57 protein-coding genes, 1 tRNA gene and 3 pseudogenes (1 of these 61 cut by a window edge) are annotated in these 56,987 nt (G+C 52.9%); 25 read left to right on the top strand and 36 right to left on the bottom strand.

Annotated elements, in window-relative coordinates; translation table 11 throughout:
- Positions 1-142 precede the first annotated feature (142 nt).
- Entirely contained in the window at positions 143-1,447 is a 1,305-nt protein-coding gene (gsk, locus tag SK32_RS10510; protein ID WP_048212401.1) for an inosine/guanosine kinase, read from the top strand.
- Between the two features lie 92 nt (positions 1,448-1,539).
- Here gsk and ybaL read toward each other — a convergent pair whose 3' ends face one another.
- Both ybaL and fsr read right to left on the bottom strand, forming a co-directional pair.
- Entirely contained in the window at positions 1,540-3,219 is a 1,680-nt protein-coding gene (gene ybaL / locus SK32_RS10505) for a YbaL family putative K(+) efflux transporter (protein ID WP_003835904.1), read from the bottom strand.
- A gap of 225 nt (positions 3,220-3,444) precedes the next feature.
- Positions 3,445-4,665: a fosmidomycin MFS transporter gene (fsr, locus tag SK32_RS10500; protein WP_003021788.1), complete on the bottom strand. Its 1,221-nt coding sequence runs from the start codon at positions 4,663-4,665 to the stop codon at positions 3,445-3,447.
- A 174-nt stretch (positions 4,666-4,839) separates the two neighbouring features.
- Here fsr and ushA point away from each other — a divergent pair, with 174 nt between their 5' ends.
- Entirely contained in the window at positions 4,840-6,492 is a 1,653-nt protein-coding gene (ushA, locus tag SK32_RS10495; RefSeq protein WP_048212400.1) for a bifunctional UDP-sugar hydrolase/5'-nucleotidase UshA, read from the top strand.
- A 181-nt stretch (positions 6,493-6,673) separates the two neighbouring features.
- Here the strand turns inward: ushA and ybaK are convergent, their stop codons facing one another.
- The 10 genes from ybaK to SK32_RS10445 all read right to left on the bottom strand — a co-directional run bounded on the left by ybaK (position 6,674) and on the right by SK32_RS10445 (position 18,167).
- A complete protein-coding gene (ybaK, locus tag SK32_RS10490; RefSeq protein ID WP_003021794.1) occupies positions 6,674-7,153 on the bottom strand; it encodes a Cys-tRNA(Pro)/Cys-tRNA(Cys) deacylase YbaK in 480 nt (159 codons plus the stop codon).
- A 201-nt stretch (positions 7,154-7,354) separates the two neighbouring features.
- Positions 7,355-8,149: a TraB/GumN family protein gene (locus SK32_RS10485; protein ID WP_048212399.1), complete on the bottom strand. Its 795-nt coding sequence runs from the start codon at positions 8,147-8,149 to the stop codon at positions 7,355-7,357.
- A 100-nt stretch (positions 8,150-8,249) separates the two neighbouring features.
- The gene (copA, locus tag SK32_RS10480) at positions 8,250-10,751 is read right to left on the bottom strand and encodes a copper-exporting P-type ATPase CopA (protein ID WP_048212398.1); all 2,502 of its coding nucleotides are present in this window, start codon (positions 10,749-10,751) and stop codon (positions 8,250-8,252) included.
- Between the two features lie 147 nt (positions 10,752-10,898).
- Positions 10,899-11,669 carry a heme ABC transporter ATP-binding protein gene (locus SK32_RS10475; protein ID WP_048212397.1) on the bottom strand — a complete coding sequence of 257 codons (771 nt, stop codon included), beginning with the start codon at positions 11,667-11,669 and terminating at the stop codon, positions 10,899-10,901.
- Complete coding sequence (locus tag SK32_RS10470; protein ID WP_048212396.1) at positions 11,666-12,658, bottom strand: FecCD family ABC transporter permease; 993 nt, start codon at positions 12,656-12,658, stop codon at positions 11,666-11,668. Before SK32_RS10470 ends, SK32_RS10475 begins: the two co-directional genes overlap by 4 nt.
- Positions 12,659-12,709: 51 nt before the next feature.
- Positions 12,710-13,333, bottom strand: coding sequence for an anaerobilin reductase (chuY, locus tag SK32_RS10465; protein WP_048212395.1), 624 nt, complete (start codon positions 13,331-13,333; stop codon positions 12,710-12,712).
- Positions 13,333-13,827, bottom strand: coding sequence for a heme utilization cystosolic carrier protein HutX (gene hutX / locus SK32_RS10460; RefSeq protein ID WP_003847520.1), 495 nt, complete (start codon positions 13,825-13,827; stop codon positions 13,333-13,335). The genes chuY and hutX overlap by 1 nt, the downstream gene beginning before the upstream one ends.
- Before the next feature lie 12 nt (positions 13,828-13,839).
- The gene (gene hutW / locus SK32_RS10455; protein WP_048212394.1) at positions 13,840-15,177 is read right to left on the bottom strand and encodes a heme anaerobic degradation radical SAM methyltransferase ChuW/HutW; all 1,338 of its coding nucleotides are present in this window, start codon (positions 15,175-15,177) and stop codon (positions 13,840-13,842) included.
- Positions 15,178-15,195: 18 nt separating this feature from the next.
- Positions 15,196-16,020: a heme/hemin ABC transporter substrate-binding protein gene (locus SK32_RS10450; RefSeq protein ID WP_048212393.1), complete on the bottom strand. Its 825-nt coding sequence runs from the start codon at positions 16,018-16,020 to the stop codon at positions 15,196-15,198.
- Between the two features lie 2 nt (positions 16,021-16,022).
- Positions 16,023-18,167, bottom strand: a complete 2,145-nt coding sequence (locus tag SK32_RS10445) for a TonB-dependent receptor plug domain-containing protein (protein ID WP_048212392.1) — start codon at positions 18,165-18,167, stop codon at positions 16,023-16,025.
- A gap of 290 nt (positions 18,168-18,457) precedes the next feature.
- Here SK32_RS10445 and cueR point away from each other — a divergent pair, with 290 nt between their 5' ends.
- Positions 18,458-18,868, top strand: coding sequence for a Cu(I)-responsive transcriptional regulator (gene cueR, locus SK32_RS10440; RefSeq protein WP_003021822.1), 411 nt, complete (start codon positions 18,458-18,460; stop codon positions 18,866-18,868).
- Here the strand turns inward: cueR and SK32_RS10435 are convergent.
- The 4 genes from SK32_RS10435 to SK32_RS10420 are packed head-to-tail and all read right to left on the bottom strand — an operon-like array spanning position 18,865 to position 23,087.
- Positions 18,865-19,581 carry a DUF3142 domain-containing protein gene (locus SK32_RS10435; RefSeq protein ID WP_048212391.1) on the bottom strand — a complete coding sequence of 239 codons (717 nt, stop codon included), beginning with the start codon at positions 19,579-19,581 and terminating at the stop codon, positions 18,865-18,867. The two genes, cueR and SK32_RS10435, sit on opposite strands and share 4 nt — an antisense overlap.
- Positions 19,551-21,695 (bottom strand): PA5441 family protein, encoded by a 2,145-nt coding sequence (locus tag SK32_RS10430; RefSeq protein ID WP_048212390.1) that lies wholly within the window; start codon positions 21,693-21,695, stop codon positions 19,551-19,553. Before SK32_RS10430 ends, SK32_RS10435 begins: the two co-directional genes overlap by 31 nt.
- 19 nt (positions 21,696-21,714) lie before the next feature.
- Positions 21,715-22,173, bottom strand: coding sequence for an NfeD family protein (locus tag SK32_RS10425; protein ID WP_003021832.1), 459 nt, complete (start codon positions 22,171-22,173; stop codon positions 21,715-21,717).
- The gene (locus SK32_RS10420; RefSeq protein ID WP_003021835.1) at positions 22,170-23,087 is read right to left on the bottom strand and encodes an SPFH domain-containing protein; all 918 of its coding nucleotides are present in this window, start codon (positions 23,085-23,087) and stop codon (positions 22,170-22,172) included. Before SK32_RS10420 ends, SK32_RS10425 begins: the two co-directional genes overlap by 4 nt.
- A 259-nt stretch (positions 23,088-23,346) precedes the next feature.
- Between SK32_RS10420 and fetA the strand changes: the two genes are divergently transcribed.
- Both fetA and fetB read left to right on the top strand, forming a co-directional pair.
- On the top strand, positions 23,347-24,024 hold the full coding sequence (gene fetA / locus SK32_RS10415) for an iron efflux ABC transporter ATP-binding subunit FetA (protein ID WP_048212389.1): 678 nt from the start codon (positions 23,347-23,349) through the stop codon (positions 24,022-24,024).
- Positions 24,011-24,790: an iron efflux ABC transporter permease subunit FetB gene (fetB, locus tag SK32_RS10410; protein WP_003835795.1), complete on the top strand. Its 780-nt coding sequence runs from the start codon at positions 24,011-24,013 to the stop codon at positions 24,788-24,790. The genes fetA and fetB overlap by 14 nt, the downstream gene beginning before the upstream one ends.
- Before the next feature lie 78 nt (positions 24,791-24,868).
- On the opposite strand, the gene SK32_RS10405 is transcribed toward fetB, so the two are convergent.
- Genes SK32_RS10405 through tesA form a run of 3 tightly spaced genes read right to left on the bottom strand, consistent with a single transcriptional unit; the run spans position 24,869 to position 27,207 of the window.
- Positions 24,869-25,723 (bottom strand): co-chaperone YbbN, encoded by an 855-nt coding sequence (locus SK32_RS10405; RefSeq protein ID WP_003021844.1) that lies wholly within the window; start codon positions 25,721-25,723, stop codon positions 24,869-24,871.
- Between the two features lie 58 nt (positions 25,724-25,781).
- Entirely contained in the window at positions 25,782-26,552 is a 771-nt protein-coding gene (locus SK32_RS10400; protein WP_048212388.1) for an SDR family oxidoreductase, read from the bottom strand.
- A gap of 28 nt (positions 26,553-26,580) precedes the next feature.
- Positions 26,581-27,207: a multifunctional acyl-CoA thioesterase I/protease I/lysophospholipase L1 gene (gene tesA, locus SK32_RS10395; RefSeq protein ID WP_003021850.1), complete on the bottom strand. Its 627-nt coding sequence runs from the start codon at positions 27,205-27,207 to the stop codon at positions 26,581-26,583.
- Here tesA and ybbA point away from each other — a divergent pair.
- The 6 genes from ybbA to SK32_RS10365 all read left to right on the top strand — a co-directional run bounded on the left by ybbA (position 27,175) and on the right by SK32_RS10365 (position 34,413).
- A complete protein-coding gene (gene ybbA / locus SK32_RS10390; RefSeq protein ID WP_048212387.1) occupies positions 27,175-27,861 on the top strand; it encodes a putative ABC transporter ATP-binding protein YbbA in 687 nt (228 codons plus the stop codon). The two genes, tesA and ybbA, sit on opposite strands and share 33 nt — an antisense overlap.
- A complete protein-coding gene (gene ybbP, locus SK32_RS10385; RefSeq protein WP_048212386.1) occupies positions 27,858-30,272 on the top strand; it encodes a putative ABC transporter permease subunit YbbP in 2,415 nt (804 codons plus the stop codon). Before ybbA ends, ybbP begins: the two co-directional genes overlap by 4 nt.
- 188 nt (positions 30,273-30,460) lie before the next feature.
- Positions 30,461-31,594 (top strand): porin, encoded by a 1,134-nt coding sequence (locus SK32_RS10380; RefSeq protein ID WP_048212385.1) that lies wholly within the window; start codon positions 30,461-30,463, stop codon positions 31,592-31,594.
- Positions 31,595-31,850: 256 nt separating this feature from the next.
- Complete coding sequence (locus tag SK32_RS10375; RefSeq protein WP_040232652.1) at positions 31,851-32,681, top strand: MetQ/NlpA family ABC transporter substrate-binding protein; 831 nt, start codon at positions 31,851-31,853, stop codon at positions 32,679-32,681.
- A 63-nt stretch (positions 32,682-32,744) separates the two neighbouring features.
- Complete coding sequence (sfbB, locus tag SK32_RS10370) at positions 32,745-33,761, top strand: virulence-associated ABC transporter ATP-binding protein SfbB (protein ID WP_048212384.1); 1,017 nt, start codon at positions 32,745-32,747, stop codon at positions 33,759-33,761.
- Complete coding sequence (locus tag SK32_RS10365; protein ID WP_048212383.1) at positions 33,754-34,413, top strand: methionine ABC transporter permease; 660 nt, start codon at positions 33,754-33,756, stop codon at positions 34,411-34,413. The genes sfbB and SK32_RS10365 overlap by 8 nt, the downstream gene beginning before the upstream one ends.
- On the opposite strand, the gene mnmH is transcribed toward SK32_RS10365, so the two are convergent.
- From mnmH to ppiB, 5 genes are all read right to left on the bottom strand, one after another.
- Positions 34,414-35,499 (bottom strand): tRNA 2-selenouridine(34) synthase MnmH, encoded by a 1,086-nt coding sequence (gene mnmH, locus SK32_RS10360; protein WP_048212382.1) that lies wholly within the window; start codon positions 35,497-35,499, stop codon positions 34,414-34,416. It abuts the gene before it with no gap.
- 96 nt (positions 35,500-35,595) lie between these two features.
- Positions 35,596-36,663 carry a 5-(carboxyamino)imidazole ribonucleotide synthase gene (gene purK, locus SK32_RS10355; protein WP_048212381.1) on the bottom strand — a complete coding sequence of 356 codons (1,068 nt, stop codon included), beginning with the start codon at positions 36,661-36,663 and terminating at the stop codon, positions 35,596-35,598.
- Positions 36,660-37,169 (bottom strand): 5-(carboxyamino)imidazole ribonucleotide mutase, encoded by a 510-nt coding sequence (gene purE / locus SK32_RS10350; RefSeq protein ID WP_005125240.1) that lies wholly within the window; start codon positions 37,167-37,169, stop codon positions 36,660-36,662. Before purE ends, purK begins: the two co-directional genes overlap by 4 nt.
- A gap of 118 nt (positions 37,170-37,287) precedes the next feature.
- Positions 37,288-38,010, bottom strand: a complete 723-nt coding sequence (lpxH, locus tag SK32_RS10345) for a UDP-2,3-diacylglucosamine diphosphatase (RefSeq protein ID WP_048212380.1) — start codon at positions 38,008-38,010, stop codon at positions 37,288-37,290.
- 2 nt (positions 38,011-38,012) lie between these two features.
- On the bottom strand, positions 38,013-38,507 hold the full coding sequence (gene ppiB, locus SK32_RS10340) for a peptidylprolyl isomerase B (RefSeq protein ID WP_003021875.1): 495 nt from the start codon (positions 38,505-38,507) through the stop codon (positions 38,013-38,015).
- Positions 38,508-38,680: 173 nt separating this feature from the next.
- On the opposite strand from ppiB, the gene cysS reads away from it, so the two are divergent.
- Positions 38,681-40,066, top strand: coding sequence for a cysteine--tRNA ligase (gene cysS, locus SK32_RS10335; RefSeq protein ID WP_048212379.1), 1,386 nt, complete (start codon positions 38,681-38,683; stop codon positions 40,064-40,066).
- Between the two features lie 91 nt (positions 40,067-40,157).
- Here cysS and SK32_RS10330 read toward each other — a convergent pair whose 3' ends face one another.
- The 3 genes from SK32_RS10330 to folD all read right to left on the bottom strand — a co-directional run bounded on the left by SK32_RS10330 (position 40,158) and on the right by folD (position 41,887).
- A complete protein-coding gene (locus tag SK32_RS10330) occupies positions 40,158-40,682 on the bottom strand; it encodes a metal-dependent hydrolase (protein ID WP_048212378.1) in 525 nt (174 codons plus the stop codon).
- A 124-nt stretch (positions 40,683-40,806) separates the two neighbouring features.
- Entirely contained in the window at positions 40,807-41,019 is a 213-nt protein-coding gene (gene ybcJ, locus SK32_RS10325; protein WP_048212377.1) for a ribosome-associated protein YbcJ, read from the bottom strand.
- 1 nt (position 41,020) lies between these two features.
- Complete coding sequence (gene folD, locus SK32_RS10320) at positions 41,021-41,887, bottom strand: bifunctional methylenetetrahydrofolate dehydrogenase/methenyltetrahydrofolate cyclohydrolase FolD (protein ID WP_005122057.1); 867 nt, start codon at positions 41,885-41,887, stop codon at positions 41,021-41,023.
- 574 nt (positions 41,888-42,461) lie between these two features.
- Here folD and fimA point away from each other — a divergent pair.
- From fimA to sfmF, 6 genes are all read left to right on the top strand, one after another.
- A complete protein-coding gene (gene fimA, locus SK32_RS10315; protein ID WP_005122056.1) occupies positions 42,462-43,016 on the top strand; it encodes a type 1 fimbrial major subunit FimA in 555 nt (184 codons plus the stop codon).
- Between the two features lie 76 nt (positions 43,017-43,092).
- On the top strand, positions 43,093-43,626 hold the full coding sequence (gene fimI, locus SK32_RS10310) for a type 1 fimbrial protein subunit FimI (RefSeq protein WP_048212376.1): 534 nt from the start codon (positions 43,093-43,095) through the stop codon (positions 43,624-43,626).
- A 41-nt stretch (positions 43,627-43,667) separates the two neighbouring features.
- Positions 43,668-44,360, top strand: coding sequence for a type 1 fimbria chaperone FimC (gene fimC / locus SK32_RS10305; RefSeq protein ID WP_005122054.1), 693 nt, complete (start codon positions 43,668-43,670; stop codon positions 44,358-44,360).
- Between the two features lie 7 nt (positions 44,361-44,367).
- Entirely contained in the window at positions 44,368-46,989 is a 2,622-nt protein-coding gene (locus SK32_RS10300) for a fimbrial biogenesis usher protein (RefSeq protein ID WP_048212375.1), read from the top strand.
- Between the two features lie 4 nt (positions 46,990-46,993).
- The gene (fimH, locus tag SK32_RS10295; RefSeq protein ID WP_005122052.1) at positions 46,994-48,001 is read left to right on the top strand and encodes a type 1 fimbria D-mannose specific adhesin FimH; all 1,008 of its coding nucleotides are present in this window, start codon (positions 46,994-46,996) and stop codon (positions 47,999-48,001) included.
- Between the two features lie 10 nt (positions 48,002-48,011).
- Positions 48,012-48,530 (top strand): fimbria assembly protein, encoded by a 519-nt coding sequence (sfmF, locus tag SK32_RS10290; protein ID WP_048212618.1) that lies wholly within the window; start codon positions 48,012-48,014, stop codon positions 48,528-48,530.
- Positions 48,531-48,580: 50 nt separating this feature from the next.
- On the opposite strand, the gene fimZ is transcribed toward sfmF, so the two are convergent.
- The 4 genes from fimZ to fimW form a co-directional block, all read right to left on the bottom strand.
- Positions 48,581-49,213 (bottom strand): fimbria biosynthesis transcriptional regulator FimZ, encoded by a 633-nt coding sequence (fimZ, locus tag SK32_RS10285; protein WP_005122050.1) that lies wholly within the window; start codon positions 49,211-49,213, stop codon positions 48,581-48,583.
- Positions 49,214-49,802: 589 nt separating this feature from the next.
- Complete coding sequence (gene fimY, locus SK32_RS10280; protein WP_048212374.1) at positions 49,803-50,525, bottom strand: fimbria biosynthesis regulator FimY; 723 nt, start codon at positions 50,523-50,525, stop codon at positions 49,803-49,805.
- A 23-nt stretch (positions 50,526-50,548) separates the two neighbouring features.
- Positions 50,549-51,277, bottom strand: coding sequence for an EAL domain-containing protein (locus SK32_RS10275; RefSeq protein ID WP_075551397.1), 729 nt, complete (start codon positions 51,275-51,277; stop codon positions 50,549-50,551).
- A gap of 167 nt (positions 51,278-51,444) precedes the next feature.
- Positions 51,445-52,038, bottom strand: coding sequence for a fimbria biosynthesis transcriptional regulator FimW (fimW, locus tag SK32_RS10270; protein WP_048212373.1), 594 nt, complete (start codon positions 52,036-52,038; stop codon positions 51,445-51,447).
- A gap of 36 nt (positions 52,039-52,074) precedes the next feature.
- Between fimW and SK32_RS10265 the strand changes: the two genes are divergently transcribed.
- From SK32_RS10265 to SK32_RS26720, 5 genes and pseudogenes are all read left to right on the top strand, one after another.
- Positions 52,075-52,254: a hypothetical protein gene (locus SK32_RS10265; protein WP_040232627.1), complete on the top strand. Its 180-nt coding sequence runs from the start codon at positions 52,075-52,077 to the stop codon at positions 52,252-52,254.
- Between the two features lie 39 nt (positions 52,255-52,293).
- Positions 52,294-52,370 (top strand) — tRNA-Arg (locus SK32_RS10260).
- 111 nt (positions 52,371-52,481) lie between these two features.
- A pseudogene (locus SK32_RS24645) lies at positions 52,482-52,691 on the top strand (IS4 family transposase); the annotation flags it as partial.
- A gap of 41 nt (positions 52,692-52,732) precedes the next feature.
- Positions 52,733-53,038, top strand: coding sequence for a tail fiber assembly protein (locus SK32_RS10255; protein ID WP_053065226.1), 306 nt, complete (start codon positions 52,733-52,735; stop codon positions 53,036-53,038).
- A gap of 29 nt (positions 53,039-53,067) precedes the next feature.
- Positions 53,068-53,151, top strand: a complete 84-nt coding sequence (locus tag SK32_RS26720; protein WP_269156194.1) for a tail fiber assembly protein — start codon at positions 53,068-53,070, stop codon at positions 53,149-53,151.
- Between the two features lie 6 nt (positions 53,152-53,157).
- Here the strand turns inward: SK32_RS26720 and SK32_RS10250 are convergent, their stop codons facing one another.
- Positions 53,158-54,399: an acyltransferase family protein gene (locus SK32_RS10250; RefSeq protein ID WP_231591570.1), complete on the bottom strand. Its 1,242-nt coding sequence runs from the start codon at positions 54,397-54,399 to the stop codon at positions 53,158-53,160.
- Here SK32_RS10250 and SK32_RS24635 point away from each other — a divergent pair.
- A pseudogene (locus SK32_RS24635) lies at positions 54,305-54,559 on the top strand (recombinase family protein); the annotation flags it as partial. The gene SK32_RS10250 and the pseudogene SK32_RS24635 sit on opposite strands and share 95 nt — an antisense overlap.
- A gap of 33 nt (positions 54,560-54,592) precedes the next feature.
- Positions 54,593-54,756 (top strand): annotated as a pseudogene (locus SK32_RS26435) (S24 family peptidase); the annotation flags it as partial.
- Positions 54,757-54,795: 39 nt separating this feature from the next.
- Here SK32_RS26435 and uspF read toward each other — a convergent pair.
- The 4 genes from uspF to SK32_RS10230 form a co-directional block, all read right to left on the bottom strand.
- Complete coding sequence (gene uspF, locus SK32_RS10245) at positions 54,796-55,224, bottom strand: universal stress protein UspF (protein WP_048212371.1); 429 nt, start codon at positions 55,222-55,224, stop codon at positions 54,796-54,798.
- A gap of 145 nt (positions 55,225-55,369) precedes the next feature.
- A complete protein-coding gene (locus SK32_RS10240) occupies positions 55,370-56,173 on the bottom strand; it encodes an MBL fold metallo-hydrolase (protein WP_048212370.1) in 804 nt (267 codons plus the stop codon).
- A 161-nt stretch (positions 56,174-56,334) separates the two neighbouring features.
- On the bottom strand, positions 56,335-56,661 hold the full coding sequence (locus SK32_RS10235; RefSeq protein WP_048212369.1) for a hypothetical protein: 327 nt from the start codon (positions 56,659-56,661) through the stop codon (positions 56,335-56,337).
- Between the two features lie 143 nt (positions 56,662-56,804).
- On the bottom strand, positions 56,805-56,987 hold the 3' portion of the coding sequence (locus tag SK32_RS10230) for a Cu(+)/Ag(+) sensor histidine kinase (RefSeq protein WP_048212368.1). Its footprint extends 1,269 nt past the window's final position; 183 of the gene's 1,452 nt are visible here — the last part of the coding sequence; the start codon falls outside the window, past its right edge — the gene reads right to left on this strand; the stop codon is at positions 56,805-56,807.

Here is a 56,987-nt window from a genome sequence, read left to right as displayed (position 1 = left end):
TTGTGAAGGTGAGTTATTGTAGAAATTAATCCCGGATAAACTGCGATCTCACCGTCCGATATTGAAACTCAGCGCCGCATCGCATGCGCAGCAGGGAATGTGCTACCATGCATCGCTCAGTTAACCACCCGTAAAATCGACCATGAAATTTCCCGGTAAACGTAAATCCAAACACTATTTCCCCGTCAGCGCGCGCGATCCGTTGCTGCAACAAATTCAGCCAGAAAATGAAACCAGCGCAGCCTGGGTTGTCGGTATCGACCAGACGCTGGTAGATATTGAAGCCAAAGTGGATGATGATTTTGTAAAACGTTATGGATTAAGCGCCGGGCACTCTCTGGTGATTGAAGATGATGTTGCGGAAGCGCTCTACCAGGAGCTGGTACGCGAAAACCTGATCACCCATCAGTTTGCAGGTGGCACCATCGGTAACACTATGCATAACTACTCCGTGCTGGCAGATGACCGTTCGGTACTGTTGGGGGTGATGTGCAGTAATATCGAAATTGGTAGCTACGCGTATCGCTATTTATGCAACACCTCCAGCCGCACCGATTTGAACTATCTACAGGGTGTAGATGGCCCTATTGGCCGCTGCTTTACGCTGATTGGTGAATCCGGCGAACGCACATTTGCCATCAGCCCCGGTCACATGAACCAACTGCGCGCGGATAGCATCCCTGAATCAGTCATTGCCGGGGCTTCCGCGCTGGTGCTGACCTCCTATCTGGTGCGCTGTAAGCCGGGCGAACCGATGCCGGAAGCGACCATGAAGGCGATTGAATTTGCCAAAAAGCACAACGTGCCGGTGGTACTGACGCTGGGGACCAAATTCGTTATTGCGGATAACCCGCAGTGGTGGCAGACATTCCTGAAAGAGAATGTCTCTATTCTGGCGATGAACGAAGAAGAAGCCGAAGCGCTGACCGGCGAGAACGATCCGCTGCTGGCGTCTGACAAGGCGCTGGACTGGGTGGATCTGGTGCTGTGTACTGCGGGTCCGGCAGGTCTGTATATGGCCGGCTTTACTGAAGAAGAGGCGAAACGCAAAACTCAGCATCCACTGCTGCCAGGGGCGATTGCCGAATTCAACCAGTACGAGTTTAGTCGCGCCATGCGCCATAAAGACTGTACTCATCCGCTGCGTGTGTATTCGCACATCGCACCGTATATGGGCGGGCCAGAAAAGATCATGAATACCAACGGTGCTGGCGACGGCGCACTGGCGGCATTGCTGCATGATATTACCGCTAACAGCTATCACCGCAGTAATGTGCCTAACTCCAGCAAGCACAAGTTCACCTGGCTGACCTATTCGTCATTAGCGCAGGTGTGTAAATATGCTAACCGCGTGAGTTATCAGGTGCTGAACCAGCATTCCCCGCGTCTGACGCGGGGTTTGCCGGAACGTGAAGACAGCCTCGAAGAGTCGTACTGGGATCGCTGAGTTCTTGCCCGATGGCGCTACGCTTATCGGGCCTACGCGTAGCAATATGTAGGCCGGATAAGGCGTTTTACGCCGCCATCCGGCACGTAACATTAACTGGCAGTAGCAACTTCACCGGCAGGCGGCGTTTCAATCAGCTCCAGCATGGTGCGGGCGATTTCACGCTCACCCATGACCACCTGATTGGCGCCACGCTCGGTAATGTATTCCACCTCATCGTCATAATGCGCGCGGGCGATAATCTCAATCGACGGGCACTTCTCACGAGCGGAAGCAACAATTTCACCCGCTTCATAGCCATTCGGAATGGTCAGCAACAGCCAGCGTGCGCAATCCAGATGCGCCAGATTCATAATCTCTTCGTTGGCGGCATTTCCCAGCACCGCGCGGATCCCGCGCTCGCGCAGTTCATCCACCCGGGTACGTGAGGTTTCGATAACCACCAGCGGGATCCCCGCAGCCATCAATTTCTCACCCAGCAGGCTGCCGACGCGACCAAAACCGACCAGCAGGGCGTGATTGCAGATATCCACCGGAATTTGCTTCTCTTCTTCGATGGCTTCTTCCAGCGTCTGCTCTTCCAGCGTTTCGGTTTTGGCGAGATATTTTTCTAACACCGCGAACAGCACCGGGTTGAGCATGATGGACAGGATTGCCCCTGCCAGCACCAGATTCTGTCCGGCCTGCGGCAGCAGGTTTAACGCCATTCCCAGACCCGCCAGGATAAAGGCAAACTCACCAATCTGTGCCAGGCTGGTGGCAATGGTGAGCGCCGTGCGTTGGGAGTGACCAAACATGCGCACCAGGAAATAAGCGGCAAGGGATTTACCAAAGATGATAATCGCCAGCGTACCCAGCACTGCCAGCGGCTGTTGGATCAGGACTAACGGATCGAACAGCATCCCGACGGAAACGAAGAACAGCACGGCGAACGCATCGCGCAGCGGCAGGGTGTCATGCGCCGCACGGTGGCTCAGTTCCGATTCATTCAACACCATACCAGCGAAGAATGCGCCCAGCGCAAAGGAGACATCGAACAGTTCCACTGCGCCAAAGGCGATACCTAAGGCGAGGGCGAGGACTGACAGAGTAAACAGTTCGCGTGAACCGGTTGCGGCGCTGCGGGCCATAATCCACGGTACCAGGCGACGCCCCACCAGCATCATAATCGCGATAAACGCCACGACCTTACCGATGGTAATCCCCATATCGACGGCGAGCGAGGCAAAGCCGACATCTTCTTTTTCCAGCATTCCGGCGACGGCTGGCAGGAGAACCAGCGTCAGCACCATCATCAAATCTTCGACAATCAGCCAGCCAATGGCGATTTGCCCGCGCTGACTGTCAATGAGCTGCCGTTCTTCAAGTGCACGCAGTAGCACTACGGTACTGGCGGTTGAAAGACACAGACCAAAGACGATACCGACCATCAGCGACCAGCCTAATACGGCTGAAAGCGCCATACCCAGCAGCGTTGCCACCGCTATCTGGGCAATCGCGCCGGGAATGGCGATAGACTTTACCGCCATCAAATCCTTCAGGGAAAAGTGCAGCCCGACGCCGAACATCAACAGGATCACGCCAAGCTCGGCCAGCTCAGGCGCAAGCTTAGTATCAGCAACAAAACCAGGTGTAAATGGACCGGCCAGAACGCCCGCTAACAGATATCCCACCAGAGGAGAAATACGTAGTTTATTGGCAATCATGCCTAATATAAAAGCGAGCACAAGGCCGCCGACAATGGTGGTGATAAGCGGGGTGGCGTGATGCATTCCGTCTCCTTTGGTTGCTGTGTTGATCCTGAAAACCCAAATTCCGAGTAATAGTTTATGACAATTTTGATGTTTATGTTGATGAATAATTATTGAATTTTGATGAAAACAGGATTTTAAAGGAAAAAAAGCACGGATCGGAAAACTACGGGGGGATGTTTGAGGCAAACGCTGATGGCCGCTGTAAGTGATGACGACCAAAGTTTACCTTTGGCCGTCAGAAAATCAGGCTTTATGTCGGTTATCAGGTAAGAATATGGTCAGTATCCCCAGAAGTGGCAGGAAAGCACATATTTTGTAGACCAAATCGATACTGGTATGGTCGGCAATCAGCCCTAACACCGCGGCTCCCAAGCCACCCATGCCGAAGGCAAAACCGAAAAATAGCCCAGAAACCATGCCGATACGCCCAGGAAGCAGCTCCTGTGCGTAGACCAGAATGGCAGAAAAGGCCGATGCGAGGATAAAACCAATGATCACGGTTAAAATCCCGGTCCATTCCAGCGTCGCGTAGGGTAAAACAAGGGTAAATGGCGCAACGCCGAGGATAGACCCCCAAATAACATATTTTCTGCCAATTTTATCGCCTAATGGTCCGCCAATCACCGTCCCGGCCGCGACGGCAAACAGGAAGGCAAACAGATGAAACTGGGCATTTTGTACCGATAATCCGAATTTTTGCATCAGATAAAAGGTGTAATAGCTGCTAATGCTCGCCATATAGAAGTATTTGGAGAAAATCAGCACCAGCAGAATGCTTACCGCCAGCACCACTTTATTACGCGGCAACGGATTAACGATAGCGACCTTCGGCTTTCCTTTACTCATCCGATGCTGCGCGGCATACCAACGGCTGATTTGTGCCAGGACGACAATCGCTAATAACGCAGCCAGCACAAACCAGGCCACATTACCCTTACCATATGGCGCGATGATGACAGCTGCCAGCAACGGCCCCAGAGAGCTACCGAAGTTGCCGCCAACCTGGAAAATCGACTGGGCGAGGCCGTGGCGACCGCCGGAGGCCATACGCGCCACACGGGACGATTCCGGGTGAAATACCGAAGAGCCGGTACCAACCAGCGCCGCGGCGAGCAGCACCATATGGAAGCTGCCGGCCATGGCCAGCAAAACAAGCCCGCTCAGCGTGAAGCACATCCCAATGGGCAGCGACCACGGCATCGGGTATTTGTCAGTCCAGTAACCCACCACCGGTTGCAGCAGCGAGGAAGCGAGCTGGAAGGTCAGGGTAATCATCCCTATCTGCATAAACGTCAGCGAGAACTCTGACTGCAATAGCGGATAAATCGCCAGGATCAGCGACTGAATCATATCGTTTAGCAAATGGGAGAGGCTGATCGCTCCTAAAATGCCAAATGAGGTGCGTGCTTTAGCAACCGACGCTGACGCGCCAGCCACAGGCTGGGTTGGTTCACTTATTGCCATAGAAAGTCACTTCTGTTTGGGTTGCGATTATGAGGGTAATCTATTTTGTTATTATTACCTGACTAACATACCTGCGGAAGGTGTTTGAAGGAAGTCTCATTTCTGAAAACATTTTCGACTATTATTTCATATCATTGTAATTTCAGTCGTTGATTTTGGCTCAGGGAGAGAAATATGAAGTTTTTAAAACGGGGCGTGGCGCTGGCGCTATTAGCCGCATTTGCGCTGGCAGGTCAGCCTGCACAGGCGTACGAAAAAGATAAAACCTATAAAATTACCATTCTGCATACCAACGATCATCACGGTCACTTCTGGCGTAGCGAATACGGAGAATATGGGCTGGCGGCGCAAAAAACGCTGGTGGACGGTATTCGTAAAGAGGTGGCTGAGGAAGGGGGCAGCGTACTGCTGCTTTCCGGCGGTGACATTAATACCGGCGTACCGGAGTCCGATCTGCAGGATGCGGAACCTGATTTTCGCGGGATGAACCTGATTGGCTATGACGCGATGGCGGTCGGTAACCACGAGTTTGATAATCCCATGACCGTACTGCGCCAGCAGGAAAAATGGTCCAAATTCCCGTTTCTCTCGGCCAATATTTATCAGAAAAGCACCGGCGAGCGTTTATTTAAGCCGTGGGCCATCTTTAAGCGCCAGGATTTAAAAATTGCCGTACTCGGTTTAACCACTGACGATACGGCGAAAATTGGCAACCCGGAGTTCTTCACCGATATTGAGTTTCGCAAACCTGCGGAAGAAGCAAAGCTGGTTATCCAGGAACTCAATATGAATGAAAAGCCAGACATCATTATCGCGACCACCCATATGGGGCATTATGACAACGGCAATCATGGCTCGAACGCCCCTGGCGATGTCGAAATGGCGCGTAGCCTGCCCACCGGGGCGCTGGCAATGATTGTCGGTGGCCACTCGCAGGATCCGGTGTGTATGGCTGCGGAAAACAAGAAGCAGGTGGATTACGTCCCGGGGACGCCGTGTGCGCCAGATAAGCAAAATGGGATCTGGATTGTACAGGCACACGAGTGGGGGAAATACGTGGGGCGGGCGGACTTTGAGTTCCGCAACGGCGAAATGAAAATGGTTAACTACCAGCTCATTCCAGTCAACCTGAAGAAAAAAGTGACCTGGGACAACGGTAAAAGTGAGCGCGTACTCTACACTCCGGAGATTGCTGAAAATCAGCAAATGCTTTCGCTGCTGACGCCGTTCCAGAATAAAGGTAAAGCTCAGCTCGACGTGAAAATCGGCAGCGTCAATGCGCGCCTCGAAGGCGACCGTAGCAAAGTCCGTTTCGTGCAAACCAATATGGGGCGCTTGCTGCTGGCTGCGCAAATGGCGCGAACCAGCGCTGATTTTGGCGTGATGAGCGGCGGCGGTATCCGTGACTCCATCGAAGGCGGCGATATCACCTATAAGAGCGTGCTGAAGGTACAGCCGTTTGGCAACATCGTGGTGTACGCCGATATGAGCGGGAAAGAAGTGATTGATTATCTGACCGCGGTGGCGCAAATGAAGCCGGACTCCGGAGCCTACCCGCAGTTTGCCAACGTCAGCTTTGTAGCGAAAGACGGCAAGCTTAACGATTTGAAAATCAAAGGCGAACCCGTTGACCCAGCCAAAACCTATCGTATGGCGACGCTGAGCTTCAACGCCACCGGCGGTGATGGCTATCCGCGCATTGATAACAAACCAGGCTATGTGAATACCGGGTTTATTGATGCGGAAGTGCTGAAGGAGTACGTGCAGAAGAACTCACCGCTGGATGCCAGTGCGTATGAGCCGAAGGGTGAGGTGAGCTGGCAGTAACAGGGCTATTTTGTTCGCCATTTTGAACACGGGCAGTGCTCGGAATCCTCACGTACTTCATGTACGCTCCGGTTCCTGCGCGCTGGCCGAGTCCAAACTGCCTTCACCAATAACGCCCTGTTGAGTATTCGATTTGTAGGCCTTAAAGCTGCGCGCCATCAGGCAGTCATTCTATAACCGCTTAATCCCGGCGGGCGATATCGGCGAATTTCGCATCCAGAATTTTCGCCAGATCGCTCGCTGCCAGTTCGATATCCAGCCCGCGTTTGCCGCCGGAAACATAAATGGTGTCAAACGTTTGGGCTGGCGCGTCGATGAGCGTCGGCAATCTTTTTTTCTGCCCCAACGGGCTGATACCGCCTACCAGATAGCCGGTAGTGCGTTGCGCGACCATGGGGTCGGCCATATCGACCTTTTTGGCGCCCAAAGCTTTGGCAACCTTTTTGAGATCCAGTTGACCGGCTACCGGTGTGACGGCAACCGCCAGATGTTTCATATCGCCATTCACGGCAACCAGCAGCGTTTTGTAGACCTGATCCGCATTCAGTCCTAATTTACGGACCACTTCGTCGCCAAAGTTGGTCTCGGACGGATCGTGATCGTAGGTGTGGATCTGAAAAGAAATTTTGTTTTTTTCGAGTAGTTTAACGGCGGGTGTCATAGCAATTTTTCCTGGCCCAGACAAAATACGCCATAAGCATACGCCTGATGGCGGTGGAAAAAATAGTACCATCTTGCGCAATAGTATTGGCAGGATGATGACTTTGAGCGACAATCGACCTACACCGATGCTTTAAGCGTCGGCATAATAATAATGATGAAATTCCTCTTTGACGGGCCAATAGAAATATTGGCCATTTTTTTATCGCATCATCTCCGGTAAATTTCCCTCTCCATACAGATGCAGTGCGCCCACTGCGACCACATAGTGGCCTGCAGGCATTGCCTTGAGTTTGTCCCGCCATGCCTCATTACGCTGGTGCATTAATACGTCATATAATGACTGGCTGAATGTGTTGGGTAACGTGAGTGCGCTATTTTGTGGTGGTGATTCAAGCCACCAGCCCATCATTTGTTGCAGCAACCTGGCGTTGGTGTGCCAGTGCGTCAGGGTATCGTCAAGCAAAGCCAAACCGTTATCAGGCAATTGACATAACAGGTCGATTTGGCTGGAGGCGCCTTCCAGTTCAATAATGGTTTTTTGCGCCTGTTTAGCCGCTTTGAGCAGTTGGTAGTCAATACCATATTCCGCCCGTAATCCCAGCTGTTGCGCCTGCGTGGCTTGTAAGATCATGGCTATTTGCCACAGGGGTTGAGTCGAAAACAGGGAAGGGGAAATACCAAGATCTGCAGAAACTTTTTGCAGATTGCGCAATTGCTCTTCGCTGATGCGTTCTTCCAGCGTGGCAAAGGCCGGAAGATTGGCAAACGGAGTATCGTCACCGGAGACATCGGCTTCGACAATCAGTGCGTCAGCGTGGCTGAGTTTTTTCAGTAATCTGGCAGGCAGAGGGGCCATACCCCGGCTACCCATATGAATACTGCCAATCAGATGAAAATGGCGGTTGCCAGGCAAAGAGATATCGATGGCCGGCCAGGTATAATGGTTACCGCGCAGTGCAGACCATAATGCTTTTACCCGGTATAACAAATCCATACGACCTCCCTAAGTGGAGAACCATGCTAGCGCGTGGCCGGAAAAGTCGCAATGTGTGAATTGCCGGATGGCGCAGTTGATAGCGCCATCCGGCAAAGGGTTACTCTTTCGGTTTGAAACGCAGCAGTCGGTTCGCGTTGCTCACCACGGTAATGGAAGAAAGCGCCATCGCCGCCCCGGCAACAACCGGGTTGAGCAGCGTGCCGGTGAACGGCCACAAGATCCCGGCGGCAACGGGGATACCAATGCTGTTATAGATAAACGCGCCGAGCAGGTTCTGTTTCATATTACGCAGCGTTGCCCGGGAGATAGACAGCGCATCGGCAACGCCCATCAGGCTATGACGCATCAGCGTGATCGCAGCGGTTTCAATCGCCACATCGCTGCCACCGCCCATGGCGATCCCTACATCGGCCTGCGCCAGTGCAGGCGCATCATTGATACCGTCACCGACCATGGCGACCTGGCGCCCCTGGCTCTGCAGACGCTTAATCGCCTCGGCCTTACCGTCCGGCAGAACGCCCGCAATCACCTCATCAATACCCGCCTCATTGGCAATGGCGTTGGCGGTTGTTGGGTTGTCGCCGGTCAGCATCACCAAACGATACCCGGCGCGGTGCAGGCGCTGGAGCGCTGCCACGCTGTCGCTACGCAGTGGATCACGCACCGCTAACAGCGCCGCTGCTTTACCATCAATCGCCAACAGGACCGGGGTTGAACCCTGGGAAGCCTGAGCGGTGATTTCAGCTTCCATTTCAGTGGTATCTACCTGCTGTTCATTGAGCAGTGCCTGGTTGCCCAGCAGCAGCGTATGACCTTCGGTCTCGCCGCTGACGCCTAACCCGCGCAGCGTACGGAAACCGTTGACCTGCGGCAGCGAGACATCGCCTGCTTTGTCCAGAATCGCTCTGGCCAGCGGGTGGCTGGAACCCTGTTCAAGGGCCGCTGCCAGACGAATTGCCAGCGCTTCCTCGGTGTTGCCAAACGTTTTGATTGCGACAACCTGCGGTTTACCTTCGGTCAGCGTCCCGGTCTTGTCAAAGACGACGGTATCAAGCGTGCTGGCGCGTTGCAGCGCATCGGCATCGCGTACCAGTACCCCAAACTCAGCGGCACGCCCCACGCCGGAAATAATCGACATCGGCGTTGCCAGACCCAACGCACACGGGCAGGCAATAATCAGGACAGTGGTGGCGATGACCAGCGTATAAACAATTTGTGGCGCCGGGCCAAAGAAATACCAGATAGCGGCACTCACCAGCGCGATCACCACCACCACCGGAACGAACACCGAGGAAATACGGTCGGCCAGCTTACCAATCTCGGGCTTACTGCTTTGCGCCTGACGCACCATGCGAATAATGCGCGACAGCGTGGTGTGGCTGCCAACAGCGCTGGCGCGGAACAGTACGCTGCCGTCCTGGACGACCGTACCGGCGTGGACGCTATCGCCTTCGCCTTTTTGTTGCGGAATCGGCTCACCGGTCAGCATCGCTTCATCCAGCCAGGCTTCGCCCTGGGTAATTTCGCCATCGACTGGAACGCGGTCGCCGGTGGTCAGGCGCAACAACATTCCCGCCTGAACGTCTGCCAGCGGTACGTTCTTTTCACCTTCGTCAGTAACGACGCGTGCGGTCGGCGGCGTCAGATCGAGCAGTTTTTCCAGCGCTTTGGACGAGCGCTGGCGAGCCCGCGCTTCCAGCATGTGTCCGAGGTTAATCAGACCGATAATCATGGCGCTGGCTTCATAATAGAGGTGTCGCGCTTCCATCGGGAACCATTGCGGCCAGAGGTTGACGCTCATGGAATAAAGCCATGCCACCCCCGTGCCCAGTGCGACCAATGTATCCATGGTTGCGGTGCCGTTCATCAGGCTTTTCCACGCGCTGCGGTAGAAGTGACCGCCTGCGAAGACCATCACGGCGAGTGTTGCCAGACCAATTACCAGCCACAGGCTACGGTTGTCGGCACTCACCATCATGTTATCGCCAATCATTCCCCATACCATGACCGGGATACCCAGCAGCAGCGCGACGGCTGCCTGCCAGCGAAAACGTTTCATGGTCGCCACGGCGGTTTCCTGCTGGCGTTCACGGCGCTTAGCGTCGTCTTCGATCACTTCCGCGCCATAGCCGGCTTTTTCCACCGCCTGCACTAAATCTGCGGCGGATGCACTGCCCATTACCAGCGCAGTGCGCTCCGCCAGGTTTACCCGTGCCTGGGTGACGCCCGGTACGCTTTGCAATGCATTTTGTACACGGGTCACACAACTGGCGCAGCTCATGCCGTTTAACAGCAACTGTTGGCTGTCATCATCAGCCGTAGCTGCCGGAAGCTCGGAAGGGACCGCTGCCAGTGCTTCCGACGGGATTGATGACTCCGTCAGCGGTTTAGCCTTTGGGTGGCTTAACTCCGCCCCGTAACCGGCTTGTTTGATAGTTTCAATCAGCGCTTCTGCGCTGGCGCTCCCGGTAACATGGGCCTCTGTCACAGTGACATCCGCTTGCTCAACATCCGGACGTTGTTCCAGACTTTCTTTAACGCGTTTTACGCAGTGACCACAGGACAAACCGTCCAGGGTTAGATCGATTGTTTGAGACATAACCAACTCCTTCATTGCAGGATTAACTGACTGTGATAAAGGTTAAACCTTCCAGCAAGGGGAAGGTCAAGGGTGTTTTTAGAAAAGATGAAAAAAGGAGGCGAAGGGGGAAAAACGGGAACGTCACCTCAGAGCGTTCCCGGTCTGTTATTGATTGAGGACGATAAGCGGCGTTCGATGCTCCGGTTCATTTATGACCGTGAGATCGGCACCGTACAGCGCGTTCAGCGCCCGTTGCTTCAGGACATCCTGCGGATACCCGTTATCAACAATCCTGCCGCGTTCCATCAATACCACGCGGTCGGCATAACGCGCTGCGAGGTTGAGATCGTGCAGGACGCAGCAGACGCTAAACTGCCGTTCACGCACCAGACGACGCAGCAGACGAAAAAGGTGCTGCTGGTGGTGAATATCCAGAGCGGAGGTGGGTTCATCGAGAAACAACCATTTGGGCCGAGGCTCGGACTCCCAAAGCTGAACCAGCAGACGTGCCAACTGTACCCGCTGTTGTTCTCCTCCCGACAGATGCCGATAATCGCGCGCGGCCAGCGCCTGGCAGTCGCACAACGTCATGATGTGTTCCGTTTCATCGCCCGTATTGCGCGTGCGATACGGATGCCTGCCCATGCGAATGACCTCCTGAACGCTAAACGGGAAGGCCATATGACTGTTCTGGCGCATCACCGCACGGGTTTTTGCCAGCTCGGTGATTGACCACTCGTCTAGTGGCTTGCCGAATAAGCTACAGCGCCCACTGTGAGGTTGCAGATAACCTGTGAGCTGGCGTAGCAGCGTCGATTTCCCGGCGCCATTCGGGCCAAGGATCGCGACGATCTCTCCTTGGGGTAGCGTCAGGGAAACATCGTCGGTCAATCGTCTGCCCTGAATGTTGTAGATCAGATTTTCTGCGACGATCATGACACCCTCCGGCTACGCAGGATTAACCACAGAAAATACGGTCCTCCGATCAGGCTGGTTAACAGGCCAACGGGCATTTCGGCAGGCTGCACCAGAGTGCGGGCCAGCGTATCGGCAATCAGGAGTAGACAGGCGCCCGCCAATGTAGAGCAGGGAATCAACCAGCGATGATCGGCGCCGGTAGTCATTCTGATCAAATGCGGGATCACCAGGCCTATAAAGCCAATTACGCCGCTGACGGAAACGGCAGCGCCAACCAGTAGCGAGCTGAGCAACAGTAACTGCTGGCGATTACGTTTGACGTTCACGCCGAGGTAATGCGCCTCTTCATCACCCAATTGCAGCAAATTAAGCGTGCCCGCCATACAGACGGTGACAGCAATGGCTGGAAGAACAAAGGTACTGGCAACCAGCAGCGTTGGCCACTGGGCCTGGCCGAGATTGCCCATCATCCACAGCGTAAGTTGACGTAGCTGCTGCTCATCGCCCACATAGCTCAGCACGCCAATAGCCGAACCGCACAGAGCATTGATAGCGATACCGGCTAACAGCAGTTGCATCATTCCGCCGTGGCTATGACGCTGGCTTATCAGGAAAATAATCGTGCAGACCACCATGCTGCCCGCGACGGCAAAAATCATCTGCTCATACAGCACCAACACCACGGGAAACGAAAAGGGGATAACTATCGCGATACCGACCATCAGCGCGGAGCCGCTACTGACGCCAAGCAGGCCAGGATCGGCCATCGGATTGCGAAAAAGCCCCTGCATAATGACCCCTGCCGTTGCCAGCGCTGCGCCTACCAGAACGGCCAGCAACACGCGGGGCAGGCGGATGTTCAACCAGATGTCACGGTATTCGTCGTTGAACAGCGCGCTGAAGCTAATGTTCAGCGCCCCCTGGCTGGCTCCGAAGAGCATCAGAGCGACCAACAACAGAGAAAGACCCGTCAGAATGCTGACGGAAGAAAGCGAGTCCTTAAGCACGCAACGCTCCATAACGTCTTTGCGGCGCGAAGTTCCCGCGCCGCGAGGGGTTTACGCGGGTTTCAGTCCTGGCTCAACCAAACTGTAAATCTGGTTATTGAGTGACGGAGCTGTAGCCAGTTCGTGAATGTGCCTGGCAACATCTGCGCGCATCACAAAACCATGGCACTCCTCGGCCTGTATCCGTTGCGCCTGACCTGTGGCTGCACCGTTCAGTAAACCGCCGGGGCGGAGAATGGCGTAGTCCAGTTGACTGGTTTGTAGCCAGCTTTCAGCCAACGATTTTTCCCGTACAGCCTGACCAAATGCGGCCCTGGCGCGTGGGGATAAAAAGGGCCAACTGTCGCCACAGCCAAGCGAAGTCACCAGAATCATGCGTTTGATCTCCGCTTTTTCTGCTTCATCAATGACGGTTCTGTGCGCCAGATAATCCTCGGCACCGCCCATGGAGGAGATCACCGTGGCATGTTGACCCGCTGCGCGACAGGCACAGGCGGTGACCTGGCTGTCGCAGGCGTCGCCAATGAAGACCTGAACTCCTTTTTCCTGCAACCCGGCAGCGACCTGCGCGTTGCGAACGACGGCAATCACCGGACGTTGTTCCGCCAGTGCGAGTGCCAGCGTTTTCGCGCCGACGCCGCTACCACCCGCACCAAAAATGAGCCATGGTGCCATCAGGCATGTTCCTTTAAGGATGAAGACAGCGCGTGAAAGGCGCTGACCTGGTCGGCCAGTAGCTGACGATGCTCATCCCGACCGAGGAAAATTTTGAACATAGCGCTACCCGCCTGGTTAAAGAAGAGAATGGACGCGGTGTCCATGCCCATAAATTTGCGTTCAATCAGGGCGATATGCGTGCAGTTTTCTGCCTTGATATGACCGGTCATGCCTTTTTTGCCGCGCAGGTTGAAGTAACCGTGGCGGTGGAATCCTGAAGGTAATTCACCCGTGAATTCCAGTATGACATCAGCAGTATGAACCAGGGTGGTGACTTTGCCCCATTCGCTGACGGTTTCCCAGACGGTATCAAATTGACTGCCGGAAACCAGCGTCGGGGAGGGGAGGTTTTTCACCACCTCCAGCAGCGTGGTGTTGTACTGGGCTGCGATAGCTTCCAGCGTACCGTCCGGCTCAGTTTTCAAAAAATCCTGTAAAGAGACATGGCTCATACTTCACTCCTTTTATGGTTGCTCTACCGCAATGCGCGGCGCGTTAAGTGTTTGAATCAGTTCATCAAGAGACTGCAAAATATTGCTCGCCCAAAAACGCCCTTCATTGGTCAGGCGCAAACAGGTACTGGCATCTCGCGTCAGTCCTGCGTGATGCCACTGGGTCAGTAGCGGGGCCAGTTTTTGTGCATGAGGCGTCAGTTCATCCAGCGGGACGCGGGCCGTTTCGATACCGGCCTGGAGGGTATGTCGCCACTGGAAACCACGCTCGGCGGTGCGCATCATCATCATTAGCGGTTTTTTTCCGGCGGCGATGGATTCATGCCATGTGGTCAGGTTGCGCTCGACCATCCAGGAATAGCCATTGACTGACCCTCCTGCGCCAGAGCCGAATGCCAGACAGTCTGCTCCCTGTTTAATCAGCAGGTTGTACAGATTGCGTTCCCGCGTCGTTCTCGCCCAGTGGCTGTTACTGATGCAGCGCCAGCCCGCGCTGTCCATAAAATCGCAGCCCTGAAGATAGAGATCGCGGCGTTCGGCAGGAGAGGGAACGGTTGTGCGCCCGGTTTCAACCGCTTTGCCAAGCGGTGTATTAGGGATCAGGTTCAGCGCATAAAGATCTACACCGTCGAGGCCGATGTCGCGAGCAATCGCCAGATCCTCGCCCCACACCTTTGCGTCCTGTCCTGGCAGACCAAACAGCAGATCGCACACCACGGCGGCTCGATCCCGTTTTACCAGCCCCTGCATAAAGGCCGTCGCGGTCGGGCCGTCCGAAGTGCGCGCCATTTTTTTGCGGATCCGGCTGTTAAAAGACTGAATACCGATCGAAAATCGATTGGCGCCAGCGTCAAGGCAGGCATCTATTCGCGCATCGTCAAAATTGAGTACCCGCCCCTCAATAGTGATTTCGCAGTCCGGCGCCAGAGGTAGCTTGTCACGCAGTGCGGTGATGATTCTGGCCAGATCCCGTGCCGACAGCGCAGACGGTGTACCGCCGCCAAAATAGACGGCGTGAATCGGGGCCGACTGATGCAATGGGCTATCGGCTTCCATCTCTATTTCGCGTAATAGCGCGTTGGTGTAGCGGGCGCAGTGATCCTCTTCAAAGCGGTTTTGATAAAAACCGCAGAAAGTACAATGTGTTGCACAAAAAGGGATATGCAAGTACACCAACCGTTTCCGCGGTGGGGTTGGCTGGCTGATGACCTCCTGCCAGGTTTGTGACAATAGCTCTTTGGCAACCGGGATCGCCCCACGCCAGGGCATCGTGGCGCGGCGATCCTTAAAGGGCTGACTTCCCTCGAGCGCAAAATGCGCGGTGAGATCCAGCGAGTGTTCAGTTTTCATTGTTCTTTATAAATCCAGTTAGTGAGGCCAGAATTGCTGGTGCAGGGCTTCAACCGCATCGGCGACGCGCGGCCCCATACCCAGAATCAGCGCCTGGTCTACCGCCACAATGCGCTGGTTTTTCCAGGCCGCAGTGTGGGTAATACCGGCTATTGCGCTCAGACGAGCCAGACCACCATCCACCATTTGCGACGTCACCACGATCACCTCTGGGTTGGCGGCGATCAGCGATTCCGCGCTGTAGCTTTTGTACTGCGCGTGAGTGGCGACATTTTGTGCGCCCGCAAGGGTCATAATGGCATCGGCAACGCTACCCTTGCCGGCGACCTGTGGCGCGCTGCCGCCAGCGGAGAGAATGAACATGGCTTTGACCGGCGCGTTTTTTGCTGCCACGCTGTGCTGAACGCGATCCAGACGTTGACGAATGCGATCGATCAACGTCTCACCTTGTTTGGGAATGCGCAGGGTTTGAGCCAGTTCCCGGATGTTGGCGTACATTTGCTCAACGGTGGCCGGTACGCGCGGCAACGTCACGACGTTAACTTTTTGCGCCCGCAGCTGATCCAACACGATTTGAGGGCCTGCATCCTGCCAGGTGATAAAGCTGTCCGGATGCAGCGATAAAATGCCCTCGCTGTTTAACTGCTTCCAGTAGCCGATATGCGGGAGTGCGGCAGTTTCGGGCGGATACGAGGTGGTTTCATCGACGCCGACCACCCGGTTGCCGACACCCATGGCGTAAATCAGTTCGCTAAGCGATCCGCCCGCCACCACCAGGCGGTCGGCGGACTGGGCACTAAAAACGCAGGCGAGGCTCAGTAAGCCAATCAAGAGATTTTTCATCGTCAGAAATTCCACGCAAAGCCAACGGCGGCATTGAAACCAGCGTCTGGAATAGATTCATGCGCGGTTCTGTAACGCTTGTCGGTCAGGTTGTTGAGCGCGAGGTTGACCTGATACTGATCCTGCGGACCGAACTCGGCGTTGAATGCGAGGTTAAGCGTGGCCCAGCCCGGGTAGTTGATTTCCGTGGTGCCGGTATTATCTTTGGCGCTGGACGCCGCGCGGATAAAGACATCGGACGTCAGGTTAGCGACGTTCATCAACCAGGTATGTTTCAGGCCGACGCGCCCGGTCAGCGTAGGTTCGCCGGTATCCCAGGTTTTAAGGGTATTGCCTTCGTACTGACGGCGAATAAGATTACCGCTCAGGTAAGGTGATACCGCCCAGCCGTTGTATTCTGCGGTGAGTTCCATGCCCCAGGTTTTGGCCCGATCGATGTTGTCGTAGTAGTAATAGCCGCCCCGTGAAGAGGTGGTATTACCGCTGCATACGGGTTGACCTGAACAAGCCAGACTGGCGATATAGTCTTTAGCTTCGGAGTAATAAATGGCGCCGTCTATCAGCCACATATTCCCTTTATACCGCGCGCCCAGCTCATAGTTATTCGAGTGTTCCGCCTTCAGGTTTGGGTTGCCGTAGGTCACGCTGCCGCCTGCGGACGTCTGTGTGAACAACTGAGTCAGCGTAGGGAAGACATAGCCCTGGGCATATGCAGCCCGGAGTTCAAGATCTTTAAAACCGGAATAGCGTAGGCTGGTTGAGGTCACCAGTTCATCATCGTGAACGGAATTTCCTCCGGTGGATTGCCAGGTGCTGCCGCTGCTTTGCAGGGTTTGCGTATCGTTGCGATTGAGCTTCGAAGACAGCCAGTACTGGCGGGCGCCCACGGTCCACGTCCAGTCATCGGCAAAGCGCCAGTCGTTTTGCGCGAACAATGAGGTGTTGCTTTGCTCCGCTTCGTTGTATGACAGGGTACGTGTTTGTGTATCGAAGAAGCCGGTAGCCGCGGTCTGGCGCGTGCTGCCGTCCGTGTCCTGTTTTATTTTGTCATGCTGGTACTGAGCGCCAATCACCAGCTCGTTGTTAGCAGGCAGGGAGAAGTTGCTCTGTAGCGTTACCCCCTGGGTATACTGTTTGTCGTTGGTATTGGTCTGATTGCTGACCGTCAGCGCTTTAATCATCGGGCTGGGGATAACCTGGGTCGTTTTGACCCGGTTTTCAAATTTGCGCTCTATTGTCTGGGTGTATGCGTCAACATGGATGTTCTTCAGGTAATCCCCATCGGCCGCGTAGTCGTAGAAAAGACCGATTTTCTCACGTTCCAGTTTAGGAATTTTGACGCTAAAGTCGTCGAACTGGCCTTCCGGATCGTCAAACCAGGTTTGAGTGGACAGTTTGTAACGATCGAGGGAGAGTCCGATTTTGTGGCGATCGAAGTTGTAACCCAGCCACACGCCCTGGCCGTTATTACGGAAATTGGTGTCGGGCAATCTTCCGTCAGGTGTGTCGCGGTCGCCCTGGTCGGAATAGCTGCCATTGATGCGGTAGTCAAAGTTTCCGATGCTGCCCCAGGCCGCTGCTGATTCTTCCCATCCTGCCGTTGCGGAGTTATAAACAGCCTTAACGCTGCCGCCGAGGGGCTTATCGCCGCCTTTTTTGGTAATAAAGTTCACGACGCCGCCAATCGCCTGCGAACCGTAGAGGACAGAATAGGGGCCTTTGACCACTTCAATCCGTTCCAGCGCGGATTCGTCAATCAGCAAACCGGCTCCGTAGTTTTGTCCGGCACGTTGGTAACTGACGACCTGGCCGTCGATCAAAATCAGCACCCGCGAAGAGGCTTCGCCACGGATACGAATTTGTTTCCGCCCTGCGAGGGCGTTATCGGTGACTTCGACGCCGGGAATATCTTGTAAATCATCAGCAATAGAAACGTTGGTGGAATTTTGCAGCGTCTGGCGATCGATAACCTGGATGGTTGCCGGGCTATCCCAAAGACTACTTTCTGTGCGGTTAGCCGTGACGATCACCGTGTCTTCGTCGGACGTAGAAGCGTGTGCTGGAGAGGTAGCTGCAAAAGCGGCGCCGGACATGCATAATGTCAGGGCTGAAAGAATAAATGGCCTTTGGTTATTCCGTGGCAACATAAGAGAACCTTTATTGAATATAAATGATCATCATTATCATTCGCGTTTATATATAAAATTGTTTCCCTTTGTTCAAGATGAAAGATGTAGAACCAATATATCTTTTGATTTGAGTCAATTTCGTGCAGTCATTAAATGCATAAATGTGATCCGAATCGGATATAACAATGTGAATTAAAAGGATTTGCGCATCGCGGTGATGGTGGAAAATGTGCAGAGTTCTCGGGTAAATCATTACGACAATCTGGGCTATAATGGGGCTCAGTACCAACAAGATCCGCGGGGGAAATGTGAATATTAGCGATGTTGCGAAAAGAACCGGTTTGACCAGCAAAGCGATACGCTTTTATGAAGAAAAAGGCTTAGTGACGCCGCCGCTGCGTAGCGAAAATGGTTATCGCACATACAACCAACAGCATCTGAATGAACTGACGCTGCTGCGCCAGGCACGCCAGGTGGGTTTTAATCTCGAAGAGTGCGGCGAACTGGTGAATCTGTTTAACGATCCGGCGCGTCATAGCGCAGATGTGAAAAAGCGTACCTTAGAAAAGGTCGCGGATATTGAGCGGCATATCAGCGAGCTGCAGGCCATGCGCTTGCATTTGCTGGCACTGGCGGAGAGTTGCCCTGGCGATGACAGCGCCGAATGCCCGATAATCGATAACCTCTCCGGCTGCTGCCACCATAAAGCGAAGGCTTAACGGCGAGGGGGATTAAGCATAAATACCACCGTGCCGCGGTACCACGGGGATTTCTCAAGCTGCGCTTCAGCCTGCGGGTCCCGGCTACCGTTTTGCACCAGCCCCAGCTTAAACGGAATGCGCAGACGACTGAGTGCAGGCAGATACGCCTGATAATTCGTTACCGTATGACGGCCCTGATAGCTCTGGACCACCAGTTCATCGACCGCCAGCGCATTCAGCGTGGCGACGTCGCCCGTTTTTGCCCAATCCAGAAGTCCAGTCACGCCAAGCGCGAACTCGGCCGGTAGCTGTTGGCGTAATTGCTGCAGAAAGCGGGCGTAATCGGCAAGCTGATGGGTCGCCGCGTCAAAATCAACCTGCAGGCCGACCACGTGATTCCCGGCGGTCTGCCAGCGTTGCATCAATCTGATGATGCGAGCCGGGATCGCCTCCGGTACGTCGAGCGTGGTAAAGCGCACGGTCAGCCAGATTGAGGGAAAAGACAGGCGGCTGACCGGCAGCCCGAGACGCTGGAAAACCACGTTACCCGAACGAATCAGCACCTCACCCTGATGCAGATAGACCGTTTGTGCGTCTTTCAGCTCATCACTGGCCTTCACGCCGGACCACAGCCAGAAGGCCGGATGTTCACGGGCGGCGACGATATCCGCCGCCTGTGCCTGTCCGACCAGCAGCGCGGTTACCAGTAGTATTTGAGTTTTTGCGCCCACGGACTTCCCGGATATTGCGTTTTCAGTTGGGTGAACCAGCCTTTACGCTGCAGTTTATCCACTTCCTCACCGCCGCACTCGTTAGAACCTGACGGCGCATAGCACATTATGGCGCGATACAGCGCGAAGCTCTTGTCTTCAACCTCTGCTTTTGGCGAAGTGATTACCTGCTGATAGTAGCTTTGCCTGTCGAACTGGCCGAACGGCTCCTTGCGCGATATTGCTGATTCAAGTACGTCGTTGCCAGCACTGTTTTTCCACAAATCGACGTGGGTTTGCGTGGTGCGGAAGAATTCGCCTAAGCAGTTCAGCGCGTGGGCATCATCCGCTTTTTTGCTCAATACCGTTACCGTTTCATTGAGGCTGCGACAGGTGTAACCGCGCTCGGTAGCGTCGCCGTTCCAGTCGAAAATACTCAGATTAACGTCATCAAACGCGTCGCCAATAACCGGTGGAGTAATGGCGCTGGCCAGTTTTCTATCATTCAACCAGTCGCCAAAGCGGTTTTCGGTAAGATCGCGTACCAGCAGCGTATGCAGGGCGATGGTACGCTCTTCATTGTTAGGCCCATGGACGGCCTGCTGGCGCAGCAGTTCAGGCGAGGCCTGTGTTTTCAGTATCTGCGAGCGAAAACGCAGGTTGGTTACTGCGCTTTCTGGGGCAAAAACCGCTGCCACGTCGCCGCTATAAACCAGCGTTGCGGCGAGCTTAGCCTGTACATACTGCTGCTGTTCGTTGTCCTGGCTGAGTTTTAGCAACTGCTGCCAGAAATCACGCGCCGCGCGCCAGTTCTTCTGGCCCATCAGCGCTTCGCCGTACAGCACTTGTTCGCTGAAGGCGAGGGTATCGTGAATGGCAAGTTTCTGCGCTGGCGTAACTGCCTGAATAATCGCCGCGTAGTTCTCCGTCGCCAGCCACAGATTCAGTTGCAGATCGCGCCATAGCGGCAGTTTTTGGCTCTGCTCAAACACCGGTTTGCTGGCATCGAGCTGCGCCTGGGTCAGCGTGGGTTTACTGTTGTTATCCAGACGCAGCGCGCGCAGCAGTTCGATATAGCTGACAAGCGGCGCATCGGGGAATGCTTCCACCACGGACTGTTCGTAGAACGCCATACCGTAGACATTATCGTATTCGATGACTATTTCTCGCAGTTGCCGAGCGTCAGCCGACTGCTGGAGCGTCTGCTCATACAACCCGGCCAGCTGCGGCCACGCCTGTAAATACCAGTTGATGCGACGCAGCATACCGCGCGCGGAGTCGGCATACAGGCCTTGCGGGAAGCGTTGCAGGTAGGCTTGTGCCTGCGTCTGAGCCTGAGTCGCGTCCTCGCGGTTAATTTTTGCAATATCAAAATCGCCGTACTCGCCTACGCTGTTCTGGCTGCTCTTGTTCAAGGCCGCACGCATCAGCATGTATTGCGCGGTCTCTGCCAGCCACGGGCGCTCACTTTTGGCAAGCTGAGTGAAATCCCGTTCGGCGCTGGCATAATCACCGGCATAGAAACTGGCAGCTGCGGCCAGATAATTTTTATAGGACTGAGCCGGTGAATCAGCCGGGAGGGTGGCAAGTGAAGACTCAATTTGCTCGCGGGTTGCCCCGGATAGCAGCCCCGTACGCGCCTGGGCTAAGGCCTGGCGCTGTTCCGCCGTTAACGTCGAGTCGGCCAGCAGTGCGGCAAAAAATGCGCTGACGCTCTCGGTGTTATTCGAAACATGACGGTTCTCAAGCTCAGCGTCGTTGACGTTTATTTCGTCTGCGCTAATGTTCAGTTCGGCCATCTGTCGGGAGAGTGGGCTGTCTGCGGCGGATGCCGGAGCAGCGGCTGGCTGCGAGGTTGCCTCATCCCATTGCAGGTGATAGGCAAAATAGAAATCCCGGGAGCGGGTGATATCTGCTGGCATTGATTGCACCGGCAGAGCAAATGATTTTTCCTGGCTCAGCAGCCGCAGCAGGTTGTCGCGACTGTCGTTTTCAGGGTTGAAGGTCGGCGTGCCTTTCAGCAGGCAGCTGTCGTCGCTCCATTTGCAGTCTTCCATATCGAAAGAGGCGAATGCCTGCGGGGCGGCGGTCAGTAATGTGCAAAGGGCAAAGGCAAGGGGTGTCTTCCTGACCATAGTCTTATTTCCTGTCTTTTTAGTGTGATACCGCTTTAATAATCAGGGTTATCCCTTCAACGGCAATGACTTCAACCTGCGTTCCGGCGCTCAAATCGTCGCTGGCGCTAACGGGCCATGAGCTATCGCCGACGCGCATGTGTCCGCGACCATTGACCAGGGCGGTTTCCAGAATAAATCGTCGGCCAACCAGCTGCTGTCCGCGCTGGTTAAGATGGCTGTCGGCGGGTTTCTGCTCCTGAACGCGCCTTGCCAGCCATTTCCACCACAGCCACGCCGCCAGCAGGGTGAGGACGGCGAACATTGCCCCCTGCCACGCCCAGTCTAGCGGAACGAGCCAGACGACCAGACCGGTAATCACCGCTGCCACGCCGCTCCACAGCAGATAGCCGTTGCCGCCCAGCATCTCGGCGGCGAGTAGCAAACCGCCGAGGCTGAGCCAGAAGATGTGCGGGTGCACCAGAATCATCGCTATCATGATTTTTTCCGCTCGCTGGCGCTGTCCTTAACCAGTTCGGCGATCCCGGCAATAGAGCCCATCAGGCTGCTGGCATCCAGCGGCATCATCACCACTTTGCTGTTATTCGACGAGCCGATATGCTGCAGCGCTTCGGTGTATTTCTGTGCCACGAAGTAGTTCACTGCCTGAATATCCCCAGCAGCAATGGCCTCAGACACCATCTGCGTTGCGCGAGCTTCGGCTTCTGCTGAACGTTCACGCGCTTCAGCCTGTAAAAACGCGGACTGGCGTTCACCTTCCGCTTTAAGGATCTTCGACTGTTTCTCACCTTCGGCCTTGACGATTTCTGCCTGACGGATCCCTTCGGCCTCAAGAATGTAGGCGCGCTTGGTACGTTCGGCTTTCATCTGCGCGTTCATCGCGTCGATAAGTTCTGCCGGAGGACGCACGTCGCGGATCTCGATACGGGTGATTTTGATGCCCCAGGGATTCGTGGCTTCATCAACAATATGCAGCAGGCGCGTGTTGATGTTGTCGCGTTGGGAGAGCATTTCATCGAGTTCCATCGAACCGAGAACGGTACGAATGTTGGTCATGGTCAGGTTGATAATCGCCAGTTCCAGGTTGCTGACTTCATAGGCGGCTTTCGGCGCGTCGATCACCTGAATAAAGCACACGGCATCAATTGCGACGTTGGCGTTATCTTTGGAGATGACTTCCTGAGAAGGGATATCAAGCACCTGTTCCATCATGTTGATCTTACGACCAATGCGGTCCATGAACGGCACAACAAGGCTTAAACCCGGTTGCAGGGTTTTGGTGTAACGGCCAAAACGCTCTACCGTCCACTGATATCCCTGCGGGACGATTTTGACGCCAGCGCCGACGATGACCAGCGCGACAAAAATAAGAATAGGAATAAAAATGAGCATTGATGAAACCTCCTGTTGTGCTGTCCTTTACTGCCTCATTAATCAAATTATACCCGATTAATCAAGGGGGGTTCCCTTATAATAAATTACAGGCATATACCCTTCATACTTCAAGTTGCATGTGCGTTAGCTACGTTAGCTCACCCCAGTCACATAGTTAGCTATGCTCCTGGAGATTCGCTCACTTGCCGCCTTCATGCAACTCGAATTATTTTGGGTATAGACTGTCTGCATGAAAGAGGTAAAAAAGGGATATGTAATGGAAGAAAGCAGCATTCTGCTTCAGTTAAAAAATGTCGCATGGCAGGCAGGGGAGACGCAGGTTCTCAATAACATCTGTTTTGATCTCCGCGCCGGAGAATTTAAGCTGATTACCGGCCAGTCCGGCTGCGGGAAAAGTACGTTACTCAAGATTGTGGCGTCATTAATGAGTCCGACTGCCGGTGAAATTCTCTTTGAAGGCAAGGATATAGCTACCCTCAAGCCGGAAACGTATCGCCAGCAGGTCTCTTATTGCGCGCAAACGCCCGCTTTGTTTGGTGACACCGTTTACGACAACCTCATTTTCCCCTGGCAAATCCGTAACAAAAGTCCGGAGCCGGATGCGTTTCTGATCGATCTGGCCCGTTTTGAGCTCCCTGAGACGATCCTCAAAAAAAGCATCAATGAGTTGTCCGGTGGCGAGAAGCAGCGCGTCTCGCTAATTCGTAATTTGCAGTTTCTGCCCAAAATTCTGCTGCTTGATGAAATCACCAGCGCGCTGGATGAGGCTAATAAACGTAATGTGAACGAATTAATTCACCACTATGTTCGCGATAAGAATATTGCGGTGCTGTGGGTTACGCACGACAAAGATGAAATTACGCATGCGGATAATGTCATAACCCTTCAACCGCACGCCGGAGAAATGCAGGAAGCACGCAATGAACGAGCATAATATTACCAATGAGTCCCTGGCATTAGCGATGATGCTGGTGGTGGTGGCGATCCTGATTAGCCACAAAGAAAAACTGGCGCTGGAGAAAGATATTCTCTGGAGCGTTTGCCGGGCAGTGGTTCAGCTGATTATCGTCGGCTATGTGCTGAAATATATTTTTGGCGTTAACCACAGTATTCTGACCTTACTGATGGTGCTGTTTATCTGCTTTAACGCGGCTTATAACGCACAAAAGCGCAGTAAATATATTGATAAAGCTTTCCTCTCGTCGTTTATCGCTATCACGGTGGGGGCGGGGCTAACGCTGGCGGTGCTGGTTTTGTCTGGCTCTATCGAGTTCACGCCGATGCAGGTCATCCCGATCTCCGGCATGATTGCAGGCAATGCGATGGTGGCAGTGGGGCTGTGTTACAACAATCTGGGACAGCGGTTTAACAGCGAACAGCAGCAAATTCAGGAAAAACTCAGCCTCGGCGCGACGCCGAAAGTGGCCTCTGCGCCGCTGATTCGCGACAGCATTCGCGCCTCGCTGATCCCAACGATCGACTCTGCAAAAACGGTAGGGCTGGTAAGTTTACCGGGGATGATGTCCGGGTTGATCTTCGCGGGTATTGATCCAGTAAAAGCGATTAAATATCAGATTATGGTGACGTTTATGCTGCTTTCTACCGCCAGCCTGTCGACCATTATTGCCTGCTACCTGACTTATCGGAAGTTCTATAATTCGCGCCACCAATTAGTCGTAACGCATTTGAAGAAGACGTGATGTGATGCCGGAGGGATCGGTATTGGTAGAATTTGTATGCCCGATAAGCGCAAGCGCCATCGGGCAAAATCAAACGGATTAGTACAACAGTGCGTACAGTTGGCGGCGGTATTTTGAGGCCAGCGCATCGCCGGTTCCGAGTGCGGCAAGGATCTCCTGGAAGGTCTTACGTGCCTGACCGTCGGCAGCAGTGAGATCTTTCTTCAGGTGGCTGAACAGCAGTTCCAGTGATTCCTCGTTACGTCCGACCTGATGTAACTGGATGGCTAGTTGAGTTGCCAGCACCGCATCCTGCGGATTGCTGGCGACTTGCTGCTGCAGCTGTTGGATTTCCGGCGTATCCGCCGCCTGCTTCAGCAGTTCTATCTGCGCCACCAGTCCCTGATAGCGGGTATCCTGATCCTGCAACGGAATGGTTTTCAGCACCGCTTCGGCATCGTCAGAACGATTGAGGGCGATTTGCGTTTCCGCCAGCAACAGGCCAATTTCGCTGCTCTGGTTGGAGATCTGCCAGGCTTCTTTCAGCAGCGGCAGTGCATCCGCGTGATTACCGGCTTCGATGAATTCGATAGCCTGACGCGCTTTCAGCTCTTCTTCGCTCGGCAACACTTTTTCCAGCAGTGCGCGGATAACCTCTTCCGGCTGCGGGCCCTGGAATCCGTCCACTGGCTGACCGTTCTGGAACAGATAAACCGTAGGGATGGCGCGCAGGCCAAACTGAGAAGCGATCATCTGCTCGGCGTCGCAGTCGAGCTTGGCGAGAATAAACTGGCCGTTGTACTGGGCGGCAAGGCTCTCCAGTACCGGCGTCAATTGCAGGCAGTGCTGGCTGCGCTCAGACCAAAAATAGAACAGGACCGGCGTGGTCATCGACTGTTCAAGGGTCTGCTGCAGGTTCGATTCGTTAATGTTAACAATATTCTGTGTGGACATGGAGTTACTCTCTTTTGTCGATTTCTTGTTACATGGGGGCTGACGCGCGTGCTTCAACTCAACCCTGTAAAATTTTGTCCATTATGCGGCCTGGCAACAGGCGTTTAAGTAGCATCACTGCCCAGGTCACCAGCGTAACCGGATAACGTAGCTTCGGTTTATCGCTCTCAAATGCATGACGTACTTTGGCGACAACCGCTTCTGGTCCCAGCGTAAAACGCGCGGCAATGCCGGGGTTTTCCACGGGAGCATCGCTCTGGGTCTGGTTGACGTTTTCGGTAAAGCGGGTACGGATGGGGCCGGGCTCAATCAGGCTGACCTTAATGCCGCTGTGGCGCAGTTCCATACGCAGCGCGTCGGACCAGGCTTCCAGCGCATATTTACTGGCGGCATAGGCGCCGCGTCCCGGCGTTGAGATCAATCCCATCACCGATGAAGTCATCACGATACGCCCTTCGCCGTGAGGGAGCATAGCGGGCAACAGGAGCATGGTAAGCTGATGTGCGCCAAAGAAGTTGGCGGAAAATTGCTGTTCCATCTGTTCACGGCTGATGGTGGGCAGGGGACCATAGACACCGTATCCGGCGTTGTTAAAGATCCCATATAAACGATTATCGGTCAGGGCGATCACTTCATCGGCGGCACGATCCACGCTTTCGGGTGAATCCAGATCCAGCAATACGCCAGTGAATCCCATACTGTTCATACGCGCGACATCGTCAGGTTTGCGACAGCCTGCCAGAATTTGAAAACCCTGGCGCTTTAGTTCAAGTGCGCTTTCCAGACCGATTCCGCTGGAACATCCTGTTATTAAGACCGATTTTTGCATAACTTTACCTGTCAGGATCTCCGTTGTTTTATGAGTCGTGATTTACTAGAGGAGTGAGATGTTGCGCCATCCAGTCGGCAATAAACGGCTGGGCGTCACGGTTGGGATGAATACCATCATCCTGCATCCACTGGGGTTTCAGATAAACCTCTTCCATAAAAAATGGCAGCAGAGGAATATCAAACTCTTTGGCGAGCTTTGGATAAATCGCGCTAAAGGTTTCATTATAACGGCGGCCATAGTTTGCCGGCAGACGAATTTGCATCAGCAGCGGTTCGGCATTTGCCGCTTTGACATCCTGCAGAATCGTGCGCAGGGTTTGTTCGGTTTGCGCAGGCGCAAAGCCGCGCAGGCCATCGTTACCGCCAAGTTCGACCAGCACCCAGCGCGGCTGGTGCTGCTTGAGTAATGCAGGTAGACGGGCCAGACCTTGCTGCGAGGTGTCGCCGCTAATGCTGGCATTCACCACTGGCGTTTTGGTTTGCCATTTATCATTAAGTAGCGCAGGCCACGCGGCGCTGGCGGACATACGGTATCCGGCGCTCAGGCTGTCACCCAGAATTAATAACGTGTCCGCTGCGGCGGCGCGGAAAGTTAACAGAACCAGGAACAGGAAAGGCCAATGCCAGCGGAAAACATTGTTGAAGTTCATCATCTTAAGAAATCCGTCGGTCAGGGTGATCATGAGCTATCCATCCTTACCGGAGTTGAACTGGTTGTCAAACGCGCCGAGACCATTGCGTTGATTGGCGAGTCGGGATCGGGGAAATCCACGCTGCTGGCGATCCTCGCCGGGCTGGACGATGGCTCCAGCGGTGAAGTCAGCCTGGTGGGGCAGGCGCTGCACGCCATGGACGAAGAAGCCCGGGCGCAGCTGCGGGCGCGACACGTGGGCTTTGTCTTCCAGTCATTCATGTTAATTCCAACCCTCAACGCGCTGGAAAACGTCGAACTGCCCGCGCTGCTACGCGGCGAAAACAGCGGAAAAAGTCGTGACGGGGCAAAAACGCTGCTGGAGCAACTGGGGTTGGGAAAACGCCTTGATCATCTTCCGGCCCAGCTTTCCGGCGGGGAGCAGCAGCGCGTGGCGCTGGCGCGGGCGTTTAACGGACGCCCTGATGTGCTGTTTGCCGATGAACCAACGGGCAATCTGGACAGGCAGACCGGGGACAAAATCGCCGACCTGCTGTTTTCTCTGAACCGGGAACACGGCACCACCCTGATTCTGGTGACCCATGACCCGCAGCTGGCGGCGCGTTGCGATAGGCGTTTACGCCTGGTGAACGGACAGTTGCAGGAGGAGGCATGATTGCACGCTGGTTCTGGCGCGAATGGCGCTCGCCTTCATTACTGATTGTCTGGCTGGCGCTGAGCCTGGCGGTGGCCTGCGTGCTGGCGCTGGGCAATATCAGCGATCGCATGGAAAAAGGACTTAGCCAGCAAAGTCGTGAGTTTATGGCGGGCGATCGGTCGCTGCAAAGTTCGCGCGCCGTACCGAAAGCGTGGATTGACGAGGCGCGACAGCGTGGTCTGAAGGTGGGTGAACAGCTCACCTTTGCCACCATGACCTTTGCCCGGGATACGCCGCAGCTGGCGAACGTCAAAGCGGTGGATGATGTGTATCCGATGTACGGCACGCTGCAAACCAATCCGCCGGGGCTGAAACCGCAGCCGGGCTCAGTGCTGCTGGCCCCGCGTCTGATGGCGCTGCTCAACGTAAAAATCGGTGATTCCATCGACGTTGGCGATGCCACCCTGCGCATCGCCGGGGAAGTGGTGCAGGAACCGGATTCCGGTTTTAATCCTTTCCAGATAGCGCCGCGCCTGATGATGAACATGGCGGATGTCGAAAAAACGGCGGCGGTCCAGCCGGGAAGCCGTGTGACCTGGCGCTATAAATTTGGTGGTACGCCACAGCAACTGGAAGCCTATGAAAAATGGCTGCTTCCGCAGTTAAAGCCGGAACAGCGCTGGTATGGGCTGGAGCAGGATGAAGGGGCGTTAGGGAAATCACTGGAGCGTTCGCAACAGTTCCTGCTGCTGTCGGCACTGTTAACGCTACTGCTGGCGGTTGCTGCCGTTGCCGTGGCGATGAATCATTACTGCCGTAGCCGTTACGATTTGGTGGCGATATTAAAAACGCTCGGCGCGGGCAGGGCGCAGCTGCGCAAGCTGATTATCGGCCAGTGGCTGATGGTGCTGGCGCTGTCTGGCGTGACCGGCGGCCTGTTCGGGCTGTTATTTGAGCGGGTGCTGGTGGTATTACTGAAGCCAGTTCTGCCCGGTGAGCTGCCGCCCGCCAGCCTGTGGCCGTGGCTGTGGGCACTCGGTACGATGACCGTCATTTCTCTGCTGGTGGGGCTACGCCCTTATCGCCTGCTGCTGGCGACGCAGCCGCTGCGGGTACTGCGTCGCGACGTGGTGGCAAACGTCTGGCCGCTCAAGGTCTATCTGCCCGTAGCAACGATAGTTGTGGTTGCGCTGCTGGCCGGACTGATGGGCGGAAGTATGCTGCTGTGGGCGGTACTGGCCGGGGCGGTGGTGCTGGCGCTGCTGTGCGGCGTGCTGGGTTGGATGCTGCTCAACGTACTGCGTGGCCTGACGTTAACGTCGCTACCGCTACGTTTAGCGGTCAGCCGGCTGTTGCGCCAGCCGTGGTCAACGCTGAGCCAACTGTCGGCATTTTCGCTGTCCTTTATGCTGCTGGCGCTGTTGCTGGTGCTGCGCGGCGATCTCCTCGACCGCTGGCAGCAGCAAATGCCGCCGGAAAGTCCAAACTATTTTCTGATCAACATTGCCACTGAGCAAGTGGCTCCGCTGAAGGCTTTCCTTGCTGAGCATCAGGTGATCCCTGAGTCGTTCTATCCCATCGTGCGGGCGCGTCTGACGGCAATCAATGACAAAGCGACCGAAGGTAATCAGGACGAGGCGCTTAATCGTGAATTGAATCTGACCTGGCAGGATACCCGGCCGGATCATAACCCGATTACCGCCGGAAGCTGGCCGCCAAAAGCGGGTGAAGTGTCGATGGAAGAGGGGCTGGCGAAGCGGTTAAACGTAAAGCCTGGCGATCGTGTGACCTTTATGGGCGATACCCAGGATTTCAGCGCCACGGTCAGCAGTCTGCGCAAAGTGGACTGGGAAAGCCTGCGGCCCAACTTCTTCTTTATCTTCCCTTCCGGCGCGCTGGATGCTCAGCCACAAAGCTGGTTAACCAGTTTTCGCTGGGAGAACGGCAACGGCATGCTGACGCAGCTTAACCGTGAGTTTCCGACTATCAGCCTGCTGGATATTGGTGCCATCCTCAAACAGGTGAGTCAGGTGCTGGAGCAGGTGAGCCGAGCGCTGGAGGTGATGGTAGTGCTGGTCACCGCCTGCGGTATGTTGCTGCTATTGGCGCAGGTGCAGGTCGGGATGCGTCAGCGTCATCAGGAACTGGTGGTCTGGCGCACGCTGGGAGCGGGTAAGAAGCTGCTGCGTACCACGCTGTGGTGCGAGTTCGCCATGCTCGGGATGGTCGCCGGACTGGTGGCGGCCATCGGGGCGGAAACTGCGCTGGCGGTGCTGCAAACCCGCGTGTTTGATTTCCCCTGGGAGCCAGACTGGCGGCTGTGGGTTGTGTTGCCGCTTTGTGGGGCATTGCTGCTCTCTCTCTGCGGCGGATGGCTTGGTTCACGTCTTCTTAAAGGCAAAGCGCTGTTCCGTCAGTTCAGCAGTTAATTCATATTCGTGATGATTACGCACCGGTTTTTTTAAATCGGTGCGTTTTTTTATCTATGTAGCACAAATTGATAACTACTTGATATTTAACAGCACAAATCAATAAAAACCCGACAACACGAGTGTATTAATAAACGTTAATATTTGTATGCTGAATAATTGGCAGGCTATCTATCAAGGTACAAATAATGACTATAAAAAAAACGGCGCTGGCAGTATCGATCGGCGCAGCAGTGGCATTAACGACTTTCGCCTCTCAGGCGGAAATCACGGTCCTGAAACAAGATCCGCAAGCGGGCAATCCGCTGAGCCGTCTTAATTTCACCGTCGGCGGGAGTATTCGTCCGCAGTTCCAGAATATGGCTGGTGACGATGGGAAGAATGGCTACAAACGTAATGGCTTCGACGGCGGGACGCGTTTCCGCTTCGCCGCTGACTACTATCTGTTTGATGACATCAGTTGGGTGAGCTACTACGAGCTGGGTGTTAACTTCCCGGCGATGTTCAACTGGGACAATCACTATGCTAACGGTGCCAACGATACCACGCGTCGTATGCTGTACACCGGTCTGAAGAGCGCGACCTGGGGTACGCTGACCTTCGGTCAACAGAACAGCATTTACTATGATGTGGTGGGTGCGAAAACGGATATCTGGGACTACGACATGATCGGCCAGGCGCCAGGTAACGGTATCAATGGCGACTACGACGGTTCCTATCGTACACGTAAATCACTGAAGTATAAAAATACGGTAGGCGATGTTGATCTTTACGCGTCTTATCTGTTCAGTGATGACTACAACCCGAATAACGGCCTGCGTTACAAACGTAAAGGCGGCGGCTCGCTGGGTGTGGATTATCACATTACCGATGACCTGACCTGGGGTACGGCGTGGAACTACACCCGCGCGGAAATGCGTGGTAACACCAGCAAAACCTACGATCAAAACATCGTCGGTACCGCGCTGAGCTGGAAACCGGACAACTGGACCTTCTCAATGGGCGGCGGCTGGTATCAGAACTTCATGACCACCAAAAAAGTCTCGGTTAACGACTACTTTGCCGGTGATGCCTGGGGTCTGGAATACTTCGCGGGTTACACCTTCCCGGTTGGTCAGTATGCGCTGAAATCCGTTCAGCCATACTTTATGGGCGATCGTATTGAATACGTGAATGGTCGTAACTACCTGCGCACCGACAACGGTGTGGGTATCAGCTTCCAGCTGGATTACGGTTTCCGTGTGGATTACGAACACGTCTTCACCTCCAGCACCGACAATCTGGGTGATATGAACCTGGTTCGTCTGCGTTACGATTTCTAATCAAACGCCCGCCGCCCGATGCGCTTATCGGGCCTAAGAAAGCTGTTGTAGGCCGGATAAGGCACTTGTGCCGACATCCGGCTTTTTCATGCCTTCTCTCATTTGAAAACACATTCTGCAACATCATGAATTAATTTCAAGGACAGCAGGTTGTGATCTGTGTCATGTTAACAATCAACCTGTTAAACAGGTTAACAACAACAACGCCGCAAGAACGGCGTGAGACATGACACCACAACGTTAAAATGGAGAGATTATGGGATTGCGTCAGAGTTTACGCGTCGCGACCGGGGCGCTGTTACTGGCCTGTGGATTACAATTTGCTCATGCGAACAGTGATCCGCACACCATCGTATTTGGCGTCGCGCCTGGGCCGTACGGCGATATGGTAAAACAAGCCATTGCCCCTACGCTGAAAGAGAAAGGCTATAAGGTCGTGGTGCGCGAATTCAGCGACTACGTGCAGCCTAACATGGCGCTCTCCAACGGCAGCATTGATGCCAACCTGTTCCAGCACTCGCTTTACTTTGACAAATTCACCGCCGATAAAGGCCTGAAGCTGAGCAAGCTGATTGTGGTTCCAACGGCCGGGATGGGTTTTTACTCACATAAAATCAAAAGCCTGGATGAGTTGAAAAAAGGGGATGTGATCACGCTTTCCAACGATCCCACCAACCTGGCTCGCGGCCTGCGATTCCTGCAGTCAATTGGCCTTATCACCATCAAAGATAACATCGACCCGACTAAAGCCTCTGAGCGCGATATCGCCAGCAACCCGAAAGGGCTGGTGTTTAAACCGCTGGAGGCAGCACAACTGCCGCGCACGCTGGACGGCGTGACCGGGGCATTGGTTAACGGTAACTTTGCCGTGGCGGCAAAACTGGATCTCGCCAGCGCCATCAAGCAAGAGCATCTGGATGAAAATCTTAAAAATATCATTGCGGTACGCAGTGAAGATGCGGATAAACCGTTCGCCAAAGATATTGTTGAGGCGGTGAAATCTCCGGCATATCGCGCCGTGATTGACGACCCGAAAAATATCTACAGCGCCTTCCAGAAACCGGAATGGATGTCGGCAGCCCAATAATCGCTGCGCACAAGGGTTAACAGGGGCAGCGACGACTGCCCTTTTCGCATTTCTGAGGTGGCTATGATTGAGATAGAAAAGGTTTGCGTGGACTTCGCCGCAGGCCGTGGAGCATCAACCCGGGCGGTTGATGACGTTAGCTTGCGCATTGGCGCAGGTGAGATATTTGGCATTGTCGGGACCAGTGGCGCGGGGAAAAGTACGCTGCTGCGCACCCTGAACGCCTTAACGCGACCGAGCCAGGGAAGCGTGAAGGTGAACGGCGTAGAAATTTCCGCACTGGAAGGCGCGCATCTACGTAAAGCCCGTCAGCGTATAGGGATGATTTTTCAACATTTTAATCTGATGCATACCCGCACTGTGGCGCAAAACGTTGCTTTCAGCCTGAAGGCTGCGGGCTGGGAGCGCAGCAAAATCGCTCCACGCGTGGCGGAGATTCTGACGTTGGTCGGACTGGCGGATAAAGCAAACCGCTTTCCGGTTCAGCTCAGCGGTGGGCAAAAGCAGCGCGTGGGTATTGCCCGTGCGATTGCTAATCACCCGGATGTGTTGCTGTGTGATGAACCGACTTCCGCATTGGATCTGGAAACGTCAGCCACGATTCTGACGTTGCTTAAGCAGATCAACCAACAGTTGGGGATCACGATCGTGCTGATCACCCATGAGATGAACGTGATCAAATCCATTTGCGATCGCGTGGCGGTGATGTCCGGTGGCAAGGTAGTGGAGTCTGGTGAGGTGTTTGATGTTTTTGCTCACCCGCAGCACGCTTTCACTCAGCAACTGGTGTCGCATACTCTCAATCTGACGCTACCCGACCGTCTGCGCCAGCATCTGCCCGGTCAGTTGCTAAAAATTCTGTTCATCGGTGATTCGGCAGAACAGCCGGTGTTGTCAGAAGTGGCGGTTAAATTTGGCGTGGCGGTGAACATTCTGCACGGCAAAATTGAATATATCGGCGAACGTGCGCTGGGGATTCTGGTGGTGCAACTCACCGCGCCGCATAACCCTTCTGCGGTGGATGTCGCCGTGGAACATATTCGTCAACGTACTGCACAGGTGGAGGTGATTCGTGGATGATTTATTGCCGGATTTGACGCTGGCGTTCAATGAAACCTTCCAGATGCTGAGCATCTCTACGCTGTTGGCGATTATTGGCGGTCTGCCGCTCGGTTTTCTTATTTTCGTTACCGATCGGCATTTATTCTGGCAAAACCGTTTTGTGTATCTGCTCAGCTCCGTGCTGGTGAATATTATCCGTTCGGTGCCGTTTGTGATCCTGCTGGTTCTGTTGTTGCCGCTCACCCAGTTTTTGCTCGGCAATACCATTGGACCCATCGCGGCGTCGGTCCCACTTTCGGTAGCAGCAATTGCTTTCTATGCCCGTCTGGTTGATAGCGCGCTACGTGAAGTCGATAAAGGCATTATCGAGGCGGCGGAAGCCTTTGGCGCCAGCCCGATGCGCATCATCTGCACCGTTCTGTTACCGGAGGCGAGCGCGGGTCTGCTGCGTGGGTTGACGATAACGCTGGTGAGTTTGATCGGTTACTCCGCAATGGCTGGGATCGTTGGCGGCGGCGGGGTAGGCGACCTGGCGATTCGCTTTGGTTATTACCGCTACGAAACCCAGGTCATGGTAGTCACCGTGGTGGCGTTGATTATTCTGGTGCAGGTCGTTCAGGTGCTGGGCGACTGGTTGGCGAAACGCGCAGACAAGCGCGACAGACATTGATTACTGTACGCTAAGCCAGTCAGCCACCTCCTGCCATGAGCCGCGAAAGACGATTTTCGCGGCTTTCTTTTCCAGCTGATAGCGATACATCGGGTCGTAATACTCGTTGAGCAACGGCACCAGCCAGCCCATATGAGCGTCGGTGCTGCCCGTTGCCTGCTGTTCGCGCAGAGCCACGTCGAGCAGGGTGGTCAGCTCGGCAAAACGCTGTAAACCCAGACGGCGGCGGATAGCAAACAGGCCGTGATGCAAATATTCACAGTACTCCTGCCAGCCCTGATTCTCGCCATAAACGTGGGTGAAATCGTGGTGCATACGGACAAAATACTCTTCGCGCAGGCGCTCCAGCCGTAGCTCAAAAGGATCGTCCACCACCGCAATAGATGCCTGGGTCATGCGCTCGCGCAGGCATTCGGGCAGATGATTAGCGCCGATCATGCGGCCTTCGTCCTCAAGTACCCACAGACGCAGATCCTGACGGCTGTCGGTTTTCAGCATTTCGACCGCCAGCAGGTTTTCAAAGCTTGCCTGGCTCAGCTGCGGTTCAACGGTGCGACCAAACGAGGAACCGCGATGGTGCGCCAGACCTTCAAGGTCAATGCCGTTCGGCTGCTGTTGCACCAACTGCGTTTTACCGTTCCCGGTACAGCCGCCAATTAAGACAATCGGTTTTTGCACCAGTTCTTCCGTCAGTTGAATCGCTGCCTGGCGCAATGCTTTATAACCGCCTTGTATTAGCGGGTAGTCAGTACCGGACTCGTGCAGCCACTGCTGCACAATGTGCGAACGCTGGCCGCCGCGCGCGCAACATAAGTAGCCCGCAGGATTTTGACGACAGGCATTAAGCCAGGCCTTCATGCGTTGCTGGCGAGTCTCGCCACAAACCAGTTGATGGCCAAGCGCGAGGGCGGCCTCAGGCCCCTGACGTTTATAACAGGTACCTACGGCGGCACGTTCGTCATCGTTCATTAAGGGAAGGTTTATTGCGCCCGGCATTGCGCCCTGCTGAAATTCGACGGGGGCGCGTACATCGATTAAAGGCGTACCGGCGAGCAGAATCGCGCGATAGTCCGTTCCATCGTTCATGTTCAGTCCTGAAAATACAAAACAGCAATGGAGGGGATTTTACGCGCCAGGGGAGGGGCCGGGGAAGGATAAAATCAACTCCCCGGCATTAATGGCTTATTTCAGCTTTGACTGCGCCCAGATAATGCCGCTGGCGTATTCCGGTGGCAGCAGGGGGATAAGCGCCTCCAGCGTCGCGCTAAGACGTGCAGTATCGCTGTCGCTCAGGTTCAGATGACCCACCTTACGACCTTCACGCACTTCTTTGTCATACCAGTGCAGGTGTACCAGCGGCAGCTTCAGCCAGTCGTAGTTCAGGTCGCTACCAATCAGGTTTACCATCACCGAAGGATTATTCACCACCGGAGTCGGTAATGGCAGGCTGGTAATGGCGCGCAGGTGCAGCTCAAACTGGCTGATGCTGGCGCCGTTTTGCGTCCAGTGCCCGCTGTTGTGCACGCGAGGCGCCAGTTCGTTGATCAACAGACCTTCCGGGGTGATGAAACACTCCATCGCCATCACGCCGACATACCCCAGTTCCTGCATGATGGCAGAGAGCATCGCTTCGGCCTGTGCCTGCTGTCTGGCGTTAGCCTGCGGGAAGACCACGCTGGTGCGCAGAATACCGTCCTGGTGCAGGTTATGGGTCAGCGGATAGAAGACGGTGCTGCCGTCGTGCGCACGAGCGCCTACCAGCGACACTTCACCAGAGAAATTGATTCCCTGCTCGACGATACACTCGCCGTAGCAATCATCCGGCAGTTGTTCGGTTTCATTGGCGCGTAAACGCCACTGTCCACGGCCGTCATAGCCGCCGACGCGACGCTTGACGATCGCCAGCTCACCCAGTTTGTCGAATACCGCAGACCATTCGCTTTTATCTGCCAGCAGTTGCCACGGCGCAGTCGCCAGGCCGAGCTTGTCGAAAAGCTGCTTTTGCGTCAGACGGTCGGCAATAATCGGGAAGACGTCGCGGTTAACAAACGCCGGGTGGCGCGCCAGTTCGCGGGTGAGTGCGGTTTCCGGCCAGCGCTCAATCTCAGCGGTGATTACGCTTTGCTGAAAAGGGACAGCAGCCGGTTCAGCGTCCAGCCCGACGGGCCAGACCGCAATGCCCAGCGGCTCGCCGGCCTGACGCAACATGCGCCCTAACTGACCGTTACCGAGTACGCAGACCTGCTTCATGCCGCACCTCGCGGGTCCGGGTTCTCCAGTACCTCATCGGTTTGCGCTTTGCGCCAGTCGCTCAGACGCTGATGTAATGCTTTGTCGTGTGTTGCCAGAATTTGTGCTGCCAGCAGGGCCGCATTGGCCGCACCCGCTTTGCCGATCGCCAGTGTTCCAACGGGAATGCCGCGCGGCATTTGAACAATGGAGTAGAGGCTATCTACGCCGCTCAACGCTGCGCTTTGCACCGGAACGCCTAACACGGGGACCAGCGTTTTCGCTGCAATCATGCCCGGCAGATGCGCTGCGCCGCCAGCACCGGCAATAATCACCTGATAACCGTTTTCTTCAGCGCTTTCGGCGAAGCTGAACAGTTTATCAGGGGTACGGTGAGCGGAGACGACTTCAACATGATGCGGAACGTCCAGCATTTCGAAGATTTCGGCGGCGAACTGCATGGTAGCCCAGTCGCTTTTGGACCCCATCACGATGGCGACACGCGCCGGATTATTGCGGGAAGACATGCGTCTAAAAACTCCTGTGGTGCACTACACTCGACTTTTGAGGCCACCGAGAATAGCATAATTCAATTCCAAGGAAAACGATTGCGTCTATTCTGCGGCAGGTGTTTTTAAGCAGGAATTAAAACGGAAAAGCGATCAGTTCAACGTCGTCAGGTGTGACTTTAATCATCGAACCTTCGGTGTGCCAGGCACCTAACACCACGCGGAAAGCGGGTTGCTCATTGGCCGTGAGTTCGTGGACAGCAGGACGGTGTGTATGTCCGTGAATTAACCACTGGACCTGATGTTTCTCCATTTCGGCAATGACGGCCTGTGGATTCACATCCATGATCTCCAGCGATTTACTGCTGTTGGCGGCAAGGCTTCCGGCGCGCATCTTCGCGGCAATACGTTGGCGAATGAATAACGGCAGGGAGAGAAACAATTTTTGTAGCCAGGGCTGATGAACCTTAGCCCGAAACGCCTGATAGCCTGCGTCGTCGGTGCACAAGGTGTCGCCATGCATGATCAGTACCTTGCGACCATACAGGTTGAGCACTTTTTCCTGAGGTAACAGGGTCATGCCGCTCTCACGGGCAAAACGCTTGCCGATCAGAAAATCACGGTTGCCGTGAATAAAAAAGCAGGGAACGCCGGAATCCGTCAGCGCTTTTATCGCTGCGGCCATTTCACGATGTAGGGGATTGGGATCGTCATCGCCTATCCAGGCCTCAAACAGATCGCCAAGAATGTACAGCGCATCGGCCTTTCGTGCATCGCCGGCTAAAAAACGCAGAAAACCGGCGGTGATCGCCGGTTCTTCCGTGCAGAGATGAAGATCTGCAATAAACAGTGTTGTCACGATTACTCGCTGACGGTCACGTTTTCGATGATAACGTCTTCTTTTGGTACGTCCTGATGCATACCGCTGCGACCGGTGGAAACGCCTTTGATTTTATCAACGACATCCATACCTTCGACAACTTCAGCGAACACACAGTAACCCCAGCCCTGCATGCTTTCGCCGGAGAAGTTCAGGAAGTCGTTGTCGGCAACGTTGATGAAAAACTGAGCAGTCGCGGAGTGCGGAGCCTGAGTACGCGCCATTGCCAGCGTTCCACGGGTGTTTTTCAGACCGTTGTTGGCTTCGTTTTTGATAGCCTCTTTCGTGGCTTTTTGCTTCATGCCCGGCTCAAAACCGCCGCCCTGGATCATGAAACCATTAATAACACGGTGGAAAATGGTGTTGTTGTAAAAACCTTCGCGGCAGTAGTCCAGGAAGTTTTTAACTGTTTCAGGCGCTTTATCATCAAACGTTTTGATTACGATATCGCCGTGATTAGTGTGGAAAGTAACCATTTTTGCATCCTGTTCCGATAGAGTGGTGCTTCGACCCTGGTCAGGGTCACATGATAGGGGCTTGTTATAGCATAACCGCAAGGTTCGATCACCTTGCAAAGTGTGCTGCTTCGGGGCCAATTTATAGGTATTATAGGGCTTTGTTATCCACACACGTCTACACGGAATCTTCGATGTTAAAAATCTTTAATACACTGACGCGCCAAAAAGAGGAATTCAAACCCATTCATGCCGGGGAAGTCGGCATGTACGTGTGTGGCATCACCGTTTACGATCTCTGTCATATTGGACACGGGCGTACCTTTGTTTCTTTCGACGTTGTTGCCCGTTATCTGCGTTTCCTCGGCTACAAGCTGAAGTATGTGCGCAACATTACCGATATCGACGACAAAATCATTAAGCGCGCGAATGAAAATGGCGAGAGCTTTGTGGCGCTGGTTGATCGCATGATTGCGGAAATGCACAACGATTTCGATGCGCTGAATATTCTGCGCCCGGATCTTGAACCGCGCGCGACGCACCATATCGCCGAGATTATCGAAATCACCGAACAGCTGATTGCCAAAGGTCACGCTTACGTTGCTGATAACGGTGACGTGATGTTTGACGTGCCGACTGACCCGAACTACGGTCAGCTGTCCCGCCAGGATCTGGATCAACTGCAGGCGGGTGCGCGTGTTGACGTGGTTGATGTGAAGCGCAACCCGATGGACTTTGTGCTGTGGAAGATGTCCAAAGAGGGTGAGCCGAGCTGGCCGTCTCCATGGGGTGCAGGTCGTCCTGGCTGGCACATTGAATGTTCTGCGATGAACTGCAAACAGCTGGGTAATCATTTCGATATTCACGGCGGCGGCTCCGACCTGATGTTCCCGCACCATGAAAACGAAATTGCTCAGTCCACCTGTGCGCATGACGGTGAATACGTTAATTACTGGATGCACTCCGGGATGGTGATGGTTGACCGTGAGAAAATGTCCAAATCGCTGGGCAACTTCTTTACCGTGCGCGACGTGCTGAAATACTACGACGCCGAAACCATTCGTTACTTCCTGATGTCCGGCCATTATCGCAGCCAGTTGAACTACAGCGAAGAGAACCTGAAACAGGCACGCTCTGCGCTGGAGCGTCTGTACACCGCGCTGCGCGGCACTGACAAGTCCGTTGCTCCAGCCGGTGGCGAAGCCTTTGAAGCGCGCTTCATTGAAGCGATGGATGACGACTTCAACACGCCGGAAGCCTACTCCGTGCTGTTTGATATGGCGCGTGAGGTTAACCGTCTGAAGGGCGAAGATATGGCGGCAGCTAACGCTATGGCTGCGCATCTGCGTAAGCTGTCCGGCGTGCTGGGCCTGCTGGAACAGGAGCCAGAAGCCTTCCTGCAAAGCGGTGCGCAGGCGGATGATGGTGAAGTTGCTGAAATTGAAGCGTTAATCCAACAACGTCTGGATGCCCGTAAGGCGAAAGACTGGGCGGCAGCTGACGCCGCGCGCGATCGTCTCAACGAGATGGGCATCGTGCTGGAAGACGGTCCGCAGGGCACCACCTGGCGTCGTAAGTAAATCTCTATATTGCCGGATGGCGGCTAGTGCCTTATCCGGCCTACGATGGAATGATCGGTAGGCCTGATAAGCGTAGCGCCATCAGGCACTATTAATGACGTCTGTACCACCACAACACACCCATCATGACGGCTCCCGGCAGCCATACCCACATTAGCTCCGAAAGAATAACCTGATGCCCGTACGGCGTGGCGTAGCGTGATAGCGCAAACGGGGCGACCTTAATGACCTGCCACGGTGCGAAGAAGCGTTCATCTGACCACGGCCACAGCCAGCCGACGCCTTTTCCCCCGGTAGTGACAGAATCCAGCAGGCTGTGCGACAGCAGTGAAACCGTCAGGAATAACCAGCAGCGAATCAATCCCACCTTAAACCATCGTCGGCCAATCAAAACACAGAGTAGTGGCACGACAAAGGCGAACAGCAGCGAGTGGGTAAAACCACGGTGACCAAATACGTTGCCGTAGGCGATGCCAAGCTTAAACGACAGCACGTCGGCATCCGGCAACATAGCCAGAATGACGCCAGTAAACAGTAAGCGCGGGGGGATGACTTTAAGCCCGAGACCTAACCCTAAGCAGAGTGGCACGGCCGCGTGGGTAACAATTGTTGGCATGATGATCGCTTCGTGTGGAAAAACGACATGCTAACAATTCACTGTGAAGTGGTGATGAAGTGATTATCTGAAAATGAGAGAGGAAGTGGCCGGACAGGGGGTTAGCCTCATCCGGCACCGGGGATCACGCCACGACGGTAATACTTTGGCCTTCAAAGCTTACGGTCTGTCCGGCAACGATTTTGCAGCGTTTACGCGTTTCAACAACGCCGTCGACCTTCACTAACCCTTCGCCAATGGCGATTTTTGCCTGGGCGCCACTTTCGCTCCAGCCTTCCAGCTTCAGCAGATCGCAGAGTTCAACATGTGGGTGTTTACCCAGTGAAAATGTGGCCATCTTAAACGTCCTTTACATCATGATATTCAACACACGCCTGCAGCGTGTTTTCGATAAGCGTGGCGACGGTCATAGGGCCAACGCCTCCCGGCACTGGCGTGATATATGACGCGCGTGCGGCAGCATCCTCAAAGACCACATCGCCAACAACCTTACCATTCTCCAGACGGTTGATGCCGACATCAATCACAATCGCACCTTCTTTAATCCACTCACCGGGAATAAAGCCTGGTTTACCGACGGCGACGATCAGCAGGTCAGCATGCTCAACGTGGCGACGCAGATCTTTGGTGAACCGGTGGGTAACGGTGGTGGTGCAGCCAGCCAGCAGCAGTTCCATGCTCATCGGGCGACCAACAATATTGGAGGCGCCAATCACCACGGCGTTCAGGCCATACGTGTCGATGTTGTAGCGTTCAAGCAGGGTCACGATACCGCGTGGGGTACATGGACGCAGGCGCGGCGCGCGTTGGCACAGGCGACCGACGTTATACGGGTGGAAACCGTCAACGTCTTTATCCGGTGCAATACGCTCCAGCACTTTGACGTTGTCGATACCCGCCGGCAACGGCAGTTGTACCAGGATACCATCGATGGTGGCATCTGCATTGAGCGTATCGATCAGCTCAAGAAGTTCCGCCTCGCTGGTGGTTTCAGGCAGGTCCCAGGAGCGGGAGACAAAACCCACTTCGTCACAAGCTTTGCGTTTACTTGCCACGTAAATCTGCGAAGCCGGGTTGCTACCTACCAGCACAACAGCCAGTCCTGGGGCGCGTAATCCAGCCGCTAAACGCGCCTGAACTTTTTGAGCAACCTCAGAGCGCACCTGCTGCGCAATCGTTTTACCGTCAATAATCTTTGCTGCCATCAGAGAGAGGATTCCGTCTGTTACGTTAAGTCGAAGGGGATGTCACTATTTTGTCAGAAGCGGGGCGTGCTGTCAGTTTTCGTTTGCGTTTTTACGTGCGGTGGAGTGTTTCGCATAGCCCGTGAGCGCGGCAACAGGTGTTGGACGTTGGTACGTAATTCATAAGCATGCTAACGAAAATTAACCTAAATGAAACAACTCATCACCCTGCTATTTTCATGGGTAATATCTCAGAAACCAGACTGTTACGTCTTGTTATGGCCGTTTTTGCCTCATTTCCATCCGGAATTTTCTTAGAGTCCAATAAGAATAAGCCAGGGTCATTAAAAGGAATTGCAGGTATTTTTCATTAATTGAAATGTTTAATTTATCCCGGTGACGAATTGTCATATTCGTGAAGATTAATTAGTGAATCAAATACTCAGGAGAGTGGGAGTACACGTTTCGCTAATTCTCTCTCGATATATATCTTTACAGGATGCAGAGATAATTTGCCTGACATTTAATGTCGATAATGATTCAAACGGATCCCGCAGGACGCTGGAGCCGGATGTGTGTAATTCAAGGGAAATCCATGAAACGTAAATTAATGACCTCTTCTGTTTTTGCCAGCATGATGTTAATGGCGGGCGCAGCGGTGGCGGCAGATCCGGTAAGCGTGAGCGGCGGTACGGTTCACTTTGAAGGTGAACTGGTCAATGCAGCCTGTGCAGTGAGCACTCAGTCAGCCGACCAGGTTGTCACATTAGGCCAATATCGTACCGCCAGCTTCACCGCAGTCGGTGACACCACGGCGCAAATTCCGTTTTCCATCGTGCTGAACGACTGTGACCCGAAAGTTGCTGCGACTGCTGCTGTTGCTTTCTCGGGCCAGACGGACCTCACCAACAACAGCCTGTTGGCTCTCTCCTCTTCGGATAACAGCACCACAGCGGGCGGCGTAGGGATCGAAATCCTGGACAACACCTCTACCGCACTGAAGCCAGATGGCGCGACCTTCTCAACCGCTCAGGCGCTGGTGGAAGGCACCAACACCCTGCGTTTCTCCGCGCGTTATAAAGCCACAGCAACCAGCGCCACGCCGGGTCAGGCAAATGCGGATGCGACCTTCATCATGAAGTACGAATAAGCCGTTTGATTCTTGCAGGGAAGACTACCGCCTCATGGGATGAGGCACTATCCGGGGATGATGAAGGATGTGGCAGATGATAGGGAAAGGCGTAGCGCTGGCGGGAATGGTCTGCGTAATGCCGGCGTTTGCTCACACCGTGATACTGGAAAGTGGCCGTCTTCATTTACGTGGGCAACTGGTTAATGGTGCCTGTACGGTTGCCACAGACAGCCAGAGCTTACGGGTGCAGATGGGGCAGTACCGCACTAACGCGTTTTCCGGGACGGGAAGTTTTGCTTCTACCAGCGTACCGTTTTCGCTGCGACTAACGTCGTGCAGTGCTGATGTTTATGACCATGTGGGGATTGCCTTTGCGGGCGTTACGCCAGCCGAAGATCCACAGGTCTTTCTTGCCAGCGGCGATGCGTCTGCGGTTTCGGGGATTGGTCTGGCGTTGTTTGATGAGCGACAGCGACAAATAATTCCGAATGCGCTGCCGCTTCATTATGCCCCGATTTTAACGCAAGAGATGACGTTTCATTTCACTGCTCGCTATCGGGCTGTCTCGGAATATATAACGCCGGGAACGCTTCGTTCAGATGTGTGGTTTACGTTGGTGTATCCCTGATTTATTTCCTAACGATAATCACGCCAAAGGTATTTGTAGCTATGTTTAATTATCTAAAATCAGGCTTTATCATTTTACTGGCCTTATTTTCTGCCACCAGTGTGCAGGCATCTGGTGGAATTGCATTAGGTGCAACTCGCGTTATTTATCCTGCCGAGGCTAAACAAACGTCCCTCGCCATTAGTAATAGTGATACCAAAGAACGTTTCCTGATTAATTCATGGATAGAGAACAGCGCAGGCGTCAAAGATAAATCGTTTGTGGTCACACCGCCGCTGTTTGTCAGTGAACCTAAAAGCGAAAACACGCTGCGTATCATCTACGCGGGCGAGCCGCTGCCCAAAGACCGTGAATCGCTGTTCTGGATGAATGTGAAGGCTATTCCGTCGGTCAATAAAAATAGCCTTGAGGGGAAAAACGTTCTGCAACTGGCGATTTTGTCGCGCATCAAACTCTTTGTCCGCCCAAATAATCTGCCACAAATCGCGGAAGATGCGCCAGGCATGCTGCAGTTTTCCCGTACCGGCAACCACCTGAAAATCACCAACCCGTCAGCGTATTACGTCACGCTGGTCAATCTCAATGTCGGAAATACGAAGATTGATAACGTTATGGTTGCGCCAAAAAATGACACGCAGGTCCTGTTGCCGACTGGCGTTCAGGGAAACGTTACGTTCCAGACGGTGAACGATTATGGCGCAGTCACCACCGCTAAAACGGTTAGCGTGCGTTGAGAAAACGATGAATAAGACAACGTATTTTCCTGGCCTGTTACCGGGGGTTACGCCACCGCTGGCGGGGGTGGCGTTGTCCACGCTGGCCGCGCTCTTTCCCTCCTTCAGCCAGGGTGAAAGCTATTTCAATCCGGCGTTTTTATCTGCCGATACCGCTACTGTGGCGGATATGTCTCGTTTCGAAAAAGGGAATCACCAGCCTGAAGGCGTTTATCGTGTGGATATTTGGCGCAATGATGAGTTTGTGGCCACCCAGGATATTCGTTTCGCCACCAGCGCGGGGAAAGCCGGAGAAAAATCCGGCGGGCTGATGCCGTGCTTTGATCTCGACTGGGTTAAACGCCTTGGCGTCAATATCACTGCGTTTCCGGCACTCAGTCAGGATGCGAACAATACCTGTATTAATTTGCCAGAGGCGATTCCTGGTAGCGAAATTGCCTTCGATTTTTCTACACTGCGTTTAAATGTCAGCCTGCCGCAAGCCTCAATGTTGAACAGTGCGCGTGGCTATATTCCGCCAGAGGAGTGGGATGAAGGTATTCCGGCGGCGCTGGTTAACTACAGCTTTACCGGCAGTCGCGGCAGCGATACCGACAGCTATTTCTTAAGCATGTTAAGCGGCCTGAACTATGGCCCATGGCGGCTGAGGAATAACGGTGCATGGAACTACTCGAAAGGTGACGGCTACCATTCGCAAAGCTGGAAAAATATTGGCACATGGCTTCAGCGCGCGATTATCCCGCTGAAGGGTGAGCTGGTGATGGGGGACAGCAACACCGGCAACGACGTTTTTGACAGCATCGGTTTTCGTGGTGCTCGTCTCTATTCGTCCGACAGCATGTATCCCGACAGCTTACAGGGCTATGCGCCAACCGTCCGTGGGATTGCGCGTACCGCAGCGAAACTGACTATTCGCCAGAATGGCTACGTGATTTATCAAAGCTATGTTTCGCCAGGCGCTTTTTCGATAACCGATCTTAACCCCACCTCGTCGAGTGGTGACCTGGACGTAACGGTTGATGAGAAGGACGGCAGTCAACAGCGCTATACGGTGCCGTATTCCACGGTACCTCTGCTCCAGCGTGAAGGACGTTTCAAATATGACGTTGTCGCCGGGGATTTTCGCAGCGGTAATAGCCAGCAGTCTTCGCCATTCTTTTTCCAGGGAACGTTAATTGCCGGGTTACCAGAAGGTTACACCGCGTATGGCGGCACGCAGTTAGCTTCACGCTACACCGCACTGGTGTTAGGTACTGGCCGCAACCTGGGTGACTGGGGAGCCGTCTCTGTCGATTTAACGCATGCCCGGAGCCAACTGGCGGATGACAGTACGCATCAGGGGCAATCGCTGCGTTTTCTGTATGCAAAATCACTGAACAACTTCGGTACCAACTTCCAGCTGTTGGGGTACCGCTATTCGACGCGCGGGTTTTATACCCTCGATGATGTGGCGTATCGCAGTATGGAAGGTTACGAGTACGAATATGACAGCGAAGGGAATCGCCACGATGTTCCACAGGTGAAGAGCTACCACAATCTGAGCTACAGCAAAAAGGGACGTTTTCAGATCAACATTTCGCAGAACCTTGGCGATTACGGATCACTCTATGTATCGGGTAGCCAGCAAACGTACTGGAACACCTCAGATACCAATACCTGGTACCAGCTGGGGTATGCCAGCGGTTGGCAGGGGATTAGCTATTCACTCTCCTGGTCATGGAATGAATCGGTCGGGATCTCTGATACCGACCGCATCCTGGCCTTCAATGTTTCTGTACCGTTCAGTCTGCTGACCGGGCGGCGCTACTCGCGTGATAACGCACTCGATCGCACCTACGCCACTTTCAATGCGAACCGTAACAGCAATGGACAAAACAGCTGGCAAAGCGGTATTGGCGGCACGCTGTTAGATGGACGCAATCTCAGCTACAGCGTTAATCAGGGACACAGCAGCTCAAACGGATACAGCGGGAGCGCTAACGCGAACTGGCAGGCGGCCTATGGCACGCTGGGCGTGGGTTACAACTATGACCGTGACCAGCATGACTATAACTGGCAACTCTCCGGTGGCGTCATCGGACATGCGGACGGCATTACGCTCAGCCAACCACTGGGCGATACCAACGTACTGATAAAAGCACCAGGGGCCCAGGGGGTGCGGATAGAAAACCAGACCGGCGTGCAGACCGACTGGCGTGGCTACGCGGTCATGCCGTATGCCACCGTTTATCGTTACAACCGCGTCGCGCTGGATACCAATTCAATGAATAACAACACCGATGTGGAAAATAACGTTAGCAGCGTCGTGCCCACGCAGGGGGCACTGGTACGTGCGGCGTTTGATACACGAATTGGCGTGCGGGCGCTTATCACGGTTAACCGGGATGGAAAACCGGTGCCATTTGGGTCGGTGGTTCGCGAAACCACGAGCGGCGTCACCAGCATGGTCGGTGAGGATGGACAAATTTATCTGAGTGGTCTGCCGCTCAAAGGCAACTTGTTGATCCAATGGGGTGAAGGCGCAAACGCACGCTGTGAAGCGCACTATACCTTGCCTGAAGAGAGCCTGAAACAGGCTGTAACGCTCACCAACGTGATGTGCCAACGACCGTCGGCACGACAGGGATAATATGATGAAACGACAAACCGGTTTGCTACTGGGAAGCGCTTTACTGCTTATAGCTAATACGTCATGGGCGACGGTCTGCCATAACTCGAACGGAACGCCAACGGACGTTTATTACGATCTGTCGAATGTGTTTAACAGCAGCAATAACCAACCGGGCCAGGTAGTGACATTGCCTGAAAAGTCAGGCTGGGTTGGGGTGAATGCAACCTGCCCGGCAGGGACGACGGTGAATTACACCTACCGAAGTTATGTGACAGAACTCCCCGTGCAAAGTACGGAAAATAACTTTCAGTATCTGAAACTCAATGATTACCTGTTGGGGGCCATGAGTATTACCGATAGCTACGCGGGGTTGTTTTATCCTCCACGTAATTATATCCGCATGGGGAATCACCCAAACGTTTCCAAACAGCAGCCTTTTGGCGTGATGGATTCGAAGCTGGTGTTTAAATTAAAAGTGATTCGTTCATTTATCAACATGGTGCCGATCCCGCGACAGACGATGTTCAGCGTCTATGTCACTACCAGTACGGGAGATGCGCTGAGTACGCCGGTTTACACCATAAGCTACAGCGGCAAGGTGGAAGTTCCACAAAACTGCGAGGTGAATGCCGGGCAAATCGTGGAGTTTGATTTTGGCGATATTGGTGCCTCGCTGTTCAGCAAGGCGGGAGCCGGTAACCGGCCCGAAGGTATCAATACGCAAACGAAAACGGTCGCCATAAAATGTACAAATGTTGCCGCGCAAGCTTATCTGACCATGCGGGTCGAGGCCGAAAAAGCGTCCGGGCAAATGATGATATCGGACAACCCGGATTTAGGTTTTATCGTGGCCGACAGCAGCGGTAAACCGCTGACACCCAACAATCTGTCCAGCACCATTCCCTTTCAGTTGGATGATAACGCTGCCGCGCGGGTTGGCATTAGAGCATGGCCAGTCAGCGTGACGGGCAATAAACCAGCGGAAGGGCCTTTCACCGCCCGTGGCTATCTGCGAGTTGATTATGAATAAGCAGAAAACAATGAGACGTCGTGCACTTTTTGTATTGATATCCGCAGTGTCAGCCAGTTCACTATGCCAGGCGGATACCTCGCTGGGTGAGATTAATATCGAACTGCACGGTAATATTGTGGACTTTACCTGTGCGGTTATTGCCAGTGACAATAATAAGTTGGTTGAACTAGGCACCTGGCCAACAAAACAATTAAAGACCACCGGGGATACGACCCAACCGGTTCCCTTCACGTTGAAACTTGAAGGCTGCCCGCCGGGGTCGGCCTCGATAACCTTTTCCGGCACGCCGGCAGCGGGTACCACGTTGTTGGCGCTGGACGATGCCGTGATGGCACAAAAGGTCGCGATTGAATTGCACGATAGCGACCGTACGCGATTACCGCTTGAACAAGCCAGCCAGACAGTAAGCATTGATGAAAATGGTAACGCTATGCTGACTTTTTTTGCCAACTATATTGCGCTGGCAGATGGCGTTCAACCGGGGATCGCGAAAGCAGATGCTACGTTTATGATTAACTACAATTGACATCATGCGCTGATAACGCACTCCCGAACGACGCCTCGCCGGGAGTGCGATCACATTAATTCATGCATCTTTGCATAATCAATTAGCTCAACAATGGTATGTAGTCCGAGCTTGGAATAGATGTTAGCTTTGTGAGCACTGATTGTTTTATTACTCAATAAAAGTTGCTCAGCAATTTCTTTATTAGATAACCCATTCGCCAGATAACGTAAAACCGTTACCTCGCGGTTCGATAACGGCATGTCATTCAGCACACCTTTACGTATATTAATATTATTAATAAAGTTAAGCGTGTCTGAAGGGAAAAATGAATATCCTGATAAAATCATTTTCACCGCGTTATAGATATCATTGAGATCCTTTCGTTTGCTGACGAAGCCATTGGCACCGGCACGGATCGCCCGTCCGGCATAAAATGATTCAGACTTTGAGGATAGAAACAGTACCCTAGTTTTTTCCTGCAGAGATTTTATTCTCTTGAGTAATGTAAACCCATCGGAGCCAGGTAGTTCAATATCCAGAATGACCAGATCGACTGGATAAGTCCGTAGATGATCTATTGCTGCGCGGCTGTCATCGGTTTCCAGAACAACCTGAATATTACTATTCTTTTCGAGCAGTACTTCTATCGACATTCTGACAATAGGGTGTTCGTCCATAATGATAACGGATGCTGGTTTCATTGTTGTATGCCTCAAACTGTTTGTGTATCTTGCGATTTTGATAAAACATCAGGCGTTATAATATTGTCAAATAGCCAAGGATTGCTCTGGAAGAAGAACCGAATAAATATTATGTCATCCTTGTTTATTCGGTTGTTCTACGTCAGAACAATGAGTTTGTGGAATATCCATTTCACACCAGGGAAAACTTACAATTAATCAGAAAACAGTGAGGATTATACCTGCTCTGCACTTTCGGAAAAGGCTTACAGCACGTAAGTTCATAATGTCTGTTAGGATATCTTGAAAGATCAGGGCATGGTAATGACTATTGATATTAATCTCCTGCTGTTTGAATTATGGCAGATTGAAAAAATTTTTTAAATAGTAAAAACGACACAATGGACTAATTGTTTAGGTTTTGTTAAGGCGGCGAGGCAATTCTTTTTTGTCGAAATGTACTGAATCTGTCAGCTAAAGCAGGATACCTGCGCGACATATAATACCAGGAATAGTTGTAAATATTAAATGTTTGTAAAAATCACATTCGTTTTCTCAGTTGAAAATAAGTAATTTCCTATAAATTCTTATATCACAGAGGGTTAGGGTGTTAAATTAAATGGGGATAGGTAACGCTGAGGCGATGTATCAGATGCAAAAAACGCTGACGATGTGGCAACCCCAGCAGCGTGATCAGCTGGTTCAGGCGATAGATAACGCGGTGATAGGGTTGAGCCTGCAGCAGAGCAATCTTCTTTAACGATTTACCTTGTGACAGTAATGAGATCATCTCCCAGTCGGCCTGATTTATGCGCCCGGAGTGAATATGGTCCGGCGGCATAGATAATAAAGCATGGCGCATCTCCGGGAGGCGCTGACGGCGCGACAGGATATAGAATGGCCCAGCCATCGCAATAAAGTGCCTGAGCGCTTCGTGGCGACTGGGAAGTAATATGAAAATTTGAATATTATCCTGTTCTTTAATGAGTCGGCGAAGATATTCCAGAACATCGAAATATGAGCTTGATGCACCATCCATATCAACCACTAACTGACTCGCTTCAGACTCTTTCAACAGTGGCAGGGCCGATTCAATCGTCTGGAAGATGGCCGTGTGCGTACCAGAAAATAAATAGCGATTTAACGTATAGCCGAGATAGTTGTCTGTTGTGATAATCGCTTGAGATATTGTGTCTCCCGGTAATGTGTAATCAAGTTTTTGAGCCAGATACTCAATTCTGTCAAATTCCTGCGGCGCACAGTGATCATATTGCCAGGTACAGTGGGCGTTTCGTAAACGGCGATGCCGTTCCCGGCGTTTTACACTGCGCATCCTTCCTTTTTCCCTGTCCGTATCTATTGCGCCTGCTCTGGATAAATGGCTGGCCACAAATATCCCTGACCCAAATTTGCGCCAGCGCGCAGGGCAATTTCCTGCTGTTTTTGCGTTTCAATTCCTTCAACTACCACCAGGCTGGCGATTGCGCGCCCCATCTGAATAACCTGGCGGAGTTTTTCCGGCACATGACTGAGTGTCCAGAACGTATTTTTATCTAACTTCACCCCTGACAAATGCCAGTTGGCTGCGGTGAATGTGCCAAGCAGTTCCTCATTGACGTCATCCAGCCATATTGGGATACCATGGTCTTCAAGATGTTGAATTACGCCGTAGACGATCGCCCGCTGGGGTGTACTTAAAGAATAAAACGTATTTGGATCTTGTATTTCGATAATCAAGCTGGACGGAGAGGGTGTAATCAGGGAATGGAATAGCGGCCAACTCAGAAAGGCTTGCATCGGTAAATTCAGTGAGTAGCGCAATCCCTGTTGGTAGCACTTAATTTTGTCAATTTGCTGATAAAACAGATGCTGTCGATGCTGAACCGACAGTTGGTGAAAATATTTCTCACTGTTTATATTGGCGGGAAGATGTGTGAGGACCTCACAACCGTATCTCAACGCGGTAGACAAATCGACAATGGGCTCGAATTTAAGTGCGAATTGCAGGGGTTCTGCATCGCTGTTTTTGGCGGTAAAGACCGAGTACTCAGATTTATCATTCCATAATAGCAGGCTCGGTGCCACGATATCCCCCCTGGCGTCAGAGCAAATATTACCGAGTGTGTCTATTTGTTTCCCCGGAAATAATATACATAGGGTATTCTGGCAGCATGCGATTAGGTACAGTAGGTGCCGATACTTAATTGATGATGAGACATTTCTCAATAAAATGCCCGACCGCAAGATTCACTCTACTGTTGCAGAAAACTCAGGTGCGCCCTGATATACCTTAAAAATTGCTGATCATTTTTCACATCCAGCTTTTTCATAATACGGCGGCGAGTTGCTCTGGCCTGGATATCGCTGATGGAGAGAAGATGTGCTGTTTCAGCGAGCGTGTTACCGCTGGCAAGTAGCATTAAAAACTGGCGTTCCTCCACTGAAAAGTGGCGGGTGGTACAGTAATGGCAGATGGTTGCAGGCACACTGTGGCGGAGCGCGCGTTTTTGCAGAATCAGAATCAATTTTTGGGTTATCGCTTCAACATTATCTTCGCGATAGATAAGCGGCAGCATATACAGGCAGGGACGAAACATCAGCTTATCTTTATCGCCTCCGTTGCAGATGATAACCCGATGCTGGCGTCTGGTGTGGACGGGAACCTGATAACATCCTGCGCTGAGCCAATCGTCATCCAGTGAAATAAAGGCGATGTCTGCGCGATCGATATCTTCGGTAGGTAAAAAGCAGATGTCCTGATGCCACTCATTTGCCAGGCGGGAGATGATGATTTTCAGCCCATGTTCGAAATGACTATTTTCTTCCTTGATAGCGATACTTAACATTGACGAGGTCCTGAACAGCAGGGAAGGGGTTGGGGAATGTTAAGCAAAATCATTAATTTTCTAAATACTTGTAACCTTAAATCCCGCATTATGCTGGCTGAGTTATTACCAGGTGATTTCCTGGAACCCCATGAACGACCAGAAAAAAACAACATTCGTACACTTCGTCAGCAACCGGAACAAAAGGCATTGACTCAGCAGGCGCTGACCGTATAATTCACGCGTTTCATCTGCATGAAGTCATCACTTCTCTATGCGCCCTTAGCTCAGTTGGATAGAGCAACGGCCTTCTAAGCCGTAGGTCGTAGGTTCGAATCCTACAGGGCGTACCATTTTATTTCAGTAGCTTACCCATTTTCTGCAGGTTCCTTATTTCCCAGATGGGACATATTGGGGACATCATCACTAAAAATCGAGTCAATTTGCTTCGCGTGTTCTGATGCACACTGGACACGTCAGAGAACGATATCGCTTTCCCCCGACAGACGCATGCCGGGAAACCGGCGCTCTACCCGCAGGTCAAAATGGTCTGTCAGATGGAACTGACCAGCCATCTGCTGACGGCGATGGCCTTCGGTATGATGAGCAACAGTGAAAATGAGCTTGCTGAGCGGCATATAGAGCAAACCGGCGATAACACCCTGACGTTAATTCCTGTGCCAATGCCCCGCTTACTGGAAAAACAGGTTTTGCCGTGTGTCGTCAGACAAACAATGATGAGTGGGAATATATTGCAGACCACCGAAGAGAAATCGTTTATGACACAGAAACCGGGTGTCCTACCGGAATTACCGAACTGAGCGAGCATGCCGATAATATAACTACTGTCCCACCGTCAACGCCCTTTGATGCGTGGAACGGCAGCGAGTGGGTCACTGATGTTGCTGCTCAGCGTAATGCGGACGTTGCCGCTGCTGATGCTATAAAACAATCGCTGATCGATGTGGCAATTCAGTTAGTCAGCGTGCTACAGCTAAAATTGCAGGTCAGCACACGCTGACTGATGCAGAGAAATTGCGGCTGAATGCTGTGCTGGATTACATCGACGCAGTGACAGCGATTGATACTAGCACTGCGCCAGATATTAACTGGCCGGTTCCTCCGTTGGCGTAAGTTAGACTATATTTTTCTTGGTATCCAGGGTATTAGCAATGTTTTCCCCAATCGATTCCCTGGTAGCTCAATAAGCCGATAAGTCACAGCAGCTATCAGGGATACACTCAGTGTCACGACCACCAACAAGAAATATTGGTTATCGATAAAATGCCGTAATCGTGACAATAAAAAAAAGCCAATAGGGACATGTAGCAGATATAGCGAATAGGTCACGTTAGATAGTTTGCATATAGCATGCGTAAGGGCGTTTTCACCGGAAAAACATTTATTGGTAAGCAGACACAACCCAAAAAACAGACCCGCAATGATTTGTGTGGCAACGTTAATGTCCTGATGAAGTTGTATCCCAAGCTGATTGATACAGAGGTAGCGGTAAATATTATAAGCAGACAGTATCAAAAACAATGTCCCAACTGTTTTGAAATTAGGTTTTGTATTATTAACTATCAAAAAGAGAGCGGAACCGCATAACATGAAAATCATAAAGCAAAAATCATGAGCGAATGCGTTGGTGATACTTAACATTTGAGGTGAGGTGGAATAAACACCGTGCCTGACAAGGTTTATTTGAAAGATCAGCAGTAGCAACATCAGAGAAGCGGCAGACAGAATCTTCTTGCAGTTAAGATGCCCAAGTAGTGTGATCAGTAAATAGAATTTGAACTCAATAAGCAGTGTCCAGACAACCGCGAGAGTTAACGGATAACCGAAAAACTGACTGGTCAGAGTCATGGTTGATAGAACATTAACCGTACTCAGTGAGTGGCGATCGCCAAACAGGTACTGAATAGTTGCAGCCATTATCACGGCAAAAATCAGCATTGGGAAGATACGGAACAAGCGATTAATCAGAAACTGCTGGCGCGAATACCTGGATAGCATAGGTGGCACAACCCAGCCACTAATCAGAAAGAATAATGCAACTCCCCAGATGGCCACTGCCGTTTGCCATTTCCCCAGCATAAAGGTATCAAGCATCCATAATGATTGTGATGATTTACTTAGCAGGGGGAGGCTTTCTGTACTTCCGGTCCAGGTTCGCGATGTCTCATCAAATGTACCACTCAGAACAAAATGGCTAAACAACACACAATAAGCGGCCACCAGACGGGCCAGATCTAAACTGTATTCTCTTTTCATTGCTGTAGAAATGGTCTGTTGCGTCAGGTTGCTAAATACTATCACCCTGATATTGGCGGGAGTAAAAAGTTTAAGAGATTTTCTTCTCGTATGCCAGAAAAGCACCGAACTACAACTGATTGCATTCCGTATTGCAGGATGTGAACACATCTATGACGAGCGGGCCAGCGGCAGGAATGCAGACCGGCCTGTTCTGAAACAATTGATCAGCGAGTTACAGCGGGGCGGCGAACTTGTAGTCTGGAGACTGGATCGCCTCGGTCGCAGCATGCGACATCGTGTTGTGTTAGTGGAGGAACTGCGGGCATTGCGTTCACATTTCAGGGAGGGGGCACTGCTTGTTGTGGATGCGTCGCTTCAGCCTGTGATGGCTCGCTGCTGATATGTGCAATAGACGGGGAATTCAGAATCAAGCGATATCGAACACATTCTCAGCCACACCTGGTTAATCAGGAAAACGGGAGCCTGCTCGCTCCCGTTTTCCTGTTTTTCTAACCAATATCACCGCACAACAAGCACGGGGCATTTAGCATGACGTACTACAGCTGCGGCGGTTGACCCCAACAGATAGGTGCTGAAACCCGGTTTATGGGATGCAATGACGATCAATTCGGCGTCCACCGCATCTGCCAGTTTAAGGATCTGATCTTTCGGTGGACCATAAACCACATGGGTCTGAGTTCTTCCGGCGGGGATATTGAATTGCTTAACAATGTCGTCGAGCTTTTCGGCGGCTTTCGCCTGTATACCACTTCTGTCCGGGAACTCGTTGGAGTAGGCGAGCCCGAGTGATGCGTAGAACGGAACGGTAGGAATGACCGCTAAAAAATGGACCTTAGCGGTTTTTGCATGCGCTTCAACCTGCGGAATAACATGGCGAGTTAAATCGGCTTCAGAGATATCAATGGGCACCAGAATAGAGCGATACATATTCACTACCTCCTGTTTGTTTACCTCTGTCCTGAGTGTAGCGAACTTTATTTCTGTATAATAAGTGACCAGATCAAGATTGTGCGCGCATTTTGATATTCATGAATGTTATGTGATGAAGATACAACAACCACAATGGTGATTATTATTCGGCCAGCACAATAACATCTCCTGTCGCGGGGGCTTCTTGTCCTGGTAACCACAAACGTCCCCACGCGCCGGTGCAGTGGCAGCCGAGAAGTTTTTCTGGCTGCTGTTGTTTAATAAATCGTCGGGTTTGCCATAACGTATAGGGCGATGCGCAGCGTAAATGGAAGCCGCCGACCAGGGCATGAATTTTGCTGATGCCCGTTATTTGCTGGCAGTGAGCGACGATATTGGCGATGCCCCGGTGTCCGCAGCCGGTAATGATGACTAATCCACGGTCTGACTTGTAGATCAATACCCCTTCGTCAGTGATGTAGTCGCGTTGGGGAGGATTCTCATTGATGACACCGTAGGCCTGCGGTGCGGATACGGATATTTCTCCTGACCACAGAAAGCGTTCGCTAAGGGGCAAAGGCTCACGGGAGTACGCCATCTGCAGACGAGAGTAATCATTATCGCGCGATAATTTCTTGATTTTACGGGTATATCCTGCAAGCGTGAACGCAGCGTAACGTTCGCAGGCAATGTGTGGATGACAGATGATGCGGCTGTTATCGGGAAGCCACGGGACGCCGCCACAGTGATCATAGTGACCATGTGAGAGCACGACAGCGGTTAACTGAGACAAGTCTACGCCCATTAATGCGGCATTGTGCCTAAAACTGTCATCAGGCCCGGTATCAAATAATATCGTGGTGGTTTCATCCTGAACTAACAGACTTAATCCAGGTTTTGCCCGTAGGACTTTTTCTGCACCGCGGGCGCGCCTGTTTTCAAGTAACACCGTAAGGGTTAAAGCCATGCCTGACTCCAGCGTTAAAGCAGCATACTGTAACGCACAGAATGTAAGAGCGCTGTGATCTCAGCGCTCTTTGGGACGGTTAAAATTGACACTAACCACGGGAAAGCGCGCAGGCTATGTTGCTATCCTGGCCCGCACGCGTGTCTTGGTGGAGAGATGGATTACCCTTGCGTTGCTGCCTGTTCGCGATGTTTTTTCGCCTGCAGCTCATGTGAATATGAATGACTGTTATTCATTGACTGATGAACGACCATCGCTTTTTCATGTTCATTCATTTGCGAAAAAGACGGTGCACTAGCCCGCGTGGATTGGCTATTCTGCACCTGTGCTTTATGTGTTTGTGCCATTTGCTGATGAGCAGGTGTATCGCTGTTATTCATCATCTCGTGAGCCATAGTTGCCTGCTGATGCGTTGTGGATGTTTCTGCCGCATTAACGCCAGCTGAGATAAAAAAGGCGATAGCTAAAAAGGAAGATATCTTATTCATCATATTTCTCCAGTGTCGGTTTACAGGAGAATTATAATAATCAGGGGCTGTCAGTGAGGTGACAGGATTATGACGATGATGTCAGAGAATAATAATATTAATATCAGGTTTAATCGATGGCGCATTAGCGCCACCAATAATTATTAAGCGGCATATTTGGGTAATGTCAGAATAAAGCGGGTAGCGCGAGCGTCGGATGTCACGGAGACTTTTCCCTGGTGGGCAATCACAATCGATTTCACTATCGCCAGGCCAATACCGCTACCTTCGCCTTTACGCTGTCGTGAGGGATCGACGCGATAAAATCGGTCAAAGAGTCGTGGCAG

The organism is Citrobacter sp. MGH100 (assembly GCF_001034465.1).
Lineage (GTDB): Bacteria > Pseudomonadota > Gammaproteobacteria > Enterobacterales > Enterobacteriaceae > Citrobacter > Citrobacter youngae.
This window is presented reverse-complemented; position numbering and strand designations above follow the sequence as displayed.

Coding starts and splice junctions, on each gene's coding strand:
- tesA (WP_003021850.1), bottom strand. CDS start 27,207: ATGATGAACTTCAACAATGTTTTCCGCTGGCATTGGCCTTTCCTGTTC.
- SK32_RS10485 (WP_048212399.1), bottom strand. CDS start 8,149: ATGGATTTGTTATACCGGGTAAAAGCATTATGGTCTGCACTGCGCGGT.
- SK32_RS10265 (WP_040232627.1), top strand. CDS start 52,075: ATGTTAAGCAAAATCATTAATTTTCTAAATACTTGTAACCTTAAATCC.
- chuY (WP_048212395.1), bottom strand. CDS start 13,333: ATGGCACCATGGCTCATTTTTGGTGCGGGTGGTAGCGGCGTCGGCGCG.
- purE (WP_005125240.1), bottom strand. CDS start 37,169: ATGTCTTCCCGCAATAATCCGGCGCGTGTCGCCATCGTGATGGGGTCC.
- SK32_RS10240 (WP_048212370.1), bottom strand. CDS start 56,173: ATGGCTTTAACCCTTACGGTGTTACTTGAAAACAGGCGCGCCCGCGGT.
- ybaK (WP_003021794.1), bottom strand. CDS start 7,153: ATGACACCCGCCGTTAAACTACTCGAAAAAAACAAAATTTCTTTTCAG.
- gsk (WP_048212401.1), top strand. CDS start 143: ATGAAATTTCCCGGTAAACGTAAATCCAAACACTATTTCCCCGTCAGC.
- hutX (WP_003847520.1), bottom strand. CDS start 13,827: ATGAGCCATGTCTCTTTACAGGATTTTTTGAAAACTGAGCCGGACGGT.
- uspF (WP_048212371.1), bottom strand. CDS start 55,224: ATGTATCGCTCTATTCTGGTGCCCATTGATATCTCTGAAGCCGATTTA.
- fimY (WP_048212374.1), bottom strand. CDS start 50,525: ATGCGCAGTGTAAAACGCCGGGAACGGCATCGCCGTTTACGAAACGCC.
- SK32_RS10380 (WP_048212385.1), top strand. CDS start 30,461: ATGACTATAAAAAAAACGGCGCTGGCAGTATCGATCGGCGCAGCAGTG.
- ybbP (WP_048212386.1), top strand. CDS start 27,858: ATGATTGCACGCTGGTTCTGGCGCGAATGGCGCTCGCCTTCATTACTG.
- sfmF (WP_048212618.1), top strand. CDS start 48,012: ATGAGACGTCGTGCACTTTTTGTATTGATATCCGCAGTGTCAGCCAGT.
- ushA (WP_048212400.1), top strand. CDS start 4,840: ATGAAGTTTTTAAAACGGGGCGTGGCGCTGGCGCTATTAGCCGCATTT.
- SK32_RS10330 (WP_048212378.1), bottom strand. CDS start 40,682: ATGCCAACAATTGTTACCCACGCGGCCGTGCCACTCTGCTTAGGGTTA.
- SK32_RS10445 (WP_048212392.1), bottom strand. CDS start 18,167: ATGTTGCCACGGAATAACCAAAGGCCATTTATTCTTTCAGCCCTGACA.
- SK32_RS10400 (WP_048212388.1), bottom strand. CDS start 26,552: ATGCAAAAATCGGTCTTAATAACAGGATGTTCCAGCGGAATCGGTCTG.
- mnmH (WP_048212382.1), bottom strand. CDS start 35,499: ATGAACGATGGAACGGACTATCGCGCGATTCTGCTCGCCGGTACGCCT.
- SK32_RS10375 (WP_040232652.1), top strand. CDS start 31,851: ATGGGATTGCGTCAGAGTTTACGCGTCGCGACCGGGGCGCTGTTACTG.
- purK (WP_048212381.1), bottom strand. CDS start 36,663: ATGAAGCAGGTCTGCGTACTCGGTAACGGTCAGTTAGGGCGCATGTTG.
- fsr (WP_003021788.1), bottom strand. CDS start 4,665: ATGGCAATAAGTGAACCAACCCAGCCTGTGGCTGGCGCGTCAGCGTCG.
- fetA (WP_048212389.1), top strand. CDS start 23,347: ATGGAAGAAAGCAGCATTCTGCTTCAGTTAAAAAATGTCGCATGGCAG.
- SK32_RS10425 (WP_003021832.1), bottom strand. CDS start 22,173: ATGATAGCGATGATTCTGGTGCACCCGCACATCTTCTGGCTCAGCCTC.
- fimH (WP_005122052.1), top strand. CDS start 46,994: ATGAAACGACAAACCGGTTTGCTACTGGGAAGCGCTTTACTGCTTATA.
- fetB (WP_003835795.1), top strand. CDS start 24,011: ATGAACGAGCATAATATTACCAATGAGTCCCTGGCATTAGCGATGATG.
- SK32_RS10300 (WP_048212375.1), top strand. CDS start 44,368: ATGAATAAGACAACGTATTTTCCTGGCCTGTTACCGGGGGTTACGCCA.
- fimW (WP_048212373.1), bottom strand. CDS start 52,038: ATGTTAAGTATCGCTATCAAGGAAGAAAATAGTCATTTCGAACATGGG.
- copA (WP_048212398.1), bottom strand. CDS start 10,751: ATGTCTCAAACAATCGATCTAACCCTGGACGGTTTGTCCTGTGGTCAC.
- fimZ (WP_005122050.1), bottom strand. CDS start 49,213: ATGAAACCAGCATCCGTTATCATTATGGACGAACACCCTATTGTCAGA.
- fimA (WP_005122056.1), top strand. CDS start 42,462: ATGAAACGTAAATTAATGACCTCTTCTGTTTTTGCCAGCATGATGTTA.
- SK32_RS10405 (WP_003021844.1), bottom strand. CDS start 25,723: ATGTCCACACAGAATATTGTTAACATTAACGAATCGAACCTGCAGCAG.
- cysS (WP_048212379.1), top strand. CDS start 38,681: ATGTTAAAAATCTTTAATACACTGACGCGCCAAAAAGAGGAATTCAAA.
- SK32_RS10235 (WP_048212369.1), bottom strand. CDS start 56,661: ATGAATAAGATATCTTCCTTTTTAGCTATCGCCTTTTTTATCTCAGCT.
- sfbB (WP_048212384.1), top strand. CDS start 32,745: ATGATTGAGATAGAAAAGGTTTGCGTGGACTTCGCCGCAGGCCGTGGA.
- SK32_RS10450 (WP_048212393.1), bottom strand. CDS start 16,020: ATGAAAAATCTCTTGATTGGCTTACTGAGCCTCGCCTGCGTTTTTAGT.
- SK32_RS10430 (WP_048212390.1), bottom strand. CDS start 21,695: ATGGTCAGGAAGACACCCCTTGCCTTTGCCCTTTGCACATTACTGACC.
- fimC (WP_005122054.1), top strand. CDS start 43,668: ATGTTTAATTATCTAAAATCAGGCTTTATCATTTTACTGGCCTTATTT.
- SK32_RS10420 (WP_003021835.1), bottom strand. CDS start 23,087: ATGCTCATTTTTATTCCTATTCTTATTTTTGTCGCGCTGGTCATCGTC.
- ybaL (WP_003835904.1), bottom strand. CDS start 3,219: ATGCATCACGCCACCCCGCTTATCACCACCATTGTCGGCGGCCTTGTG.
- folD (WP_005122057.1), bottom strand. CDS start 41,887: ATGGCAGCAAAGATTATTGACGGTAAAACGATTGCGCAGCAGGTGCGC.
- ybbA (WP_048212387.1), top strand. CDS start 27,175: ATGCCAGCGGAAAACATTGTTGAAGTTCATCATCTTAAGAAATCCGTC.
- ybcJ (WP_048212377.1), bottom strand. CDS start 41,019: ATGGCCACATTTTCACTGGGTAAACACCCACATGTTGAACTCTGCGAT.
- fimI (WP_048212376.1), top strand. CDS start 43,093: ATGATAGGGAAAGGCGTAGCGCTGGCGGGAATGGTCTGCGTAATGCCG.
- SK32_RS10475 (WP_048212397.1), bottom strand. CDS start 11,669: ATGATCGTCGCAGAAAATCTGATCTACAACATTCAGGGCAGACGATTG.
- ppiB (WP_003021875.1), bottom strand. CDS start 38,507: ATGGTTACTTTCCACACTAATCACGGCGATATCGTAATCAAAACGTTT.
- hutW (WP_048212394.1), bottom strand. CDS start 15,177: ATGAAAACTGAACACTCGCTGGATCTCACCGCGCATTTTGCGCTCGAG.